Annotated in this window: 59 protein-coding genes and 1 tRNA gene (2 of these 60 only partly in view); 29 read left to right on the forward strand and 31 right to left on the reverse strand. The window is 67.2% G+C overall.

What is annotated here, in order from left to right; all coding sequences use genetic code 11:
• The 6 genes from AWC12_RS09715 to AWC12_RS09740 all read right to left on the reverse strand — a co-directional run.
• Positions 1-531: the 5' portion of a hypothetical protein gene (locus AWC12_RS09715; RefSeq protein ID WP_085173933.1), read on the reverse strand. The gene continues 159 nt to the left of window position 1, outside the view; only the first 531 of its 690 coding nucleotides appear in the window; it begins with the start codon at positions 529-531; its stop codon lies off the left edge, out of view.
• 34 nt (positions 532-565) lie between these two features.
• The gene (locus AWC12_RS09720; protein WP_085173935.1) at positions 566-859 is read right to left on the reverse strand and encodes a hypothetical protein; all 294 of its coding nucleotides are present in this window, start codon (positions 857-859) and stop codon (positions 566-568) included.
• On the reverse strand, positions 856-1,671 hold the full coding sequence (locus AWC12_RS09725; protein ID WP_085173937.1) for a hypothetical protein: 816 nt from the start codon (positions 1,669-1,671) through the stop codon (positions 856-858). Before AWC12_RS09725 ends, AWC12_RS09720 begins: the two co-directional genes overlap by 4 nt.
• Before the next feature lie 9 nt (positions 1,672-1,680).
• Positions 1,681-2,397 (reverse strand): hypothetical protein, encoded by a 717-nt coding sequence (locus tag AWC12_RS09730; RefSeq protein ID WP_085173939.1) that lies wholly within the window; start codon positions 2,395-2,397, stop codon positions 1,681-1,683.
• On the reverse strand, positions 2,394-2,627 hold the full coding sequence (locus AWC12_RS09735; RefSeq protein WP_234813926.1) for a hypothetical protein: 234 nt from the start codon (positions 2,625-2,627) through the stop codon (positions 2,394-2,396). The genes AWC12_RS09730 and AWC12_RS09735 overlap by 4 nt, the downstream gene beginning before the upstream one ends.
• Before the next feature lie 132 nt (positions 2,628-2,759).
• The gene (locus AWC12_RS09740; protein WP_085173943.1) at positions 2,760-3,356 is read right to left on the reverse strand and encodes a class I SAM-dependent methyltransferase; all 597 of its coding nucleotides are present in this window, start codon (positions 3,354-3,356) and stop codon (positions 2,760-2,762) included.
• 85 nt (positions 3,357-3,441) lie between these two features.
• Between AWC12_RS09740 and AWC12_RS09745 the strand changes: the two genes are divergently transcribed.
• Genes AWC12_RS09745 through AWC12_RS09755 form a run of 3 tightly spaced genes read left to right on the forward strand, consistent with a single transcriptional unit; the run spans position 3,442 to position 4,814 of the window.
• Positions 3,442-3,801: an ArsR/SmtB family transcription factor gene (locus AWC12_RS09745; protein WP_234813939.1), complete on the forward strand. Its 360-nt coding sequence runs from the start codon at positions 3,442-3,444 to the stop codon at positions 3,799-3,801.
• A complete protein-coding gene (locus AWC12_RS09750; RefSeq protein ID WP_085173947.1) occupies positions 3,798-4,460 on the forward strand; it encodes a cation diffusion facilitator family transporter in 663 nt (220 codons plus the stop codon). Before AWC12_RS09745 ends, AWC12_RS09750 begins: the two co-directional genes overlap by 4 nt.
• Before the next feature lie 12 nt (positions 4,461-4,472).
• Positions 4,473-4,814, forward strand: coding sequence for a DUF3703 domain-containing protein (locus tag AWC12_RS09755; protein ID WP_085173949.1), 342 nt, complete (start codon positions 4,473-4,475; stop codon positions 4,812-4,814).
• Between the two features lie 28 nt (positions 4,815-4,842).
• On the opposite strand, the gene AWC12_RS09760 is transcribed toward AWC12_RS09755, so the two are convergent.
• The 6 genes from AWC12_RS09760 to AWC12_RS09785 all read right to left on the reverse strand — a co-directional run bounded on the left by AWC12_RS09760 (position 4,843) and on the right by AWC12_RS09785 (position 10,751).
• Entirely contained in the window at positions 4,843-6,351 is a 1,509-nt protein-coding gene (locus tag AWC12_RS09760) for a terminase large subunit domain-containing protein (RefSeq protein WP_234813928.1), read from the reverse strand.
• A 181-nt stretch (positions 6,352-6,532) separates the two neighbouring features.
• On the reverse strand, positions 6,533-6,841 hold the full coding sequence (locus tag AWC12_RS09765) for a hypothetical protein (RefSeq protein ID WP_085173951.1): 309 nt from the start codon (positions 6,839-6,841) through the stop codon (positions 6,533-6,535).
• Positions 6,838-7,377, reverse strand: coding sequence for a hypothetical protein (locus AWC12_RS09770; protein ID WP_085173953.1), 540 nt, complete (start codon positions 7,375-7,377; stop codon positions 6,838-6,840). Before AWC12_RS09770 ends, AWC12_RS09765 begins: the two co-directional genes overlap by 4 nt.
• Positions 7,374-7,874 (reverse strand): hypothetical protein, encoded by a 501-nt coding sequence (locus tag AWC12_RS09775; protein WP_085173955.1) that lies wholly within the window; start codon positions 7,872-7,874, stop codon positions 7,374-7,376. The genes AWC12_RS09770 and AWC12_RS09775 overlap by 4 nt, the downstream gene beginning before the upstream one ends.
• Before the next feature lie 703 nt (positions 7,875-8,577).
• Positions 8,578-10,419, reverse strand: a complete 1,842-nt coding sequence (locus AWC12_RS09780) for an AAA family ATPase (protein WP_085173957.1) — start codon at positions 10,417-10,419, stop codon at positions 8,578-8,580.
• Between the two features lie 83 nt (positions 10,420-10,502).
• Positions 10,503-10,751, reverse strand: coding sequence for a helix-turn-helix domain-containing protein (locus AWC12_RS09785; RefSeq protein WP_085174165.1), 249 nt, complete (start codon positions 10,749-10,751; stop codon positions 10,503-10,505).
• A 55-nt stretch (positions 10,752-10,806) separates the two neighbouring features.
• Between AWC12_RS09785 and AWC12_RS09790 the strand changes: the two genes are divergently transcribed.
• Genes AWC12_RS09790 through AWC12_RS09800 form a run of 3 tightly spaced genes read left to right on the forward strand, consistent with a single transcriptional unit; the run spans position 10,807 to position 13,334 of the window.
• Positions 10,807-11,385, forward strand: coding sequence for a hypothetical protein (locus tag AWC12_RS09790; RefSeq protein WP_133057323.1), 579 nt, complete (start codon positions 10,807-10,809; stop codon positions 11,383-11,385).
• Between the two features lie 39 nt (positions 11,386-11,424).
• Positions 11,425-12,846 carry a site-specific integrase gene (locus AWC12_RS09795; RefSeq protein WP_085173961.1) on the forward strand — a complete coding sequence of 474 codons (1,422 nt, stop codon included), beginning with the start codon at positions 11,425-11,427 and terminating at the stop codon, positions 12,844-12,846.
• Positions 12,847-12,869: 23 nt separating this feature from the next.
• Entirely contained in the window at positions 12,870-13,334 is a 465-nt protein-coding gene (locus AWC12_RS09800; protein ID WP_234813929.1) for a hypothetical protein, read from the forward strand.
• A gap of 119 nt (positions 13,335-13,453) precedes the next feature.
• On the opposite strand, the gene AWC12_RS09805 is transcribed toward AWC12_RS09800, so the two are convergent.
• From AWC12_RS09805 to AWC12_RS09820, 4 genes are all read right to left on the reverse strand, one after another.
• Positions 13,454-13,525 (reverse strand) — tRNA-Val (locus AWC12_RS09805).
• A gap of 46 nt (positions 13,526-13,571) precedes the next feature.
• Positions 13,572-14,036, reverse strand: a complete 465-nt coding sequence (locus AWC12_RS09810) for a peroxiredoxin (protein ID WP_024445367.1) — start codon at positions 14,034-14,036, stop codon at positions 13,572-13,574.
• Positions 14,033-14,458, reverse strand: a complete 426-nt coding sequence (locus AWC12_RS09815) for a DUF3052 domain-containing protein (protein ID WP_024445366.1) — start codon at positions 14,456-14,458, stop codon at positions 14,033-14,035. Before AWC12_RS09815 ends, AWC12_RS09810 begins: the two co-directional genes overlap by 4 nt.
• Positions 14,459-14,556: 98 nt before the next feature.
• Positions 14,557-15,126, reverse strand: coding sequence for an Rv2240c family protein (locus tag AWC12_RS09820; RefSeq protein ID WP_081659956.1), 570 nt, complete (start codon positions 15,124-15,126; stop codon positions 14,557-14,559).
• Between the two features lie 192 nt (positions 15,127-15,318).
• On the opposite strand from AWC12_RS09820, the gene aceE reads away from it, so the two are divergent.
• The 7 genes from aceE to AWC12_RS09855 all read left to right on the forward strand — a co-directional run bounded on the left by aceE (position 15,319) and on the right by AWC12_RS09855 (position 24,864).
• On the forward strand, positions 15,319-18,108 hold the full coding sequence (gene aceE, locus AWC12_RS09825) for a pyruvate dehydrogenase (acetyl-transferring), homodimeric type (protein ID WP_085173963.1): 2,790 nt from the start codon (positions 15,319-15,321) through the stop codon (positions 18,106-18,108).
• Positions 18,109-18,147: 39 nt separating this feature from the next.
• Positions 18,148-19,431, forward strand: coding sequence for a PucR family transcriptional regulator (locus tag AWC12_RS09830; protein ID WP_085173965.1), 1,284 nt, complete (start codon positions 18,148-18,150; stop codon positions 19,429-19,431).
• Positions 19,432-19,580: 149 nt separating this feature from the next.
• On the forward strand, positions 19,581-20,501 hold the full coding sequence (locus AWC12_RS09835; RefSeq protein WP_024445362.1) for an ACP S-malonyltransferase: 921 nt from the start codon (positions 19,581-19,583) through the stop codon (positions 20,499-20,501).
• Positions 20,502-20,576: 75 nt separating this feature from the next.
• The gene (acpM, locus tag AWC12_RS09840) at positions 20,577-20,876 is read left to right on the forward strand and encodes a meromycolate extension acyl carrier protein AcpM (RefSeq protein ID WP_011780924.1); all 300 of its coding nucleotides are present in this window, start codon (positions 20,577-20,579) and stop codon (positions 20,874-20,876) included.
• Complete coding sequence (gene kasA / locus AWC12_RS09845) at positions 20,873-22,123, forward strand: 3-oxoacyl-ACP synthase KasA (protein ID WP_024445361.1); 1,251 nt, start codon at positions 20,873-20,875, stop codon at positions 22,121-22,123. The genes acpM and kasA overlap by 4 nt, the downstream gene beginning before the upstream one ends.
• A 42-nt stretch (positions 22,124-22,165) precedes the next feature.
• Positions 22,166-23,419, forward strand: coding sequence for a 3-oxoacyl-ACP synthase KasB (gene kasB / locus AWC12_RS09850; RefSeq protein ID WP_085173967.1), 1,254 nt, complete (start codon positions 22,166-22,168; stop codon positions 23,417-23,419).
• A 14-nt stretch (positions 23,420-23,433) separates the two neighbouring features.
• Entirely contained in the window at positions 23,434-24,864 is a 1,431-nt protein-coding gene (locus AWC12_RS09855; RefSeq protein WP_085173969.1) for an acyl-CoA carboxylase subunit beta, read from the forward strand.
• 31 nt (positions 24,865-24,895) lie between these two features.
• Here the strand turns inward: AWC12_RS09855 and AWC12_RS09860 are convergent, their stop codons facing one another.
• Together AWC12_RS09860 and AWC12_RS09865 are read right to left on the reverse strand one after the other, a co-directional pair.
• On the reverse strand, positions 24,896-26,470 hold the full coding sequence (locus AWC12_RS09860; RefSeq protein ID WP_085173971.1) for a glycerol-3-phosphate dehydrogenase/oxidase: 1,575 nt from the start codon (positions 26,468-26,470) through the stop codon (positions 24,896-24,898).
• On the reverse strand, positions 26,467-27,045 hold the full coding sequence (locus AWC12_RS09865) for a TetR/AcrR family transcriptional regulator (protein ID WP_024445357.1): 579 nt from the start codon (positions 27,043-27,045) through the stop codon (positions 26,467-26,469). The genes AWC12_RS09860 and AWC12_RS09865 overlap by 4 nt, the downstream gene beginning before the upstream one ends.
• A gap of 53 nt (positions 27,046-27,098) precedes the next feature.
• Between AWC12_RS09865 and AWC12_RS09870 the strand changes: the two genes are divergently transcribed.
• From AWC12_RS09870 to AWC12_RS09880, 3 genes are read left to right on the forward strand one after another with little or no spacing between them, the layout of a single operon-like run.
• A complete protein-coding gene (locus AWC12_RS09870) occupies positions 27,099-28,679 on the forward strand; it encodes an FAD-binding oxidoreductase (RefSeq protein ID WP_085174169.1) in 1,581 nt (526 codons plus the stop codon).
• A gap of 22 nt (positions 28,680-28,701) precedes the next feature.
• Positions 28,702-29,592, forward strand: coding sequence for a diacylglycerol kinase (locus AWC12_RS09875; protein WP_085173973.1), 891 nt, complete (start codon positions 28,702-28,704; stop codon positions 29,590-29,592).
• A gap of 10 nt (positions 29,593-29,602) precedes the next feature.
• Positions 29,603-29,890, forward strand: a complete 288-nt coding sequence (locus AWC12_RS09880; RefSeq protein WP_085173975.1) for a DUF1905 domain-containing protein — start codon at positions 29,603-29,605, stop codon at positions 29,888-29,890.
• Here AWC12_RS09880 and AWC12_RS09885 read toward each other — a convergent pair.
• From AWC12_RS09885 to AWC12_RS09900, 4 genes are all read right to left on the reverse strand, one after another.
• Positions 29,887-30,399, reverse strand: coding sequence for a DUF3145 domain-containing protein (locus tag AWC12_RS09885; protein ID WP_024445353.1), 513 nt, complete (start codon positions 30,397-30,399; stop codon positions 29,887-29,889). The genes AWC12_RS09880 and AWC12_RS09885 overlap by 4 nt on opposite strands.
• 138 nt (positions 30,400-30,537) lie before the next feature.
• Positions 30,538-31,362 (reverse strand): serine hydrolase domain-containing protein, encoded by an 825-nt coding sequence (locus AWC12_RS09890; RefSeq protein ID WP_085174171.1) that lies wholly within the window; start codon positions 31,360-31,362, stop codon positions 30,538-30,540.
• 33 nt (positions 31,363-31,395) lie between these two features.
• Complete coding sequence (locus tag AWC12_RS09895) at positions 31,396-32,478, reverse strand: class I SAM-dependent methyltransferase (RefSeq protein ID WP_085173977.1); 1,083 nt, start codon at positions 32,476-32,478, stop codon at positions 31,396-31,398.
• An 87-nt stretch (positions 32,479-32,565) separates the two neighbouring features.
• Positions 32,566-34,194: a LuxR C-terminal-related transcriptional regulator gene (locus AWC12_RS09900; protein WP_085173979.1), complete on the reverse strand. Its 1,629-nt coding sequence runs from the start codon at positions 34,192-34,194 to the stop codon at positions 32,566-32,568.
• A 144-nt stretch (positions 34,195-34,338) separates the two neighbouring features.
• Here AWC12_RS09900 and AWC12_RS09905 point away from each other — a divergent pair, with 144 nt between their 5' ends.
• Positions 34,339-35,424, forward strand: a complete 1,086-nt coding sequence (locus tag AWC12_RS09905) for an S-(hydroxymethyl)mycothiol dehydrogenase (RefSeq protein WP_085173981.1) — start codon at positions 34,339-34,341, stop codon at positions 35,422-35,424.
• Entirely contained in the window at positions 35,424-36,047 is a 624-nt protein-coding gene (locus AWC12_RS09910) for an MBL fold metallo-hydrolase (RefSeq protein WP_085173983.1), read from the forward strand. The genes AWC12_RS09905 and AWC12_RS09910 overlap by 1 nt, the downstream gene beginning before the upstream one ends.
• On the opposite strand, the gene AWC12_RS09915 is transcribed toward AWC12_RS09910, so the two are convergent.
• Positions 36,044-36,781, reverse strand: coding sequence for an SHOCT domain-containing protein (locus AWC12_RS09915; protein WP_085173985.1), 738 nt, complete (start codon positions 36,779-36,781; stop codon positions 36,044-36,046). The genes AWC12_RS09910 and AWC12_RS09915 overlap by 4 nt on opposite strands.
• A gap of 65 nt (positions 36,782-36,846) precedes the next feature.
• On the opposite strand from AWC12_RS09915, the gene AWC12_RS09920 reads away from it, so the two are divergent.
• The gene (locus AWC12_RS09920; RefSeq protein WP_085173987.1) at positions 36,847-37,926 is read left to right on the forward strand and encodes a class I SAM-dependent methyltransferase; all 1,080 of its coding nucleotides are present in this window, start codon (positions 36,847-36,849) and stop codon (positions 37,924-37,926) included.
• A gap of 11 nt (positions 37,927-37,937) precedes the next feature.
• Here the strand turns inward: AWC12_RS09920 and AWC12_RS09925 are convergent, their stop codons facing one another.
• Together AWC12_RS09925 and AWC12_RS09930 are read right to left on the reverse strand one after the other, a co-directional pair.
• Entirely contained in the window at positions 37,938-39,023 is a 1,086-nt protein-coding gene (locus tag AWC12_RS09925; protein ID WP_085173989.1) for an NAD(P)H-dependent amine dehydrogenase family protein, read from the reverse strand.
• Between the two features lies 1 nt (position 39,024).
• A complete protein-coding gene (locus AWC12_RS09930; RefSeq protein ID WP_024445345.1) occupies positions 39,025-39,540 on the reverse strand; it encodes a hypothetical protein in 516 nt (171 codons plus the stop codon).
• Positions 39,541-39,671: 131 nt separating this feature from the next.
• Here AWC12_RS09930 and AWC12_RS09935 point away from each other — a divergent pair, with 131 nt between their 5' ends.
• The 6 genes from AWC12_RS09935 to AWC12_RS09960 all read left to right on the forward strand — a co-directional run bounded on the left by AWC12_RS09935 (position 39,672) and on the right by AWC12_RS09960 (position 46,941).
• Complete coding sequence (locus AWC12_RS09935; protein WP_085173991.1) at positions 39,672-41,210, forward strand: ABC transporter substrate-binding protein; 1,539 nt, start codon at positions 39,672-39,674, stop codon at positions 41,208-41,210.
• 2 nt (positions 41,211-41,212) lie between these two features.
• A complete protein-coding gene (locus AWC12_RS09940; protein WP_085173993.1) occupies positions 41,213-42,160 on the forward strand; it encodes an ABC transporter permease in 948 nt (315 codons plus the stop codon).
• Positions 42,157-43,074: an ABC transporter permease gene (locus AWC12_RS09945; protein WP_085173995.1), complete on the forward strand. Its 918-nt coding sequence runs from the start codon at positions 42,157-42,159 to the stop codon at positions 43,072-43,074. Before AWC12_RS09940 ends, AWC12_RS09945 begins: the two co-directional genes overlap by 4 nt.
• Positions 43,071-44,669 (forward strand): ABC transporter ATP-binding protein, encoded by a 1,599-nt coding sequence (locus AWC12_RS09950; RefSeq protein ID WP_085173997.1) that lies wholly within the window; start codon positions 43,071-43,073, stop codon positions 44,667-44,669. Before AWC12_RS09945 ends, AWC12_RS09950 begins: the two co-directional genes overlap by 4 nt.
• Before the next feature lie 28 nt (positions 44,670-44,697).
• Positions 44,698-45,438, forward strand: a complete 741-nt coding sequence (locus AWC12_RS09955; protein ID WP_085174173.1) for an SDR family NAD(P)-dependent oxidoreductase — start codon at positions 44,698-44,700, stop codon at positions 45,436-45,438.
• A gap of 216 nt (positions 45,439-45,654) precedes the next feature.
• A complete protein-coding gene (locus tag AWC12_RS09960; protein ID WP_133057324.1) occupies positions 45,655-46,941 on the forward strand; it encodes a hypothetical protein in 1,287 nt (428 codons plus the stop codon).
• Here AWC12_RS09960 and AWC12_RS09965 read toward each other — a convergent pair.
• Entirely contained in the window at positions 46,931-48,004 is a 1,074-nt protein-coding gene (locus AWC12_RS09965) for an NAD(P)H-dependent amine dehydrogenase family protein (RefSeq protein WP_085174000.1), read from the reverse strand. The genes AWC12_RS09960 and AWC12_RS09965 overlap by 11 nt on opposite strands.
• A gap of 19 nt (positions 48,005-48,023) precedes the next feature.
• Positions 48,024-49,052, reverse strand: coding sequence for an aromatic ring-hydroxylating dioxygenase subunit alpha (locus AWC12_RS09970; protein ID WP_085174002.1), 1,029 nt, complete (start codon positions 49,050-49,052; stop codon positions 48,024-48,026).
• A 70-nt stretch (positions 49,053-49,122) separates the two neighbouring features.
• On the opposite strand from AWC12_RS09970, the gene AWC12_RS09975 reads away from it, so the two are divergent.
• Positions 49,123-49,746: a TetR/AcrR family transcriptional regulator gene (locus AWC12_RS09975; protein ID WP_085174004.1), complete on the forward strand. Its 624-nt coding sequence runs from the start codon at positions 49,123-49,125 to the stop codon at positions 49,744-49,746.
• On the opposite strand, the gene AWC12_RS09980 is transcribed toward AWC12_RS09975, so the two are convergent.
• The gene (locus tag AWC12_RS09980) at positions 49,743-50,069 is read right to left on the reverse strand and encodes a branched-chain amino acid transport AzlD family protein (protein ID WP_085174006.1); all 327 of its coding nucleotides are present in this window, start codon (positions 50,067-50,069) and stop codon (positions 49,743-49,745) included. The two genes, AWC12_RS09975 and AWC12_RS09980, sit on opposite strands and share 4 nt — an antisense overlap.
• 2 nt (positions 50,070-50,071) lie before the next feature.
• Entirely contained in the window at positions 50,072-50,773 is a 702-nt protein-coding gene (locus AWC12_RS09985; protein WP_085174008.1) for an AzlC family ABC transporter permease, read from the reverse strand.
• 60 nt (positions 50,774-50,833) lie between these two features.
• On the opposite strand from AWC12_RS09985, the gene AWC12_RS09990 reads away from it, so the two are divergent.
• Positions 50,834-51,823, forward strand: a complete 990-nt coding sequence (locus AWC12_RS09990; RefSeq protein ID WP_085174010.1) for an alpha/beta fold hydrolase — start codon at positions 50,834-50,836, stop codon at positions 51,821-51,823.
• Here AWC12_RS09990 and AWC12_RS09995 read toward each other — a convergent pair.
• Positions 51,806-54,472: a M4 family metallopeptidase gene (locus AWC12_RS09995; protein WP_234813931.1), complete on the reverse strand. Its 2,667-nt coding sequence runs from the start codon at positions 54,470-54,472 to the stop codon at positions 51,806-51,808. The genes AWC12_RS09990 and AWC12_RS09995 overlap by 18 nt on opposite strands.
• 391 nt (positions 54,473-54,863) lie before the next feature.
• Complete coding sequence (locus tag AWC12_RS10000; RefSeq protein WP_085174014.1) at positions 54,864-55,169, reverse strand: putative quinol monooxygenase; 306 nt, start codon at positions 55,167-55,169, stop codon at positions 54,864-54,866.
• An 82-nt stretch (positions 55,170-55,251) separates the two neighbouring features.
• Here AWC12_RS10000 and AWC12_RS10005 point away from each other — a divergent pair, with 82 nt between their 5' ends.
• Both AWC12_RS10005 and AWC12_RS10010 read left to right on the forward strand, forming a co-directional pair.
• Complete coding sequence (locus tag AWC12_RS10005; RefSeq protein ID WP_165762792.1) at positions 55,252-55,755, forward strand: NUDIX domain-containing protein; 504 nt, start codon at positions 55,252-55,254, stop codon at positions 55,753-55,755.
• Positions 55,756-55,773: 18 nt separating this feature from the next.
• Positions 55,774-56,225 carry the start of an alkaline phosphatase D family protein gene (locus tag AWC12_RS10010; RefSeq protein WP_024445329.1) on the forward strand. It continues 1,162 nt past the right edge of the window, so only the first 452 of its 1,614 coding nucleotides appear in the window; the start codon lies at positions 55,774-55,776; its stop codon lies beyond the right edge, outside the window.

Here is a 56,225-nt window from a genome sequence, read left to right on the forward strand (position 1 = left end):
CCAGGCGCGCTCGATGACGGGTTGCACGGCGTGCCCGAGGTGAGTGCCGCCAGCGGCGGTCAGCACACCGCAGTCACTACGCCCGCCGCCGTCGAACAGCGCGAACATCTCCCGTTGCGTCGGGCGACGGCCACCGGCACGCCAACGCGCTTGTGCCCACGGCCCGGCGTAGGCGATCTCCTGGTCACGCCCGTGCGGGCTGTCCGAGAAGCTGGTCAGCCCCTCCACCCCCGACACTCGGCTGTCGGACACCACGGCGGTGCGGAGTTGTGCGCCGAGCACCACGCCCGCCACGGCGTGGCCCGCCTCATGGACGCAGATTTCGAGGTGCTGCCGCTGGCGGGCGGTCAGATCAGCCACGGTCGGCGGACGCTTGGGTGCGGGCGCTGGCCTCGGCGTGGTCGGCGTGCTGGGCCGGGTCGCAGCGGCGGGGACTCTCGGGCGGGCCGTAGCGGCGGCGAGGGCCGCCCGTGCGACCTGTTCAGCCACGGCGGTGAGGTCGGCCAGGGTGATGGTCGGCTCGGCGGTCATGGTGGTGTCCTCTCTGGGTGTGTTGGCGGGGTCGTCACGCTGGGGCCGACGCCGGGACGGGGGTGCGGAACACATCCGGCCCACCACCGTCCCGACGCCGACCGTTCGCCATGACCGATGGCTCTGTTTCGTTGCGTTGCAACAACTTGCGCGCGTTCTTCTGGCGTTCCCTGCGGTCGCGTTCGTCGGCTTTGGCCGCGCTCTGTTCGAGGTACTGGGCGAGGCACCCCTGGCACGTCCAGCCGTGGACGCTGCCCTTGTAGGTCAGGCACGGCCCGCCGCAGCGCCAGCAGGAGGCGAGGTCGTCGGTGGTCGCGGTCGTCGTCACGGTGCGATCTCCACCGCTGCCACCACGGCCTCGTAGGCCACCAGGACCGACCGCTCGGCCACCGCTACGTAGACGTTGTGGCGCTCATCCGCCGCCGTGCGCACTTGCGGCACGTCCCGCCACCCGAACAGCGGCGCGCTGATGGCCACGATGGTGTCGCCCAGCCCGGCCCGGTAACCGCCGTCGAACACCAGCGCGTGCCCGCCCGGCGTCGTCCACCGCGCACCCGCCCGCGTGATGAGCTGAGCGGCAACGAACACCGGCAGCCACGCGGGCGAGGCGTGGACGTAACCGACCACGTTGGCCTCGGCGAACTCAGCCTCGATGTGCGCCAGTGCCGCCACCACGTCGGGCACCGCCGGGGTGGCGTCCAGGTCGGCGGCATCGACCAGCAGCCGGGCGGCGAACTGTCGGGCCACCACGACCGACTCCCGCAGACGCATCGCCTGCGCGGCACGCTGCTCCACCTCGCGGCGCGACGGCTCGGTCAGGTCGCAGGAATCGAACGCCCACACCACCAGCGGGTCGAACGGGTCGAGAATGCCGCCCCGCTCGCCCTGCTTGCGGTCGCCGTCCAGGGCGGGAACGCCACACCACGGCGCATCCCATACGCCCACCTGGTCGCCGGGGAAGTTCGCGCCGCGAACCTCCACCCCGGTCAGGTGACGGCTGGCCTCGTCGGTGCCCACCTCGGTCCAGAACACCGTCGAGTACAGACCGCCGGGCGCGGGGTTGACCGGCGGTGCCTCGAAACGCACCGGCAGCATGTCGGGGTGGGTGGTCATCGGAAAGTCGGGTAGGGCGGTGGTCATCGGTGTCTCCTATGCGTCGATGCCCATTGCGGCCAGATCGGCGCGGGCGCGGTCGTCGGGGTTCTGGTTGGTCGGGCGATGGTCGGCGGGGTCGTCGCGGTCGAGGCGGCGCGTCAGGGCGCTCGCGGCGTGGTCGATGGTGCGGGCCAGCAAGCGCGCCAACAGTTCCGACCGCGACGGCTGACCGCGCAGCGGGGCGGCGTTCGGCGGGTGCGACTGCGCCAACAGGGTGGAGAACTCGGCATCGACGGTCTCGGCTATCGCCACCAACGCCGCTGCCCACGCACCCGTGGCCAGGTCCTCGTCGGTGATGGTGGGCAAGACAGGGCGCTGTGCCAGGTCCACAAGCGTGGTGACGGCGTAGCGGCGCTTGCCCGGCTCGTCGGCGAGATGCGTTGTGCGGCGGCGGGCATCGGCCTCGGCCACCCACCCGACGACGACGCCGACCAGTTCGTGGACCTCCTCGGCCAGCCACGTCACCGTCGCGGTGGAGCGCAGGAACCGGGAGGGCCGGGCGTCGTCGGCGATCCGCTGCGCCAACGGGTTGCACTGCTCGGCGATCTCGCGTGCCAGGGACCAGGTGCCGCCGTACTGGCCGACGGTCAGCCCCGTGCGCCGCCGCTCGCGGTGCTCGGCCTGCGAGTACCGGCGGGGCGGCTGCGGACGCAGAGCCGACAGCGCGGCGTAGGTGCCACGCCGGGCGATGACGTGAGACACCTCGGTCATCGGGCCACCGCCTCGCGGAGCCGGGCCGTCAGTGCGTCGATGTGGCCGGGAGCGATGCGACCGGCCTCGGCGTCGATGGCGCGGCGGGCGCGCCAGTAGCTCAAAGCCGCTCGGCAGGCCAATACATCGGGGTCGTCGTTGTCACGACCGCGCGCGAGGTACGCGGCCAGTCGACCTGACCACTGCGCCGGGCTCAGCGCCGTCGGGTCGGTGAGGAATGTGGTCTGCATAGTGGCGACCATAGACGCCGACCGTGCACCGACGGTCGAGGCTGCCGTTACCGGCGTGTCACGAAATAGGTTGCGGGATAACAAGATAACCCGCGAATTTCGGGAAACTGGTGTGCATCCCGAGGTCCTGTATCAGGATTTTCGGGCCGCTCCGACGAACAGCATTCCGCCGAGGTAACGCTCGATCCGAGCCGTGCCGTGCAGACCGTGCCGGGCCAGTTCGGCGGCGAACTCGTCTGCGTCGAAGCGGTTCTCGCGCGGGTGCACGGTGAAGGTGCGGAACGCCCAGGTTTCGAGCATGTGGCGCGGCACCTCCTCGAACAGCAGTTGCCCGCCGGGGCGCAGCACGCGGGCGATCTCGGCGATGGCCCCCTGCCACTCGGGCACATGGTGAATGATGCCGAAGTCCACCACGGTGTCCTGGCTGCCGGTGGGCTGCTGGATGTCGCAGGCATCACCGACCGTCAGCGACACCGGACGGTTGTGGAGGCGTCGGCGCGCAAGCTCGACCATCGACTCGTCAAGGTCGAACGCGGTGACCCGGCTGGCGTGGAGTCGGTCGAGGATGACTTCGGCCCCGACGCCGCGCCCGCACCCGACTTCGAGCACGTCCTGGCCCGCGAGGTCGCCACCGGCCAGGCGGCGGAACCACGCCGCTTCCCGACGGTGCTGGTGCGCGGCGCGGATGGGGTTGTTCATCGCAGCCCGTTCGATGGCATTGAGCTTCACCGGATACCTCGCTTCATCATGTCGTGCCGTTAACATCGGCAGAAGTTGATTAATCCAGATCGAAAGCTATCATCGTGAAATGCCGATGAAAAGTAGTAGCGTCCCTCCAACCTCACGCGAGGACCTGGCGGGTGCCGTCGCCCTGTTCCACGGCCTGTCCGATCCAACCCGGCTGGCGATCGTCCGCCACCTGAGCGGCGGCGAGGCGCGCGTGGTCGATCTGGTGCGGGCGCTCGGCCTGCCGCAATCGACAGTCTCCTCGCACCTGTCGTGCCTGCGGGACTGCGGCCTCGTCAACGGACGCCCCGAGGGCCGGCAGATGTTCTACTCGCTGGCCCGGCCCGAACTGCTCGACCTGCTGGCCGCCGCCGAGACCCTGCTCGCCGCGACGGGCAACGCCGTCGCGCTCTGCCCCACCTACGGCACCGATAGGACGACTCGATGAGCACACCCGACACGACCCTGACCGCCGCCGAGACCGAACGGCTCACCCGTCGGGGGCTGCGCCTGGCTCAATTCACGGTCGGCTACAACGTCATTGAGGGCGCGGTGGCCATCACCGCCGGGCTCATGGCCGGTCTGGTCTCGGTCGTCGGGTTCGGCATCGACTCAGGCATCGAGTCCATCGCGGCCGTCCTGGTCGCCATCCGGCTGTCGGCCCGCCTGCGCCACGGCCACGCCGACGAACGCAAGGAGCGCATCGCCCTCAAACTGGTCGCCAGCACGTTCTTCCTGCTCGCGGCCTACGTCACCGTCGAAGGCATCCGCAGCCTCGTCGGCGGCGAGGAACCGGAAAGCTCGCCGCTGGCCATCGGTCTGCTGGTGGCGTCGATCATCGTCATGCCGGTGCTGGCAGCCGCCAAGAAGAAGGTCGGCACCCAACTCAAAGACAACCTCATCCTCGCCGACGCCGCCGAAACGAAAATCTGTGTGTTACTGAGCATTTCCACACTGCTCGGCGTCGGTCTGTTTGCCCTTACGGGTGCGGCCTGGCTCGATCCCGTCGCAGGCTTCGTCATCGCCGCGTTCGCCATCCATGAAGGTAGAGAGGCTTGGGAGGGCGAACTGGTCGAGGACGATGACGACGATGACGACGATGACTGACAGGACCGCGCCATGAGCCGCATCACCGACAAGGCACGCGCGGTCTATCGCACCGAGATGGCAGCCGCCAAGTCCGCCGCCACCGACGACGCCCGCTGGCACCACCTCGAACGGGCGCACATCGTGTCTCAGCCGGACCCGTGGCTGCACACCGGCAACCACGTCGCCATGTTCGCCCTGGCCGTGCGCCAGCGCGACCGGCGGGAGGCCATCGGTCAGGTGGTGCGCATCATCGTCGCCGCGCCCGGCTCAATCGCTGGCCGGTACCCCGAGGGCAACACGGGGCGCACGGCGGCAGGGCTGACGACGCCGATGCCGATTCCCGACGACCTGCGCGCCGCACTAGCCCGATAGAAGGCGTCACGCCGTGTCGGGCAGGCGGTTAACCGATCCGGCGGCGCATCCAGGCGGGTGGCGCGGCGTGAGAACTGCGGGCCACGTCTGCGGGATTGACAATGCGAATCTGCCCGCCGTGGGTTAGAACATCGTGCGCGACGACGGTGGCCGCGAGGTTGTCGGCCTGGTGGTCGCGCTCGCCGCCCTGCCAACTCACGGCGGCGGTCTCCCAATTGGGCAGCGACCCGACCAGGCGGGTGGTGCCGGTCTCCAACCCCTGCACCAGCTTGGCAGACCGCTGCATCGCGTTGCCCCGGCCCCGGCCGCTGCTGCTGCGCGGCGGCCACGCCGACACGGTGATGTGGTGCGGCGGGGTGTGCCGGGCCAGGACGGTGCGGACCACCGACAGGTACCCCTCGCGCGCGGCGAACGACTCCACCGCGATCTCGCTGGCCCCGGTGTCGATGGCCAGCCGCACCGCCGCCTCGGCCCACTGGTCGGGGGTCATGGGCGCGCTGATGTCGCGGTGAATCACAACGGACCCCTCGGCCGTCAGGCTGGCGGCCACGATGCCCGCCGCGTCCCCCTGGCCGCTGTCGCACGGGTCCACGCCGACGACCGTGCGCAGCAGTGCCGACGGCATGGCCGACAGGCGGTGTTGGTCGATCCACTCCTGACGGATCACGTTGCCCTCGGGCGATGCGGGCAGACCCATGAACTCGGCCCACCACGCCCGCTCGCCGAGGCTGCGGCGGCGTTCGGCGAAGTCGGCGGCGGTGCGGCCCACCGCGCTCACCATGCACTCGCCGGGGGCGCGGCCCAGCGAATCGGGCACACCGTCGGCCGCGACGGCGGGGATGCTGACCAGCCGCCAGCGGTCGCCCTCCTCGGCCAGCAGCGTGCCTATCAGGTCCTCGGGGTGCCAGCGCGTGCCGACGACGACCACCGACGCGCCTGGCTCTACGCGGGACATGAGCGTGGCGCGGAACTCCTCGGCGACCCGGCGGCGCAGGGTCGGGCTGTCGGCGTCGCTCATGTTCTTGACCGCATCGTCCACGATCAGCAGGCCGTCGGTGCCGTGGCCGGTGATGCCGGACAGGATGCCCGACGCGAGCAGGCCGCCGCGCCGCCCGGCCACGGTCCACTGCCCCGCGCTGGACTTATCCGCCGACAGGGCCAGCCCGAGCAGTTCGCCGTGGTCGTTGATGAGGCGGCGCGCCTCGCGTGAGTGTTTCTCGGCGAGTTCGTCGGCGTAGCTGGCCAGGATGATGCGGGTGTCGGGGTTGCGGGCCAGCGCCAACAGCGTGCCCAGCACGGCGGCGGTGGTGGACTTGGACTCGCGCGGCGGCATGGTGATGATGAGCCGGTCGTTGGGTTCGCGGATGGCCCGGTCGATCTCCTGACCCACCATGCTCACCGCCGGGGTCAGTCGGTAGTTGGGCAGCACCCGGCGGCCCAAGTCGTGCGGCGTGTCGGGCACGCGGCGGGCGCGCAGTTGCGCGAGGTGTTCGGCCTCGACCAGCGCGCGGGCGGCCGTCTGGGTGTCGGTGAACACGAAAGCTCCTGACCTGGTGTTTTGCATCATCGTCGGTGGTCCGTTTGCTCGGACGACAAACGGTCGCAGGGTTGGCGGCAGCACATCGGTGCAGGCCACAGCCGGTTTCGATGCCGCCGAGGTTCCGCCGCATGGCTGTCGGTGTCCCAAGAACGGCCCACTTCGCGGTGGTCGGTGACCCCTACTCGGACGGCCACATCACGCTGCCGGGGGTGTGTCCGGCTCGGCGCGTGGCGGTTTCGCGCTGCCGCTCGCGGTCGTCGCCCGCGACCAGACGACGGCGAAGCAATGCGGACTGACCCATGTATCCGCGTTGCCGCATCGTCTCCTCGAACGACTGGCGGACGCGGTACTGGCTACCGAACAGGTGCTCTCGTTGTGGTGGGTCGGCCTCGACGGTCGCCGGTTCGGCAGCAGGCGCGGTATCGGGTGCGGCCAGCTTGGCGCGGATGCGCGCGAGGAGACCCCCGGCGGGTGTCGTGTCGGTCATCGGGTCTCGCCCTCTCGTTGTCGGTATCGGTCAATGACGGCCAGCGCCGCCGCCTCGGCCTCGGCCAGCACCTCGCGCGGTACGTCGGCGAGGTCGTCGTCCTCGTTGTTCACGGTGTCCACCGTGTCCAGTGTGTCCGCAACGGGCACAACGAGTTTCAGCACGGCGGCGGTGTCGTCGTCAGCATCGTCGGAACCGGGGCCGTGCGCCTCGCTGCCGTCCGAACTGGGCGCGGGCGGGTGATCGCCCACCGCGCCGGGATTCTCGCGGCTACGGGCGACAGCGGCCCACTGTGCGAGTTCGGCGGCCGGGAGTCCGCCGTGGCCGAGCACGGCGCGGCACACATCGACATGCACCGGCCAGAGCGGATCGGTTGGCCCGTCGCAGGTGCCGAACACCTCGCGGCAGCGGTCGGCGGCGCGGTCGGCCATCGTGGCGGCGGTCAGGCGTCCCTCGGACACCTCCTGCATCAGCACGGCCACCGCCTCGGCGGCACCGATGTCGGGCACGCCCACGGCCGGGGTCGGCGCGCTCACCGGACCACCTCGGCGTCGATGACCTCGGCTGCCGACGCGAGGGCGGCGGGGTTGCCGCCGCTCACCGCCGCCGCGCTGGCCTCGCGGACCTGCCGCAGCCACTCGGCGGTGGCCAGGGCGGGGGTGGTGTCCACGGTCACGTCCACGCGGTCGGGTGCGTAGTACCCGCCCAGCTTGGCCAGTTCGACCTCGTTGGCCCTGATCTCGCGGTTGAGCGCCACCAGCGTGTCGTCGTCGCCGTTGCGGAACGCCGCCGCGAAACGCTGACTCATCGCGCGGCAACGGGTCTCGACGCCGAACTTGTGCGCCTCGACGGTGGTGGTCGTGGGTTCCCGACGCTCGCGCGCGACGTGGCGGGCCACGGCGGTCTGCGCCGCGCCCACGCTGCGGTAGCCGAGGCGGTCGGCGATCTCGCGCCAGGAGTGGCGAGACGCGCGCATCTCGAACGCCTCCTTGGCGCGCTCGCGGCTGGCGTAGCGGCTCATCGTTGGTGCCATACCGCATTAGTACCGCATTAGGGTGCACGTTCGTCAGTCCCCGACTTCTACGGGAAACTGTGCGGCCGTTGATGTTTCGCGTCCACCGCCCCGGTCGGGCGTGCCGTGGGTCGGCGTCCACTGCCCGCCCGCATCACCGCCCGGTCCACGGCTACCGGCCCCCGGTCGCGCCACCGCCGCCCCGGTTCTCCACTACACCGCCCTCCGATGCCGACCGATTGCACCGACTGCGCCCACGGGATGGCCAAGTGCGCCGGTCCCATAGAGACCGGGCGCACTCGGCACACTCCCTGTCGGCGAACCGGCGCACTTCGGCGCACTATTAATTGAAAACAACCTTTGACCTGGTGTTATGAGTGCGCGGGGTAGTGACCCGCGCACACCCGCGCATTCCGGCGCATTGAATCCCGACATTCACGGTGTTGTGCGCGTTGCCGCAGGTCACAGCCTGTTTCCGAGTGCGCGGGGTACGCGCGGCGCACTCGCGCGGCGACCTGGGGTTTCGCGGTGGCGCGCCAAAGGTCAACCGGCGCAATTAATCCCGTCAATGTCGGGGTTGTCACCACGTCACCGGCGGGCGGTGTTCTCGCAGGTCGGGGCGAGTATCGGCCCCACGGCGCGCAGGCGATGCACGGGTGACCGCCCACCGCGCGCATCGGGGGCGGTGACCGGGCCGCGCGGTGCGCGCCGGACTGCGCCGGGGTCAGTCGGCGGGGTTGACGTAGGGGTTGCCGTCGCGGTCGGCGGCGTGCCACGCGGGCCGACGGTCGGTGCCCTGATTGATCACGTAGCCCAGCGTGTCGAGACGTTCGAGTGACCGCCGCAGGCGCGTCCGCGACAGCTTGCGCGTCTCGGCGGGTAACTCCTCCAAGCTGCGCAGCGACAGGCCGGGGTGCTCGTTGATGAGCGACCAGGTGATGTCGTCGTCCTTGTGCGCCACCGCCCTGGCCCGGTCGGACTTGGGGGTGTTGGCGCTCAACGTCAGCCGGTTGTCCTCGCCCCGCGAGAGCAGCGCGGCGGGTACGTCCACGTCGAGACGGCCCGTGGCCGAGAACAACCGTGGCGTGTCTGCGGCGGGCGGGCCGTCAAGGCGGATGGTGGCCAGCGTGTCCACGCTGCCCTCGATGCTGCTGTGACCGCGTGCGCCCTTGGTGGGGTCCTTGCCGAGGTGGTGGACGACGACCAGCCCGGCGGCGGCGCACTCGACGGCCAGCGCCTTGATGCCGTCGATGATGTCGGACACCTGCGCCGAACTCTCATCGACCTGCGCCGCAGCCAGCACGGTGTAGAGGCAGTCCACGATGATGACCGACCCCGGCGCGATCAACTCGCGCCACCGCGCCCGCGTCGTCTCGTCGCGCAGGTCGAGCAGGCGGCTACGGCCCCGCAGCGGGTGCAGGTCGATGCGGGTCAGGCTGTCGGCATCGACGCCGACCTTGGTGTATTCGTGGTGCAGCATCGCCGGGGTCATCTCGGTGTCCAGCAGGGCCACGCGCGCCCCGGCTGGCAGGTGGGTGGCGAACCGTCCGAGGAACTCGCCGCCGCCGAGCACGGCGCGCACCAACTCCACGACCGTGGTCGTCTTACCGGCCTTGCGCTCGGCGAACAGGCCGAGGCTGCCGTCCATCGGCATCAACTCGTCCACCAGCCACGCGGTGTCCGGCGGGGTGTAGGTGGCCAGGTCGATGCGACCGGGGATGTCGATGGCGGCAACGGCTTTCGCGGCCTCGGTGGCGCGGGCGTGCTCGGTGGCACGCAGCCGGTCCTCGGCGTCCCATGCGCGCACGATGCGGGCCGACTCCCCTAGCGCGACCGTGGTGGCGTCGGGCAACGCCACGATGGCGTCCGACGGCGCGCCCCGCTCCCACAACTCGGCGGCGGTGAGGGACACCGGGCGGTGCTTGCGGTCGCCCATCACGGCGGCGTAGGTGTTCTCCGCGCGGGCGGTCTCGATCACCGCCAGTGCCCACGGCTCGCCCCCGGTGGCGAGTGCGTCGATGGTCGTCAACGCCACCTTGCGGTTGGGGTCGAGACCCTTTGTCGCGGCTCGCAACCCGGCCCGCCGCACGGTGGCCTCGGACTGTTCCCACTCCTGGCCACGGTCGGCGTACCACCGCCCCACGTCGGCCTCCGAGGGGGTGTGGTCGATCAGCCCGAGCGCCAGGGCGTCGGCCACCAGGATGCTGCGCAACGCGGCCACGGCGTCGTAACCGCCCTTGCCCCTCGTCAGCTTCCCCGTGGCCACGGCGTGCTCGGCGGCGTACAGCCCGCCCACGACGGTCGCGGCGCATTGCGACCCATACCGAGCGTCCTCGGCATGCTTGGCGTTGACCGATGGCCGGTTGAACGGCGAGTAACCCTCGTCGCCGGGGCGCAGACCGTTCACGTCGGTCAGGCCATCGTCGTCGTCGGCAGCGGCGTGCCCGTTGGAAATGGCCTTGCCGAACTCGGCGGGCAGGCTTGCCAGCAGATCGTCGGCGCTGCGGTGGCCGTTGGTGGCCCCGCCCCGCCGGTCGGCGGTAGAGTCGGCCCTGTCGTTGGGCATGTCGGTGTGTCCTCGCTTCGGTGGTAAGTCGCCCCGGTTCCGGTGTCGTTGTCGGACCGGGGCGCGCTGCGTTCGGGGGTGCGTCAGTCCTCGCCCAGCAGCCGCAGCAGGCTGATGGACTTGACGCGAATACGCTTCTCCCCCAACGTGATTGCGTCCAACTTGCCCGCGTGGATCAGTTCGTAGGTGTACGCCTTGCTGATGCCGAGCAGCAACGCGGCCTGCTCGGCGCTCACCGTGGGGTGGTGGCGCAGGTACTCGACGGTGACGGGTCCGCGCCGGATGAAGGGGCAAGCGGCCCCGTCCGTGGGCGTGATGGCTGTGGTGGTCATGTTGTCCATATGACGCCATTGCGATGTCCAATGTCCAGACTGTAGATTGGACAACATGCGCACGACTCGACCACACCACCAACGCGGCGACGTGGAGTCGGTGGACTACGCCGACCGCGACCCGAAACCCGGCAGCCGAAGCGGGCCGTTCGGGCGGACACCCCGGCCCGACGAGCGGGTGGCGATCCGGCTGGCCGATCACCCCATCACCTACGTCGTGCGGGTGACGACGAACCGCCGAGCCGGCCCAACCATCACCGAACTCACGATGCTGGCCGACGACGGCGCGGTGGTCGGCTACGACGAGGTGCGCGCGGTCCCGGTGCGCCGCCTGGCCGTCACCGCCGCGCAATGGATCGAACGTCTCGGCGGCCAGATCGGTTACGTGGACGACACCGCCGAGGTCCAAACCCAACCCGAGAACCACGACCCGCGCGTCTACCGGGCGGCACAGATCGCCGAACGGGCGCTGGCCCTTGGCCAGGCGGTGCGCCCCACCGTCGCCGCCGAGTTGCACGTCAGCACCAAGACTGTGGACCGGCTACTCAAACGAGCCAAGGCAGAGGGGTGGTTCGACGCCGAGCCGCTGCCGAAACGTCCACCGCCACAACAGCGAGACACGACGACCACCTAGCCCACCGACGACCACAACCACACCGAGGAGACCACCGACATGACCACCACCGAGGCCGCCAAACGCACCCGGCGCGCCGAGCCGATCAGCAAGCGCACCGCCAGCAACGGCGCGACCACCTACGAGTTCCGCGCCGACGTTGGCACCAAGTCCGACGGCAGCCGCGACCGCCGACGGTTCACCTATCGGACCCTGGCCGAGGCGCGCCGCGAGTACCGCCGCATCACCTCCGAGGTGGCGGCGGGCACCTACAACCGCCCCACCGCCATCACGGTCGCCGAGGCGTGCGAGGCGTGGCTGGCCGGGCGGCGGGGCATCCGCCAGGTGACCAAGTACGGCTACGAGATGGACCTGAAACCCGTTGTGCGCCACCTAGGTGGGCGCAAATTGCAGGCGCTCACCAAGGCCGACGTGGACGGCCTGGTGGCTTGGATGCTCACGGCGGCGCGCACCGATCACCGCCATTACCGGGCCGACTCGCTGAACGGTCGCGTGGTCGCGTTGGTGGCCGAGCACCCCGACGGCATCACCGCCGCCGACCTCACCGCCGCGCTGCCGGGCGACGTGCACACCGCGCTGTCCGCCCTCCTGGCAACCGGGCGGGTGACCCGGCTGCGCCGTGGTGTCTACGCCCCCGCCGCGCCCGAGGCTGCCGCCGCCGAGGAACGCGGACTCAGCCCGCAGACGGTGCGCTCCACGCTCACCACGTTCGGCGCGGTGGTCCAGTCCTACACCGACCAGGGCGTGCTGCCGCGCAACGTCGTCGCTCTGGTGGACCGGCCCAAGGACACCGATGCCCAGGACCGCGCCGCGACCGCCGAGCCGGAACACAACGCCGAGGTCGCAGTGCGGTCGTGGACGCTGGCCGAGGCCGAGCGGTTCCGCGATTCGGAATCGGTGCGCGATCACCGACTGCTCGCCTGCCTGTTGTTGTCGTGCTACGGGATGCGTCGGTCGGAAGTGCTCGGATTGCGTTGGAGGGCGGTCAATCTCGACACCGGCATGTTGGCCGTCTTGCGCGGCCGGGTGTCCGTTGGCGGCGAGGTGGTCGAGGGCAAGCCGAAGTCGCGCCGGTCGGAACGCGAACTGCCGCTACCGGCGGACGTGACCGAGGCGCTGCGCAGCCTCAAAACGCACCAGCGCGCCGAGGCGCTGGCGCTGGGTGTCGGGTGGTCCGACGACCGACTGGTGGCGGTGCAGGAGGACGGCACGCCGCTGCACCCCGACCGCTACACCGACGAGTTCCACCGCCTGCGCGAGCGGGCCGGGCTGCGGCGCATCACGCTCCACGAACTGCGCCACACGTCGGTCTCGCTGATGCTCGACCGAGGCATCCCGGTGCACATCGTCGCCGCCTGGCACGGCCACTCGCCCGAGGTGGCGTACCGCATCTACACCCACGTCAAGCCGACCGAACTACGGGCGGCGGGCGCGGCACTGTTCGAGCGGGCGGCGCAGTGATTAGCACGCCGAGTCCGATTGACGTGAGCGGGTTTAGCGGCTGGGTGCCGTTCGCCGACCTGCCCGACACCAACGTGCCGAAGGGGCCGGGTGTCTACATCGTCGTGCGGCCGACCGACGAGCCGCCCAGCTTTCTCGCGGTGTCGCCCGCCGGGCACTTCAAGGGCAAAGACCCGACCGTCGCAGTCGCCGAACTGGCCAGGCTGTGGGTGCCCGGCGAGCGCGTGGTCTACATCGGCAAGGCCAACCTCGGTGCCAGCGGTCGGCGCGGCCTGGCCAAGCGACTCGATGAGTACCGCCGGTTCGGCGCGGGCGAGCCGGTCGCCCATTCCGGCGGGCGGCGCATCTGGCAACTGGCCGACCACGCCCGGTTGCAAGTCGCGTGGCAGGAAACCGACGACGCCGATGCCGCCAAAACCGAGACGGCCATGATTGCGGCGTTCCGCGCGCACTACGGGGTGCGCCCCTTCGCCAACGCGCGCAACTGACCGCGAACGCGGCGGCTTGGGACACTCTCGGGACACTGGGACACCAAGACGGGTTCGGCGCACCGCCCCTTAGTGACGACAAACCCCCTCCGACACTGTTCAGAGGGGGTTTGTTCGTGTGGGCGCGGACGGTTTCGAACCGCCGACCGCTGGTGTGTAAAACCAGAGCTCTACCCCTGAGCTACGCGCCCGATCCCGGGCAGGTTACCCGTATCCCACGTGCCAGCGGAAATCAGCTCAGTTCCGCAACGCGGTCAGCGCCGACGTCCACGCAGCTTGGTCGCGCGCCTCTCCCGGTTCCTTGCATTCCGCGAAACGCACCACGCCGGAGCGATCCACCACGAAAGTGCCACGGTTGGCGAACCCCGACGCATCGTTGAAGACCCCGTAGGCCTGGCTCACCGCCCCGTGCGGCCAGAAGTCCGACAGCACCGGGAACGTGTACTCACGCTGCGCCGCCCACACCTTGTGCGTGGGCGAGGGACCGACCGAGATCGTCAGCGTCGCGGTCTCATCGTTGACGAATTCGCCGATTTTGTCCCGTATCTCGTCCAGCTCGCGCTGACAGATCCCGGTGAAGGCGAGCGGGAAGAAGACCAGCACCACGCTTTTGATGCCGCGGAAACCCGACAGCGACACCGGCTGGTTGTTCTGATCCTTGAGCGTGAAGTCGGGCGCCTGATCGCCAACCGAGATGGTCAACGCCGACCGGCGGCCTTGGACTTCGGCTGCACCAGACGGCTCGCTATCCAGTCCCCCAGGTTCGCCGATGACGTCTGCATCAGGCCGGCCGTCGGCGCTGACTCGGCGATCTCGGCGGGCAGCACGTGGCCGGGCTTACCGGTCTTCGGGGTGACAACCCAGATGACGCCGTCGTCGGCCAGCGGCGTGATCGCGTCCATCAACCTGTCGACGAGATCGCCGTCGCCGTCGCGCCACCACAGCAGCACCACGTCGACCACCTCATCGGCGTCTTCGTCGAGCAGGTCGCCGCCGCTCTCGTCCTCGATGTCGGCTCGGATGTCGTCGTCGGTGTCTTCGTCCCAGCCCAACTCCTGCACAACCTGATCTTTTTGGATGCCCAGCTTGCGGGCGTAGTTCGGGGGGTCACCCGCCGACACCACGGTCAGTCCTCCTTCAGCCGACACGGGCGCACCCTGCGCCCGGTCATCGACCTATCGTCGCATGCCGGGGCAATACAGCAAGCCATCTAGCGGCAGGTTCATCGGTATGCCGCGTCGCATCGGTCCAAAGCGGTGGTCTTGGCGTCGTTCAGGACCTCAATTGCGGCGTTGAACTCCTCGGTCCCGTAGTTTCCGGCGATGGCCGTCGCAACTCCGCGAGCGGCGGCGATCCAGGCGTTCAGCGCGTCGCGCAATTCGGGCGCCAGCGGGTCGGAGATGCTGCCCGCGACCAGGTCCGCGCTGTGGTTGAGGGCGTCGATAGCAGGGCCCGCCGTCCGCAGGACGTCGGCCGGATTGGTGTTGAACGCGTCGACGTAGCTGTTCACTGCCCCGATGGCCTCCGCACTACTCGAACTCATCGCCTCGCACGAGGTGCGCACAGCCTCGGCGGTGAGCGAGGCTTGCCGCTCCGACTCGCGGGCACTCGAGCTCGCCGCGGACTCCTCCATCGACGCGGTTACCGACGCCCGGTACAGCGGCGCATCGCCTTCTGCCACCGAGGCGTCGCCGTCGGTGACGTTGGTGCACCCGACGATGACCATCGCCAGTGTTGCGAGCGTGCCTGTTGCCGAGGCGGCGATCCGCACACCGGGGCTCAGCCGACCCATCAGCACACGTGCAGACGTTACCGGGTCGAGCCCGGCATGCGGCCGTCGTTCGCGGGTTCCAAGTACTTCACCGACCCGCTAGTGCGCATGGGGCAGGATTAGACCAGGATGGAACCTGCGCACACCGAATGCGAAGTAACCCGCTGAGCCGACGCGTGCGCGTATTTGCCACCGCCTAACAAGGAGCGGAAGTTGACCACCGAGTTCGTGCGCCAGGATCTGGCCCAAAACTCCAGCAGCACAACAGAACCCGACCGAGTGCGGGTGATTCGGGAAGGTGTCGCGTCGTATCTGCCCGACATCGATGCCGACGAGACCGCCGAATGGCTGGAGTCGTTCGACCAACTGGTGGAGCGGTCCGGACCGGCCCGAGCGCGCTACCTGATGCTGCGCCTCCTGGAGCGCGCCGGCGAACAGCGCGTCGCGATCCCGTCGCTGACGTCCACGGACTACGTCAACACCATTCCGACCGAGTTGGAGCCCTGGTTTCCCGGTGACGAGGACGTCGAGCGCCGCTACCGGGCCTGGATCCGCTGGAATGCGGCGATCATGGTGCATCGCGCACAGCGGCCGGGAGTCGGTGTGGGCGGCCATATCTCGACATACGCATCCTCGGCCGCACTCTACGAAGTCGGCTTCAACCACTTCTTCCGCGGCAAGTCCCACCCCGGCGGCGGCGACCAGATCTTCATCCAGGGCCACGCCTCCCCCGGCGTCTACGCCCGCGCTTACCTGGAGGGCCGGCTCTCCGCCGACCAGTTGGACGGCTTCCGTCAGGAGCACAGCCACCCCGGCGGCGGGCTCCCGTCCTACCCTCATCCCCGCCTGATGCCGGACTTCTGGGAGTTCCCGACGGTGTCCATGGGCATTGGGCCGATGAACGCCATCTACCAGGCCCGCTTCAACCATTACCTGCACGACCGCGGCATCAAGGACACCTCGAATCAGCACGTCTGGGCGTTCCTCGGCGACGGCGAGATGGACGAGCCCGAGAGCCGCGGACTGATCCAGGTCGGCGCCAACGAGGGCCTCGACAATCTGACCTTCGTCGTCAACTGCAACCTCCAGCGCCTCGACGGCCCGGTGCGCGGAAACGGCAAGATCATTCAGGAGCTGGAGTCGTTCTTCCGCGGCGCCGGCTGGAACGTCATCAAGGTTGTGTGGGGCCGCGAATGGGACGCTCTGCTACACGCCGACCGTGACGGCGCACTGGTGAACCTGATGAACACCACCCCCGACGGCGACTATCAGACCTACAAGGCCAACGACGGCGGCTACGTGCGCGACCACTTCTTCGGCCGCGACCCGCGCACCAAGGCACTCGTCGAGCCGATGACGGATTCCGAGATCTGGAATCTCAAGCGCGGCGGGCACGACTACCGCAAGGTTTACGCGGCCTACCACGCGGCGATGGAGCACAAGGGCCAGCCGACGGTAATCCTCGCCAAGACCATCAAGGGCTACACGCTGGGCAAGCACTTCGAAGGCCGCAACGCCACGCACCAGATGAAAAAACTTGCACTGCAAGACCTCAAGGACTTCCGCGATGCCCAGCGCATCCCGATCTCGGATGAGCAGCTTGAGGCCGACCCCTACCTGCCGCCGTACTACCACCCGGGCGCCGAAGCACCGGAAATCCGCTACATGCTCGACCGGCGCCGCGCCCTCGGCGGGTTCCTTCCCGAGCGGCGCACCAAGACCAAAGCGCTGACGCTGCCGGGTCGCGACACCTACAAGGCCCTCAAGAAGGGCTCGGGCAAGCAGGAGGTGGCCACCACGATGGCCACCGTGCGGACGTTCAAGGAACTGTTGCGCGACAAGGAGATCGGCAAGCGCATCGTTCCGATCATTCCGGACGAGGCCCGCACGTTCGGCATGGACTCGTGGTTCCCGAGCCTCAAGATCTACAACCGCAACGGCCAGCTCTACACCGCCGTCGACGCGGAGTTGATGCTCGCCTACAAGGAGAGCGAAGTCGGGCAGATCCTGCACGAGGGCATCAACGAGGCAGGGTCGACGGCGTCGTTCACCGCGGTGGGGACGTCGTACGCCACCCACAACGAGCCGATGATCCCGATCTACATCTTCTATTCGATGTTCGGGTTCCAGCGCACCGGCGACGGACTGTGGGCCGCCGCCGACCAGATGGCGCGCGGCTTCGTGCTGGGCGCCACCGCGGGCCGCACGACGCTGGTCGGCGAAGGTCTGCAGCACGCCGACGGTCACTCGCTGCTGCTGGCCGCTACCAACCCGGCGGTGGTGGCTTACGACCCGGCATTCGCCTACGAGATCGCGTACATCATCGAAAGCGGCCTGGCGCGCATGTACGGGGAGAACCCGGAGAACGTCTACTTCTACATGACGATCTACAACGAGCCCTACGTGCAGCCCGCCGAGCCCGAGGGCATCGATGTCGAGGGCCTGCTGCGGGGTATGTACCGCTACCATTCCGCACCCGAGAAGAAGTCGAACACCGCGCAGATCCTGGTCTCGGGTGTCGCGATGCCGTCGGCGCTGAAGGCCGCCGAGCTGCTGGCCGACGAATGGGACGTAGCCGCCGACGTGTGGTCGGTGACCAGCTGGGGCGAGCTGAACCGCGACGGCGTGGCCATCGAGAAGGAGAAGCTGCGCTACCCCGATCGCCCAGCTGCGACGCCGTACGTGACCCAGGTACTGGCCGACGCGGCCGGACCGGTGGTCGCGGTATCCGACTGGATGCGTGCCGTGCCCGAGCAGATCCGCCCGTGGGTGCCCGGCACCTACATCACGCTTGGCACGGACGGGTTCGGTTTCTCCGATACCCGCCCGGCTGCCCGCCGCTACTACAACACCGATGCTGAATCCATCGTGGTCGGCGTGCTCGAAGGGCTGGCCCGTGACGGCAACATCGACATCTCGGTCGCGGTCGACGCGGCGCGTAAGTACGAGATCGACGATGTGATGGCGGCGCCGGAGCAGACGTCGGACCCCGGAGTCGCCTGACCTAGAGGGTTTGCACAAAAGCTGGCGTAGATTTTAGGGATGGCGGACAACAACCGGTTCATCCCGCCGAAATCGACCGTCGAGGTCCTGGAGAACGTCCCGGAAGCGACGCTGCGCCGGCTCAAGCAGTACTCGGGCCGGCTGGCGACCGAGGCGGTCCACGCCATGGAGGAACGGCTGCCGTTCTTCGCCGACATGGAGGCCTCTCAGCGCGCCAGCGTCCAGCTCGTCGTGCAGACCGCGGTGGTCAACTTCGTCGAGTGGATGCGCGATCCTCAGAGCAACGTCAGCTACACCGCGCAGGCGTTCGAAGTGGTGCCCCAGGACCTGCGTAGGCGTATCGCGCTGCGCCAATCCGTCGAGATGGTGCGGGTCACGATGGAGTTCTTCGAAGAGGTGGTGCCGCTGCTGGCGCGCTCGGAAGAACAGCTGGCCGCACTCACGGCCGGCATCCTGCGCTACAGCCGGGACCTGGCATTCGCTGCGGCGAGCGCCTATGCCGATCAGGCTGAGGCCCGCGGAGCCTGGGACACCAGGATGGAGGCCAACCTGGTCGACGCTGTCGTGCGCGGGGATATCGGCCCTGAACTGCAGTCACAGGCCGCCGCGCTGAACTGGGACGCAACCGGGGCGGTGACGGTGATTGTCGGCTTGCCGCGCCCCGACCGCATGGACTTCTCCGGCGAGGACGTCCACGATGTGGCCAATCGAAACGGGCGCGCATCGCTCTCCGATGTGCACGGCACCTGGCTCGTCACCATCGTGTCCGGCAGCTTGTCGCCGACGGACCGGTTCCTGTCCGAGTTGATGAAGGTGTTCGCCGAGGGACCCGTGGTGATCGGTCCGACGGCGGCGACCCTGGGCGCCGCGCACCGCAGCGCGACGGAAGCGATCGCAGGAATGAATGCCGTCGCCGGCTGGACGGGCGCGCCTCGCCCGGTGGCGGCGCGCGAGCTGCTTCCCGAGCGGGCGCTGCTGGGGGATGCAACCGCGGCCGGTGCGCTGGAGGCCGAGGTGATGAGACCCCTTGCCGACGCGGGTCCGGCACTGATGGAGACGCTGGACGCCTATCTCGACTCGGGCGGCGCGATCGAGGCTTGCGCACGCAAATTGTTCGTTCATCCAAATACCGTCCGTTACCGGTTGAAGCGGATCGCCGACTTCACCGGCCGCGACCCCACGGTGCCGCGCGATGCCTACGTGCTGCGAGTCGCCTCATCAGTGGGCCGACTGACCCGACAAGCGCAGATGTCCACGCCCACTCCGTCAAGATCAGACCAGGTCATGAATGTTGGCTCGGTCACAGGTGGCACCCACTCTTAGAGGAATCAGGTTGCGGGGAGGTCTCGCTGGAGTCGCATCACATGCGGATTTGTGGAGTCTCCACAAAAACATAAGACGAGGTTCATAATCTCTTACACCGCGCAAAACCGTGTTCATAAGGTTCTCTTAAGAACGTGCCTCAGAAGACTGTGCTCGCATTCCTCGCGCCCGGACAGGGCTCGCAGACTCCCGGCATGCTTGCCGAGTGGCTCGAGCTGCCCGGCGCCGCAGATCGAATCGCGTCGTGGTCGGAGATCAGCGGCTTGGATCTCGGCCGTCTCGGCACTACCGCCACCGCTGAGGAAATCACCGACACCGCCGTGACGCAGCCTCTGGTCGTCGCCGCCACGCTGCTGGCGTACGAGGAACTGGCAAAGCGAGAGGTCCTCAGCGGAGACGAGGAGATCGTCGCGGCCGGACACTCGGTCGGCGAGATCGCCGCCTACGCCATCGCCGGGGTTATCTCCGCCGATGAGGCCGTCTCGCTGGCCGCGACCCGCGGCAGGGAGATGGCCAAGGCCTGCGCACTGGAGCCCACCGGGATGTCCGCCCTGCTCGGCGGTGACGAAGCCGAGGTGCTCGCACGGCTGGAAGCACTCGACCTCGTGCCTGCCAACCGCAACGCTGTGGGCCAGATCGTGGCCGCAGGCGCGGTCGCCGCTTTGGAGAAGCTGGCCGAAGATCCCCCTGCCCGTGCTCGCGTGCGTCCGCTGGCGACCGCCGGCGCTTTCCACACCCAGTACATGGCCCCTGCGCTGGACGAGTACACCAGGGTCGCCGACCGCATCAACCCGGCCGAACCGTCCGTCACACTGCTGTCGAACTCCGACGGACGTGCGGTTTCCTCCGGTGCCGACGCGGTCGCCAAGCTGGTGGCCCAGATGGTCCGGCCGGTGCGCTGGGATCTGTGCACCGAGTCCATGAAGGAACTGGGTGTCACCGCGATCGTCGAGTTCCCGCCCGCGGGGACGCTGACCGGAATCGCCAAACGTGAGCTTCGGGGGACTCCGACGCATGCCGTCAAGTCGCCCGCTGACCTGGACGCCCTTGCGGAGACGCTCCGCGCCTGACCAGGTGCAAGTACATATCGAAACGTTCGTCAATCTCATCAGTAACAACACAAGAAATAGATAGAAGGAGCCACTGTGCCCGCCACTCAGGACGAAATCATCGCCGGCCTCGCCGAAATCATCGAAGAGGTCACCGGTATCGAGCCTTCCGAGGTGACTCCCGAGAAGAGCTTCGTCGACGACCTGGACATCGACTCGCTGTCGATGGTCGAGATCGCCGTTCAGACCGAGGACAAGTACGGCGTGAAGATCCCCGACGAGGACCTCGCCGGCCTGCGCACCGTCGGTGACGTCGTCGCCTACATCCAGAAGCTTGAGGAAGAGAACCCCGAGGCCGCTGCCGCCATCCGCGCACAGATCACGGGCGACAAGTGACCAGACCTTCCACTGCCAACGGCGGTTTTCCTAACGTCGTGGTGACCGCCATTGAGGCCACCACGGCCCTCGCTGCGGACATCGAGAGCACGTGGAAGGGTCTGCTTGCGGGCGAGAGCGGTATTCGCATCCTCGAAGACGAGTTCGTCGACAAGTGGGACCTGCCGGTGCGTATCGGCGGCCACTTGGTCGACAACGTCGACAGCCACATGACACGCATCGAGATGCGGCGCATGTCCTACGTGCAGCGCATGTCGAAGCTGTTGGCACGGCGTCTCTGGGACAACGCGGGCACGCCCGAGGTTGACCCGGATCGTTTCACGGTGGTCATCGGCACCGGTCTGGGTGGCGGCGAGAAGATCGTCGAGACCTACGACGCGATGAACGAAGGTGGCCCCCGGAAGGTGTCGCCGCTGGCTGTTCAGATGATCATGCCGAACGGCGCTGCGGCGGTCGCCGGTCTCGAACTGGGCGCCCGCGCCGGGGTCATCACCCCGGTGTCGGCGTGCTCGTCGGGGTCGGAGGCCATCGCCCACGCGTGGCGCCAGATCGTCATGGGTGATGCGGACTTCGCGGTCTGCGGTGGCGTCGAGGGCGGCATCGAGGCCCTGCCCATCGCCGCTTTCTCCATGATGCGGGCCATGTCGACGCGCAATGACGACCCTGCAGGGGCGTCGAGGCCGTTCGACAAGGACCGCGACGGCTTCGTGTTCGGCGAGGCGGGCGCGCTGATGATCATCGAGACCGAAGAGCACGCCAAGGCCCGTGGCGCCAAGCCACTGGCCCGGCTCATGGGTGCCGGTGTCACGTCGGACGCGTTCCACATGGTTGCGCCGGCGGCGGACGGTCTGCGGGCCGGCCAGGCGATGAAGCGGGCGATGGAGACGGCGGGCCTGTCCGCCAAGGACATCAGCCACGTCAACGCCCACGCCACGGCCACTCCGATCGGCGACACCGCGGAAGCCAACGCCATCCGTGTCGCCGGTGTGGAGCATGCCGCGGTGTATGCGCCCAAGTCGGCGCTGGGTCACTCGATCGGTGCCGTCGGTGCCCTCGAGTCGGCGCTCACGGTGCTCGCCCTGCGTGACGGCGTCATCCCGCCGACACTGAACTATGTGACGCCCGATCCCGAGATCGATCTCGATGTTGTCGCGGGTGAGCCTCGATACGGCGACTACCAGTACGCGATCAACAACTCCTTCGGGTTCGGCGGCCACAATGTGGCTCTGGCCTTTGGTCGTTACTAGATCGCCGGGGCAACAGTAGGCAGAAAGGACGCGCGGCTGAGTATGGCTTCGCCGACGACAGGCAACGGATTGCCAGACGTCGTGGTCACGGGTATCGCCATGACCACGAGTCTGGCGACCGATGCCGAGGCGACGTGGAAGTCCCTGCTGGACGGTCAGAGCGGAATCCGCAGGCTCGATGATCCGTTCGTCGAGCAGTTCGACCTTCCGGTGCGCATCGGCGGGCACCTACTCGAAGAGTTCGATTCTCAGCTCACCAAGGTCGAGAACCGACGGATGTCGTACGTCCAGAAGATGGCCACGGTGCTGGGCCGGCGCGTGTGGGAGAACGCCGGTTCGCCCGAGGTCGACACCGAGCGGTTGCTGGTGTCCATCGGCACGGGGCTCGGTGGTGCCGAAGCCCTCGTGTTCGCCTATGACGGACTGCGCGAGCGGGGCCTGCGCTCGGTCTCTCCCCTGTCGGTCCAGATGTACATGCCCAACGGCCCGTCTGCGGTCGTCGGCTTGGAACGCCACGCCAAAGCTGGTGTGGTGACTCCGGTTTCGGCCTGCGCCTCCGGCTCGGAGGGTATCGCCCAGGCGTGGCGCAACATCGTGATGGGCGAGGCCGACATCGCGATCTGCGGCGGCGTCGAGCAGCGCATCGAGGCGGTGCCGATTGCCGGTTTCGCGCAGATGCGCATCGTGATGTCCACCAACAACGACGACCCCGCCGGGGCGTGCCGCCCGTTCGACAAGGACCGCGACGGGTTCGTCTTCGGTGAGGCGGGCGCTCTGATGGTCATCGAGACCGAGGAGCACGCCAAGGCGCGCGGCGCTACTCCGCTGGCCCGGCTGATGGGAGCCGGCATCACCTCGGACGGCTTTCACATGGTCGCTCCCGATCCCAACGGTGAGCGTGCCGCGTTCGCGATGACGCGCGCAATCCAGCTGGCCGGCCTCAATCCCTCCGACATCGACCACATCAACGCTCACGCGACGGGCACCAGCGTCGGTGACGTGGCCGAGGGTCGCGCGATCAACACCGCGATGGGCGGTCACCGTCCGGCGGTGTACGCACCGAAGTCTGCGCTGGGCCACTCCGTCGGCGCGGTCGGCGCCGTGGAGTCGATCCTCACGGTGCAGGCGCTGCGGGACGGTGTCGTCCCACCGACGTTGAACTTGAAGAACGTGGATCCCGAGATCGATCTCGACGTCGTCGCCGGCGGACCTCGGCCCGGCAATTATCAATACGCACTCAACAATTCGTTCGGATTCGGCGGGCACAATGTCGCACTCGCCTTCGGCAAGTACTAGTACGCAGGAGAAACATGACGACAATTGAGAATCGCCCCGCCCTCGACACGAACGAATCCCTCGACCCCCGCGATCCGCTGCTGCGTCTGTCGACCTTCTTCGACGACGGCAGCGTCGAGCTGCTGCACGAGCGCGACAAGTCCGGCGTCCTCGCGGCCGCGGGCACCGTCAACGGCGTGCGCACCATCGCCTTCTGCACCGACGGCACCGTCATGGGCGGCGCAATGGGCATCGACGGCTGCAAGCACATCGTCGACGCCTACGACGTCGCGATCGAGGAGCAGAGCCCGATCGTGGGCATCTGGCATTCCGGCGGCGCGCGCCTCGCCGAGGGCGTCAAGGCGCTGCACGCTGTCGGTCTGGTTTTCGAGGCGATGATCCGCGCCTCCGGTTACATCCCGCAGATCTCGGTGGTCGTCGGATTCGCCGCCGGCGGTGCCGCCTACGGCCCGGCGCTGACCGACGTGATCGTCATGGCGCCGGACAGCAAGGTCTTCGTCACCGGCCCCGACGTCGTGCGCAGCGTCACCGGCGAGGACGTCGACATGGTGTCCCTCGGCGGACCCGAAGCCCACCACAAGAAGTCCGGTGTGTGCCACATCGTCGCCGACGACGAGCTCGACGCCTACGAGCGCGGCCGCCGCCTCGTCGGATTGTTCTGCCAGCAGGGCCATTTCGACCGCACCAAGGCCGAGGCCCAGGATTCGGACCTCAAGGCGCTTCTGCCCGAGTCCGCCCGGCGCGCCTACGACGTACACCCGCTGGTCGAGGCCCTGCTCGACGACGGCGTGCCGTTCGAGGAGTTCCAGTCCCGCTGGGCACCGTCCATCGTCGTCGGACTCGGTCGGCTCGCCGGCCGCACGGTTGGCGTCATCGCGAACAATCCGCTGCGCCTGGGCGGCTGCCTGAACTCCGAAAGTGCCGAGAAGTCAGCACGTTTCGTGCGACTGTGCGATGCCTTCGGAATCCCGCTGGTCGTCATCGTCGACGTGCCCGGCTACCTGCCCGGTGTGGATCAGGAGTGGGGTGGCGTGGTCCGTCGCGGCGCGAAACTGCTGCACGCGTTCGGCGAGTCCTCTGTCCCCCGGGTCACGCTGGTCACCCGCAAGATCTACGGTGGGGCCTACATCGCGATGAACTCGCGTTCGCTGAACGCCACCAAGGTGTTCGCATGGCCGGAGGCCGAGGTCGCGGTGATGGGCGCCAAGGCTGCGGTCGGCATCCTGCACAAGAAGAAGTTGGCTGCTGCCGCGCCTGAGGAGCGCGAGGCGCTGCACGAGGCGCTGGCCATCGAGCACGAGAAGATTGCGGGCGGTGTCGATTCCGCCATCGAGATCGGTGTGGTCGACGAGAAGATCGATCCGGCGCATACCCGGTCCAAGCTGACCCAGGCATTGGCCGAGGCGCCCGCCCGCCGCGGCCGTCACAAGAACATCCCGCTGTGATCTAGCGCCGAAACTGCATTCCGCGCGGTCGCTACTCGCGATTCCCCGCACGGAATGCAGTTTCGGCGAGAATCTCTTTGGCAGTATCTTCGGCGCGCGCACGGTCTTCTGCGACGAGGCCGATGCGGGTGCGGCGGTCAAGGATGTCATCGGCGGTCAGCGCGCCCTCGTGGGTGACCGCGTACTCGAACTCCGCTCTCGTGACGTCGATACCGTCGGCGACCGGATCGGTCGGCCTCGAGCATGAGGCGCGCGCGATGACGTTGGGTGCCTCAGCCCCGAACCTGGCCACCAGCGAACCCGGCAGGTCGGCCGACGATCGCAGCGTCGCAACAGGATTCGACGGGGCGCCGACCAGCGGCAGGTTCCGGGTGCGGCACACCCCCGCGGCCATTCCGCGCAGCTGCACCGTGCGGTTGACGACATCCTCGGCCATGTAGCGGTATTCGGTCAGCTTGCCGCCGATGACGCTGATGACGCCCGAGGGAGATTCAGTGACGGCATGCTCGCGTGACACGTCGGCGGTCCGGCTTTCGCCCTTCTTGCCGCCGCCCATGTCGATCAGCGGCCGCAGCCCCGCATAGGAGCCCTTGACGTCGTCGGGCCGCAGCTTGGTGTCCAGCGCGGTGTTGACGGTGTCGAGCAGGAACGTCACCTCGGCCGGCGTCGCTTGCGGGACGTCGGGTATCGGACCGGGCGCATCTTCGTCGGTCAGTCCGAGGTATACCCGGTCGAGCTGTTCTGGCATCGCGAAGACGAACCGGTTGATCTCACCGGGGATCGGAACCGTCAGGGCGGCAGTCGGATTCCCGAACGCCGCGGCATCGAACACCAGATGGGTTCCGCGACTGGGCCGCAACTTCAGCGAGTCGTCGACGTCAGCCGCCCACACACCGGTGGCGTTGACGACCGCGCGGGCCGATACCGACATCGATTCACCCGTCAGGGTGTCGGTCAGGGTCACCGAGTCGCGGGACGCATCGGAGGCGGCCACCCGCGTGAGTATTCGCGCCCCGTGCTGCGCCGCCGTCCGTGCAACGGCGGTGACCAGGCGGGCGTCATCGACGAGCTGCCCGTCATAGGCCAGCAGCGCACCGTCGAGACCCTGCCGACGCACTGTCGGAGCCAAGGAGATCGCGGTCGAGGCGTCGACTCGGCGCGACCTCGGCAGCGTGGTCGCGGGAGTGCCCGCGAGCCGGCGCAAACCGTCCCCCGCGGAGAATCCGACGCGCACCAATGCCCTTGACGCCATGTTCATCTCCGGAAGCAGCGGGACCAGCTGCGGCATCGCGTGTACCAGGTGCGGTGCGTTGCGGGTCATCAGGATCCCGCGCTCGATGGCACTTCTTCTGGCAATGCCGACATTGCCGGTGGCCAGGTAGCGCAGGCCGCCATGGACGAGTTTGGAGCTCCAGCGGCTGGTCCCGAAAGCGAGATCGTGCTTTTCCACCAGTACAACCGAAAGGCCTCGGGTGGCCGCGTCGAGGGCGATGCCCGTTCCCGTGATACCTCCGCCGATCACGATGATGTCGACAGTTTCGCCGTCGGACAACGCGGTCAGCTCTGCCGAGCGCCGAGACGCGTTCAATGCCGTTGAGCCGGTCATGGTTTCAGATATCCGTTCAATGAATGCGAAAGCTCCACGCTGAGTGCATCGCGGTCCAGGATCTTTTCCACCATCTGCGCCGATTGGATGGTCGATTGCGTGATGAGTAGGCACATCGCACCCATCTGGTACGGATCGCCCTCACGCACGCTGCCGTCGTCCTGGCCCGCCTTGATCGCCGCGGCGAGGGCGTCCACGAGCAACTGCTGGCTGGTTCCGAGACGTTCGGTGATGTAGATCATCGCCAGCGTGGGCGCGTTGAAGATGACCGACATCACGATCTCGTCGCCGCGCAGGTGCTCTGCGATCGCGACGACCCGGTCGACGAGATCCTTGCGGCTGACTCCAGTGTCCGGGACGGCGTCGAGCACACCTGAGATGCGCACTGTCAGAAGTTCAGCGATTACCCAGCGGATATCGGGCCAGCGTCGGTAGATGGTCGGCCTGCTGACCCGGGCACGGCGGGCGATTTCCGTCATGGTGGTGCGCTCAACCCCGTAAGCGAGGATGCACGCCGCAGCAGCGTCGAGAATGCGCTGCTCGACACTCGATTCTGAGTTACGGATTGACACCATCTGTAATACTGTAACGCATGACACCGTCCGATGCCCATCCCAACGACCCGCCGATGCAGTGGAACGCGTGGGGTGACCCGGAAGCGGCCAAGCCGCTCTCCCCCGCCATTCGGTCACTGCTCGAACAGGCGCTGGGCATCGAGGCCGCCGGCGTCGAGGAGCCCACGATCGAGCAGGTTCGACTTCGCCCGTCGGCGTTGTCCACTGCCGACCGAGAGGGTCTGACCGCGATCCTCGGCGACGAGCACATGACGATCGACGACCGCGCCAGGCTCCTGCGCGCAGGCGGCAAATCGACCTTGGATCTGTTGCGCCGCAGAGACTTCGGTGTTCAGGACGCACCGGACGCGGTGCTCATCCCCGGCACCGAGGATGAAATCACGAAGATCCTCCAATTCTGCGGCGACCGCAGCATCGCGATCGTCCCGTTCGGCGGCGGCACCAGCGTCGTCGGCGGACTCGACCCGGCGCGTGGCGACTTCAAAGCCGTCGTCTCGCTGGATCTGCGCAGGCTCGACAGCCTGCACTCTCTGGACGAGGTGTCGTGGGAGGCAGAACTGGGCGCCGGGCTGTCCGGCCCAGAGGCCGAGCGACTTCTCGGAGAGCGTGGCTTTTCGCTCGGGCACTTCCCGCAGAGTTTCCTTTTCGCAACGATCGGCGGATTCGCCGCGACGCGCTCGTCCGGACAGGATTCCGCCGGCTACGGCCGTTTCAACGACATGGTTCGCGGTCTGCGCGCCGTCACCCCGGCCGGAGTCCTCGACCTCGGGCGCGCACCGGAATCGGCAGCCGGTCCGGATCTGCGCCAACTGCTGATCGGCTCGGAGGGCACTCTCGGGATCATCACGAGGGTCAGAGTCCGCGTACATCCCGTACCAGAGGCGTCACGCTACGAGGCCTGGTCGTTCCCGGACTTCGCGACGGGTGCTGACGCGCTGCGCGCCGTAGTTCAGACGGGCACCGGGCCCACGGTGATCCGGTTGTCCGACGAAGCCGAGACCGGGGTCAACCTTGCGACCACCGAGAGCATCGGCGAGCAGCAGATCACCGGCGGATGCCTGGCCATCACGGCATTCGAGGGCACCGAAGCGCACGTGGCGAGCAGACACGCCGAAACCCGGGACCTGTTGACCGCCATGGGCGGCACATCGCTGGGCGAAGGTCCCGCGCGGGCATGGGAGCACGGCAGGTTCAACGCGCCGTATCTGCGCGATGCGCTGCTGTCTGCCGGCGCCCTGTGCGAGACGTTGGAGAGCGCGACGAACTGGTCCAACGTGCCCGCCCTCAAGGCCGCGGTCACCGACGCGTTGACAAGATCGCTGGCGGATTCCGGGACGCCGGCGTTGGTGCTGTGCCACATCTCGCACGTCTATCCGACCGGCGCCTCGCTGTACTTCACCGTCGTCGCCGCACAGCGGGGAAACGCGATCGAGCAGTGGCGCGCAGCGAAAGCGGCCGCATCGGATGCGATGGTGCGGACCGGGGCCACGATCACCCATCACCACGCGGTGGGTGCCGACCACCGGCCGTGGATGCGCGACGAGATCGGCGACCTCGGCGTCACGATGCTGCGCGCGGTGAAAGCCGCGCTCGATCCGGCCGGCATCCTGAACCCGGGCAAGCTGATTCCGTGACACCGCGGATGCGAGGAGCACGATGACGCGCGTGACGGTGCTGACCAACCCGGCATCGGGGCATGGAAGCGCACCGCATGCCGCCGAGCGAGCGATCACGCAGCTACACAAGCGCGGTGTGGACGTCGTCGCGATCGCCGGCCGCGATTCCGCGCACGCGCGGCAGCTCGTCGAGGGTGCCCTCGAGCGTGGAATGGACGCCCTCGTGGTGGTCGGCGGCGACGGGATCATCTCCCTGGCACTGCAGGTGCTTGCGCAGACCGACATTCCACTCGGCCTCATCCCCGCAGGTACCGGTAACGACCACGCACGCGAATTCGGCATCCCGACCAGGGACCCCGAGGCTGCCGCCGACATCATCGTCGATGGCACGGTCGACGACGTGGACCTCGGCCGCATCGCGGGCGCCGACGGTACCGACAGATGGTTCGGCACCGTGATGGCCGCGGGCTTCGACTCGCTGGTGACCGATCGGACCAACCGGATGACGTGGCCGCACGGGCGGATGCGGTACAACCTGGCAATGGTGGCCGAGATCTCGAAGCTGCGGCTGCTGCCGTTTCGGCTGTCGTTCGACGGCGGTACCGAGGTCGACACCGAGCTCACACTCGCCGCGTTCGGAAACACGAAGAGCTACGGCGGCGGAATGAAGATCTGCCCCGGCGCGGATCCGAGGGACGGCATGCTCGACGCGACGATGGTGGCGTCGGCGTCACGCACGCGGTTGATCCGGCTGTTTCCGACGGTATTCAAGGGTACGCACGTCGACCTCGACGAGGTCAGCACGAAGCGAGCGCGCACGATCACCGTGGACTGCCCCGGAATCAATGCCTATGCCGACGGTGAGTACGTCTGCCCGCTCCCCGTGGAGGTGTCCGCCATCCCCGGGGCGCTCAAGATTCTCCGGCCGTAATGTTCCGGGGATGGACTGGGCGTTCGAGGCCGAGGTGTTTCAGTGGCGCGGACCTGCGCCGTACTTTTTCGTCGAGACCCCCGATGACGTCGACGCCTTCCTCCACGCCAACGCCGCCGAACTCACCTACGGCTGGGGCGCCATCCCGGCCACAGTTCGCATCGGACAGACGCAAGTCACAACGTCACTGATCCCGCGCGAAGACGTCTATCTCGTGCCGCTGAAGCTGGCGTTGCGCCGGCCGGAGGGCATCGACGACGGCGACGTCGTCCGCATTCACCTATCGGTCGGCCGTTAGCCGACTCCCCTGCTCAGCCAGCTCACCTCGGCGCCTTCGCCGCCGTCCCGGTAGGCCTCCAGGGCCTCGTCCCACGCCGTCCCCAGCACCGAATCCAGCTCCGAGGCCAGCATGTCCGCTCCGCCGGCCATCAATGTCCGCAGTCGCATCTCGCCGACCATCACGTCGCCGTTGGCGCTCATCGCGCCACTCCACAAGCCGAGTTGCGGGGTGTGGCACCAGCGGTGCCCGTCGACACCGCTGCTGGGGTCCTCGGTCACCTCGAAGCGCAGGACGGACCACGAGCGCAGTGCGTTTGCCAACTGCCCGCCGGTACCGACCGGCCCGACCCAGTTGGTGACGGCACGCAGCTGACCGGGCATGGCAGGCTGCGGGGTCCACTTCAGATTCGCCCTCGAGTTGAGGGTCGACGACAGAGCCCACTCCACATGCGGGCACACCGCCGCGGGTGAGGCGTGGATGTACACCACGCCGGTCGTCGCGTCGGCGAATTGGTTCGCTGCACGCATCCTCTACTCCTTCGGTTCCACGAGGGACGTCTTCCCCAACGACCTGGTGGTTTCCGAGCAGGAGATGATCCAGCTGAAGCGTGCCTATAAAGTTCTGTGACTTGCGGGTCTATTGTGCCTTGTGAGACGCGTGTTGCGCTAGTCCGCCCCGAACTCTCTTAGGACTTCATCAGACAGGGCGGGCATCACCGAGTGTGCCCAGTCGCCGAATTTGCGGTCGGTCAGCACGATGAGCGCAAGTGCGGCGTCGGGATCGACCCACAGAAACGTCCCGGACTGGCCGAAATGGCCGAATGTGCGAGCCGAGTTGGACGCCCCTGTCCAGTGCGGAGATTTGCCGCCGCGGATCTCAAAGCCGAGCCCCCAGTCGTTGGGACGCTGGACGCCGAACCCGGGTAGGACGCCGTCAAGGCCAGGGAACTGCACGCTCGTCGCGTCGGCGTGCATCTGCTCCGACACCGTCACCGGCGCGAGCAGGTCGCCTGCGAACGCGACCAGATCGTCGACGGTCGACGTCACCCCGTATCCCGCGGCGTCGTTGCCGCCCTCGAGATCGGTGGCCGTCATGCCGAGCGGCTCGAATACCGACTCGGTGAGGTAGGTCCCGAACGGGATCGAGGAGCTTGCTTCCATCACCTCGGCGAGCGCGGTGAACCCGTAGTTGGAGTAGATCCGCCGCGTGCCCGGCGCGGCGATGACCTTCGACGACGTCATCTCGTAGCCCGCGGCGTGGGCCAGGAGATGGCGTACCGTCGCGCCCGGCGGGCCCGCTTCGGTGTCCAGTTCGACGGCGCCCTCCTCGACGGCCACCTGCGCGGCACGCGCGACGAGCGGCTTGGTCACCGAGGCCAACGGGAAGCGCCGACCGGTGTCACCGTGGCGGGCCACGACGCCGGACGGCCCCACCACCGCGGCGGCGGAAGTGGGGACCGGCCAGTCGTCGAGGACGTCGAGAACGCTCACGGTCACAGTCTGCTCTTCGCGCCCGCCGCAGGCCTACTTGCGTGCGATGTAGTAGAAGTTCAGCGGATCCGAGTCGATCTCGCGCACCTGCACATCGCTGAATCCCGCGTCCGCGAGCATCGACAAGGCCAACTCGCGGCCCCAGCACGTCCCGAGCCCGTCACCGTCAAGGCCCAGCGACACGCTCATGCAGTGCATCGTCGACACGGTGTAGAGATAGGTGGCCAGCGGCGCGCCCACGTTGTCCTCGACGCGGCTCGACGATTTGATGTCCACCATCAGGAACGTTCCACCGGGGCGCAGCGCCCGGTGGATGTTCTCCAGCACGCGAGCGGGATGGGCCTGGTCGTGGATGGCGTCGAACGCGGTGACCACATCGAAGACCTCGACCTCGCCGTAGGCGGCGACGTCGGCTGCCTGGAATGTCGCATTGCCCAGCCCCAGCTGCCGGGCTTCACGGATGCCGGCACCGAGGCCCTCGTCGGAGAAATCGATACCGACGAACCGGCTGGCGGGGAAAGCCTGGGCCATCACGTTGATGGCATGTCCACTGCCGCAACCGAAGTCCGCGACGTCGGCACCAGCCTGTAGGCGTTCGGGAAGCCCGTCGACCATGGGGAGTATCACCTCCACGAGGGCAGCGTCGAAGACCTCACCGCTCTCCTCGGCCATCAGGGTGTGGAACCGGGGATACTCCGAGTACGACAGACCGCCGCCGTGACGGAAGCAGTCGATGATCTTCTGCTCGACTTCACCGAGCAGCGGGATGAATTGGGCGACGCGGGCCAGGTTGTCCGGACCCGCGGCCCGCGTCAGCACTGCCGCACGCTCCGGGGCGAGCGAATATGCCTGCGCCGCAGCGTCATAATCGATGATTCGCCCGGCAACCATGCCACCGAGCCATTCCCGGACGTAGCGCTCGTCGAGGCCCGCCGCGTCGGCGATCTGGGTACTGGTGGCGGCTGGCAGCGTGGCCATGGTGTCGAACAGGGCGGTCTGATGCCCGATCGACAGCAACAGCGCGACGCTCGCGGCGTCGATGGTTCCGACGAGACGTTGCGCGAAGCCCTCGGTGGACTCAACGGCGAGCACCGGGTTGTCGTTCACAGTTGTCATGGCGATGACGCTAGGGGACAACCTGGTTGGAATTCATCGATTGATCGATGGAAATCAACGGTCAGCGGATGGTGCAAATGATGTAGATCAGGTCTGGTCGGTGAGCACACCGTGCTGATGCGCCCAGTTCGCTGCCGCGGTACGGGTCGACACCCCGAGCTTGGCGTAGATGTTGGCCAGGTGTCGTCCCACGGTTTTGTCCGACAGGTGCAATTGCTGGGCGACCTGCCGGTTGGTCGCGCCGCTGGCGATGCGAGACAGCACCTCCAGTTCGCGCCGGGTCAGACCGCCAGGCGTCGGCGTTCCGCAAATTCCGGCGGGCTCGACGCCGAGCTGAGTGTAGATCGCGTCCGCGGTGGCGGCGTCGGCCGCCGCGGCATCGTGGTCACCGAGTCCGCGCCGCGCCAACGACAGCCATTCGTACACTTCGGCGGTCTCATAGCGGGATTGCTGAATCCGATACTCGCGCAGCGCTTTCTGCAGTGCCTCGACCGCCGCGTCGAAACGGCCGCGGCGCACCTCCACGGCCCCGCGGGCGTGTGCCGCCCAGGCCAGAAAGCCGGGGGTGCCGAATGCCTTTGCATCCTCTTCCAGTTCGGAGCAGTAGCTTTCGGCCTCGTCGAGGGCATCGCGGCCCAGCGCGATCTCCACGGCCGCCCGCAGAAGGCGAACCCGGGCAAGCCTGTCGCCACCGGCCAGCGCCAACCGGATCGCCGTCCATGCTCCCGCCGAGTCGCCGCGGCGGCACGCCAGCAGCGCCGCACCCGGCTGCGGATCCATGCCGAGGGCTCTGGCTTGATCGAAAGCTGTTGCTGCTCCTTCGAAATCGCCTATCAGACGACAGACCTCACCGAGCTGGTAGTAGCCCTCGGCGGCGGCCCACCCGTTCACCTCCGACAGAGCGTGGCTGGCTCGCTCAAGACGATCCTGCAGAACGCGGTAATCGTCTCGACCATTCGATGCGACCTGTACCTGAAGCCGATGGACATCACACACCCCGCCGTAGGGCACCGAGCCCGACAGCCCGCACCACTGCTCCATGGACTGTGTCCAGGACCGCATCCGCGGCAGGTCGGCGAGCTTGTGGGTGTGGTGCAGCACGACGCAGTAGAGGTCGCCGGCCCATTCGATGGGCACCTGGTCGGCGACCAAGGGCAGGATCGCCTCGTCGATCAGTGCGTAGCCGTCGGCCGTGCGCCTGTCCAGGATCGCTTCCAGCCCGGCGGCGATGAGACCCAGCGCGGTCAGCGCAGGCACGTCCAGCCGCACCGCCATCTCCCGCAGCGCCCGGACGTGACCCGCGAGAGTGTCGAGGTCCTGCCCCAGTGCCGCCACCACGGCATCGAGATAGACGAGATAGCCGTGGGCCGGGCTCTCTTCGGCGGCAGCAAGGAGTCTGCGGGCCCGGTTCATCCAGCCCTGGCCGATGTTGACATCACCACGCACCAGCCACGCCAGCGCGAGCTCGTTCGCTTTCATGGCGGCCGCCACGGGATCGGTTCGGGTGAGGTCCGCGAACACCCGCTCGGCCGCCCGACTCGCCTCCTTGACGTGGCCGAGCCGCCAGGCCGCGTAGGCGAACGCCTCGAGATCGTCGGTCCGCAGCGACGCGTGCCGACTCGCGAGATCGAAGGCTTCGTAGCTGGCGCGCCAGTCCAACCGCTGGTGCGCGGCACGCGCGGCGGAAAGCAGATCGGTCTGGCTGTCGGTCAACATCGCGTGTCTACGGTATCGCTCTGCGGGCCACTCGGACGGCTCCTTTAGCGAGAGCCATCCAATACTTACGGGTCAGCGACGCGGTCTCATGGACATCGGTTTGGACACTGTTCCAACTCCCAGTCGACCTATTAGGGTTCAAGCATGACTCAGACGGTGCGCGGTGTGATTTCACGTTCGAAAGCTCAACCGGTCGAGGTGGTCGACATTGTCATCCCTGATCCCGGCCCTGGCGAGGTCGTCGTCGACATCCAGGCCTGCGGCGTGTGCCACACCGATCTGACCTACCGCGAAGGCGGGATCAACGACGAGTTCCCGTTCCTGCTCGGCCACGAAGCCGCAGGCCTGGTGGAGTCCGTCGGCGAAGGCGTCACCAACGTGGCGCCCGGCGACTTCGTGATCCTGAACTGGCGTGCGGTGTGTGGCCAGTGCCGCGCCTGCAAGCGCGGCCGCCCGCACCTGTGCTTCGACACCTTCAACGCCGCCCAGAAGATGACGCTGACCGATGGCACCGAGCTGACCCCGGCCCTGGGCATCGGCGCCTTCGCCGACAAGACCCTGGTCCACGAGGGCCAGTGCACCAAGGTCGACGCGGCCGCCGACCCCGCCGCGGCGGGCCTGCTCGGCTGCGGCGTGATGGCCGGCCTGGGTGCGGCGATCAACACCGGGGCGGTCAACCGCGACGACACCGTCGCCGTGATCGGTTGCGGCGGTGTGGGTGACGCGGCGATTGCCGGTGCGCGACTGGTCGGAGCCAAGCAGATCATCGCCGTCGACACCGACAACCGCAAGCTCGACTGGGCGCGCGAGTTCGGGGCTACCCACACCATCAACGCCAAGGAACTCGATCCGGTGGAAACGATCCAGGACCTCACCGACGGCAACGGCGCCGACGTGGTGATCGACGCCGTCGGCCGTCCCGAGACGTGGAAGCAGGCGTTCTATGCGCGTGATCTCGCCGGCACCGTCGTCCTGGTCGGCGTGCCGACGCCTGACATGAAGTTGGAGATGCCGTTGATCGACTTCTTCAGCCGCGGTGGGTCGTTGAAGTCCTCGTGGTACGGCGACTGCCTTCCCGAGCGCGACTTCCCCACCCTCGTCTCGCTGTATCTGGAAGGCCGCTTCCCCCTCGACAAGTTCGTCTCCGAACGTATCGGGCTCGACCAGATCGAAGACGCGTTTCACAAGATGCATGCCGGTGAGGTCCTGCGCTCGGTGGTGGTCCTCTAGTGGGCAACATCGCGCGTCTGGTCACCAGTGGCACCTTCGAACTCGACGGCGGCAGCTGGGACGTCGACAACAACATCTGGCTCGTCGGTGACGACAAGGAGGTGGTGGTCTTCGACGCGGCTCACACCGCCGACCCCATCATCGAAGCCGTCGGCGGCCGTCACGTGATCGCCGTGGTGTGCACTCACGGGCACAACGACCACGTCACCGTCGCCCCCCAACTCGGGCAGGCCTTCGACGCGCCGGTGCTCCTACACCCGGCCGATGAGGTGTTGTGGCGAATGACCCACCCCGACAGCGACTTCCGCTCCGTGAACGACGGTGAGACTCTGCAGGTCGCCGGCACCGAATTGCGTGGGTTGCACACACCGGGGCACTCCCCCGGCTCGGTCTGCTGGTACGCGCCCGAGCTCACCGCGGTGTTCAGCGGGGACACTCTGTTCCAGGGCGGGCCGGGCGCGACGGGCCGCTCCTTCTCCGACTTCCCCACCATCCTCGAGTCGATCTCGGGACGTCTCGGGACACTGCCCGGCGAGACCGTCGTCTATACCGGGCACGGCGATACCACGACCGTCGGCGACGAGATCGTGCACTACGACGAATGGGTGGCAAGGGGACATTAGCTGCCCAGGACGCGCCGCTTCTCGGCCTGGAATTCGGCCTCGGTCAGCGCGCCTGAATCGCGCAGGGCGGCCAGCGTCTTGAGCTCCTCCATCCGCACCCCGTGGTCGGAGGGCTGGTAGGTGTTCACCGGAGGTGGGATCGGGCCCGGCCACGACGGCTCGTCGAGACTGATCGGCGCACGGGCCGGCTGCGGCGCCTGTCCAGCTCGGACCATCCAGAGCACCGCGGCAGCAAGCTCGACGATGCCCGCAGCGAGCAGCGCACCGAACACCCACGGCATCCAACCGGGCGAACTGTCGCGACCAAACGCCAGCTGGGGGTTGATGTAGCCGTTGACCTCACCCCCGGTCTTGATGTCGTAGACGCCGTCCTCGGCGATCTGGGCCGTCCATACCCGCACGCGCACATCGTTGTTCACCGACGTGACCGAACCCATCACCTCGGTGAGCACCGGGTCGGGCAGGCTGTCGCGGCCCGCCATGTTGATCCGCAGCGGCGGGACCGGGAAGCCGCCGCCGGAGCTACCGGTAACCGCGGTGTGGAAGTTGATCGTGACCTCGCCGGCGGGCAGATGGAGGCTGCCCGAGCCGGGAACCGGGACTTCGCCGTAGGCGTCGAAGTCGTCGAACACCAACGCACCGAGCAGCAGCGACACGATCAGGCCGCCGCCTCCCACGACCAGGGTGCACACGGCGACGATCGCCGCGATCTTGGGCCCCAGGCGTCTTTTCACCCGCGAAGTGTGTCACGGCCTCACGTTCGGCGGCGCGTTTGCCGCATGAGTATTACCGTCGGAGGATGGCGGAGTCGAGCATCGTCGTGCGGCCCGAGCCCACGGACAGCGGCTCTTACAGCGCTGCCCGCCGCCTGCAAGCCGCGGGACTGGCACCAGCGATCGCCGTGTTCGAAGACGCCGCCGCGGAGGTGCCGATCCCCAAACCGCCGCAACCGATTGTGATCGCCGACTACGGCGCGTCCAACGGGCTGAACTCGCTGCTGCCCATCGGGGCGGCAATAGCGGTGCTACGCAAGCGAACCCGCCCTGAGCATTCGGTGCTGGTGGCACACACCGACCGTCCGGACAACGATTTCTCCGAGATGTTCGACAACCTGGAGAACGATCCCGACACCTATCTGCGCAAGGACAGAGCGACTTTCGCCTCCGCCGTGGGCAGGTCTTTCTACTCTCAGATCCTTCCTTCGAACAGCGTGAACCTGGGGTGGAGTTCGTGGGCGATCCACTGGCTCAGCCGGGTTCCGTGCGGCATCGAGGGTCACATCCAGGTGAATCACTGCTCTGACGAGAAGGTGCGCGCCGCGTTCGCCAACCAGGCCGCGCACGACTGGCACGAGTTCGTCGCGTTCCGCGGCCGCGAGTTGTGCCCGGGCGGTCGGCTGGTCGTGATGACGATGGCGATCAGCGAGGACGGCGAGTTCGGCTACCGGCCGCTGCTGGCGGCGATTGTGGACACGCTGGCCGAGCTGGCCGGCTGCGAGCTCATCACCGACAGTGAGGTGGCCGCCATGTGCATTCCCACCGTCGGGCGCCGTGCGGCCGACTTCGCGGCGCCGTTCGCACCCTCGGGGCGTTTCGAACAGCTCGCCATCGACCGTGTGGAAGTGTTTGACGGCGATGACCGCTTCTGGAGCCGATATCGGATCGACGGTGACTCAGGGGCTTTCGGGGCCAAGTGGGCCGACTTCGCGCGGGCCGCGGTCTTTCCGGCCTTGCTGAGGGCGCTGCAAAACGATGCGTCGTCTCGCGCTGCGGAACTGCTCGACCGGCTCGAAGCGGGTGTCGCGCAACGGCTCGCAGCCGCTCCCGAACAGATGCAGATTCCGCTCGCCCACGTGGTTCTGGTCAAACGCCCGAAGTGATCGGCGCTCGCCTAGCGGATCGTCCCGACGCCCGGGATGAGCGGCAGGTCGAGCGCGGTGACCCAGCCGGGCGACAGATCGTTGACCGCAGGCACGGCGTTGAGTGCGCGCAGTCCGGTGGCCAGGCATCCCGCGGCTGCTGCGTCGCGTCCCGAACCGTCGGTGAAGCGGAACGCGGTCTCCTGGAAGATGCTCGGCGTGCCCTCGATGTCGACCCGGTACACGTCGTTGTCGTTACCGGACGGCCACTCGGGTGCGGCGTCGTTGCCGATCCGGTTAACGTGCTCGAGCTGGATACGCGTCTCCCCCTGATACACCCCGTTGATGGTGAACCGGACCGCGGCGACGTTCCCCGGGGCGATGATGCCCTTGGCTGTCTTGCGCTCGTCCGGTGTCACCCACTTCTCCCAGGTGGTGCTGATCTCGTCGAGCATGATGCCCGCGGCGTGGGCGATCATCGGAACCGTTGCACCCCAGGCGAATACCAGGATGTCAGGGTTCTCCAGCATTGGCCGGAACTCCGGCGGCTTGCCGATGCCCATCTCGCGGTCGTAGTCACCCTCGTAGTTGGTGTAGTCCAGCAGTTCGGAGGCTCGGACTTTGCGAACTTCTGAACACAGTCCCATGAGGGTCATCGGGAACAGGTCGTTGGCGAATCCGGGGTCGATACCCGTGGTGAAACATGACGACTCACCCAATTCGCAAGCCACGGTGATGGGTTCGATCCAGTTGGGCGGGTTCAGATGCATCGTGGGCCAGATCCACGGTGTCATCGCAGTGGAGCAGACATCGATTCCCGCGCGCAGGAAGCGGGTGATCAGCTCGATGTTGGCGTCAGCATGCGCTGCTGTCGGCCCATAGTGCACGAGTGCGTCCGGCTTGAGGTCGATCAGCGCGTCGATGTCGTCGGTAGCGGCTAGGCCGAGATCCGTACCGAGCCCGCAGATCTCGCCGACGTCGCGACCGACCTTGTCCGGGTTGCTGACTCCGACCCCGACCAGGTCGAAGCGAGGGTGCTTGACGACTTCGGCGATCACCATCCTGCCGACGAAACCGGTTCCCCAGATCGCCACACGCTTCACGTCGGATGCGGCCATCTCAGAAGCAGCGTCGCAGGCCGCCGGGCTCACAGATCAGCGGGTACCTGTCGACCGGGATCGGCAGTGGCTCCTTGAACGACAGTGTGAACGGGATGTTGACGATTCCCGGTTGCATACCGCAGCCGCCGGTGTGCGAGATGCTGCGCGTGCCCGATGTCTCGTTGAATTTGAAGACCTCGACCGTCGGTGCGAAGGTGCCGTCCGGGCACTCCATGCCCTCCTTCTTCGGTGTCGTGAAGCTCCACATTCCACCGACCAAACGGGCGTCACCACCGGTGAGCCCCTGGGACGGTCCGACGTGAATCTGGCACGCGACCGGCAGCTCGAGATTCACCCGCAGATCACCGACCGTGGGAACGCACGACGGGTACATCGTCCACAGTCCCGTTTGCCCCTCGGACACGTAGTTGTAGATGCCCTCCATCACCGGGGTGTCTGCCTGCGCAGGGCCGGCAGCTCCCACCGATGCTCCGGCAAGGACGGCGACCGCGGCCAGACCGCGCAGCGTTGTCATGCCGAGCAGTATTTCAGTCCGCGGTGGACAAAGTCACGGGTTTGTCGCCTGACTCGCACGACGACGCGTTTTGGCCCTCGACCTATCGGGTAGACGTCCGGCAGCAAGGTCGAGTCCCGGGGTGGTCGCATATGGCGAGAATGGCGGTTCGCGCCGCTGTTCTCGTCATGTGTGCCTTGGTGACCTTCGTGAGCGGCTGCTCGACCGGCGAGCGCGTCGACCTTGGTGAGGGCGCCGGCGGCAGCCTCGTCGCTGCGATCGCCGGCGAGCCCGACCAACTCGACCCGCACAAGACGTCCGCGTACTTCTCGTTCGAGGTGCTGGAGAACGTCTTCGACACGCTCGTCGAGCCGGATGCGAACCTTCAGATGCAGCCCGCGCTCGCCAACTCGTGGGAGGTCAGCCCCGACCAGCTGACGTGGACCTTCCGTCTGCGCCCCGGGGTCACGTTCCACGACGGCACACCACTGACCGCCGACGATGTCGTCTTCTCCTACCGGAGGATCATCGACGAGCAACTCACCAATTCCGACAAGTTCAGCTCGGTGACCGCGGTCGAGGCTCCAGACCCGGCGACGGTGGTGCTACGGGTCAACCGACCGACGCCGAACATGTTGACCAACCTCGGCGGTTTCAAGGGCATGGCAATCGTGTCGCGCGCCAACGTCGAGAGTGGTCAGATCGCTACCAACCCCATCGGCACGGGGCCGTTCCGCTTCCTGGGACAGAAGAGCGGTGACTCGATCTCGCTCGGCGCCAACCCCTCGTACTGGGACGGCCCGCCGGGAGTGTCGGGGGTGACCTTCCGATTCATCTCGGAGCCGTCGACGGCGCTGTCGGCGCTACAGGCCGGCGAGATCGACTGGACCGACTCCGTTCCGCCACAACGGGTCACCCAGCTGCGCGACGACGAATCGCTCGAGCTGGCGGTCACCCCGAGCAACGACTACTGGTATCTGGCGCTCAACGAGGCGCGCGAACCCTGGAACGACGTCCGCGTCCGTCAGGCGATCGCATACGCGATCGACCGCGACGCGATCGTGCAGGCGACCAGCTACGGCACCGCCGCGAAGAACCAGCTTGCCATCCCGGAAGGCAACCCGTGGTTCACGCCGTACGACAGGTACAGCTCGGGCGGAGTCGACAAGGCGCGGGACCTGCTGCAGGAGGCCGGCGCTGCGCCCCCGAGCCTCGACATGCTGGTCACCACCGAATATCCGGAGACAGTGACTGCGGCCCAGATCATCGCGGACAACCTTGCACCCCTCGGCATCACGGTCAACATTCGTACCGTCGACTTCGCCACGTGGCTCGACGAGCAGAACTCGGGCAACTTCGACATGCTCATGATGGGGTGGCTCGGCAATATCGATCCTGACGACTTCTACTACGCCCAGCACCACACCGACGGCACGAGCAATGCTCAGAAATTCTCCAACCCCGAGGTGGACCGCCTGCTCGACGCCGGGCGCGTCGACACCGACGAGACGAGCCGGAAAGCCGTCTATGCCAAGGCCGCAACCCTGATCGCCGACGAGGTCAGCTACATCTACCTGTACAACCCCTCGGTGATCCAGGCCTGGAATCCTGCGCTGTCCGGCTACGAGGCGCGACGCGACGGCGCGGTGCGCTTCCGCAGCGCGACACTGAACGCAGACGGGGGGACGTAGCCGTGGTGCTTCGGTTCGTCGCGCGCCGACTTGTGTACTCGGCGGTGGTGCTGTTCGGGGTCTTGGTCGTGGTGTTCGCACTCGTGCACCTGGTACCGGGCGACCCGGTGCGGATCGCCCTGGGCACCCGCTACACCCCGGAGGCCTACGAGGCGCTTCGCTCGGCCAGCGGTCTCGACCGCCCGCTGATCTCGCAGTTCTTCGGCTACATCGGCTCGGCGCTGACCGGGGATCTGGGTGTCAGCTTCCGCAACGGCGACCCCGTCACCATCACGTTGTTGGAGCGGCTGCCCGCCACGCTGTCATTGGGTTTCGCCGGCATCGTCATCGCTCTGGCGCTCGCCCTGCCCGCGGGCATCTACTCCGCACTGCGCGAGGGCAAGCTCAGCGACGTCATCGTCCGTGTCACAAGCCAGTTCGGCGTCTCGATCCCGGATTTCTGGATGGGCATCCTGCTGATCGCGCTGTTCTCGACGGTGCTCGGCTGGCTTCCCACCTCGGGATACCGGCCGCTGTTCGACGACCCGGCCGGCTGGCTGCGCCACATCATCCTGCCCGGCGTGACGATCGGCTTGGTCGCAGCGGCGATCCTGACCCGGTACGTGCGATCCGCCGTGCTGGAGGTGGCCGCGTCGGGCTATGTGCGCACCGCCCGCTCGAAAGGTTTGTCGCCGCGCGTCGTGACGTTCCGACACACCGTACGTAATGCGCTCGTCCCGATCCTGACCATCACAGGCATCCAGCTGGCGACGCTGTTGGGCGGCGTCATCGTCGTCGAGGTGGTGTTCGCCTGGCCGGGCCTGGGCCGCTTGGTGTTCAACGCGGTCGCCGCCCGCGACTACCCGCTGATCCAGGGGGCGGTCCTGCTGATCGCCGCACTGTTCCTGTTGATCAATCTGCTCGTCGACGTGCTCTACGCCGTCGTTGACCCGAGGATTCGACTGGGATGACAGTCCAGCACACCGACATCGACACCGGCCGGCTGGCTTCGTGGCGGTTGCTCGCCCGCAACCCGGTGACGCTGGTCAGCTCACTGGTTCTCGTCGTCGTCGCTGTCGTTACGGTAGCCGCGAACTGGATCGTCCCGTATGGCGTCAACGACGTCGACGTACCGAATGCGCTTGCGCCGCCCAGCGGCTCGCACTGGCTCGGTACCGACGAACTCGGCAGGGATGTGCTGTCCCGGGTCTTGGTCGCGACGCAGGCATCGATGCGGATCGCGGTCGTCAGCGTGGCGTTCGCCGTGGTCGTCGGGGTGACGGTCGGCCTCATCGCCGGGTATCGCGGCGGCTGGCTCGACGCCGTGCTGATGCGCATCGTGGATGTGATGTTCGCGTTCCCGGTGCTGCTGCTCGCACTGGCTGTCGTCGCCATCCTGGGTCCCGGGGTGACGACGACGATCCTGGCGATCGGCATCGTCTACACACCGATCTTCGCGCGGGTCGCACGCGCGAGCACGCTGGGGGTGCGCACCGAACCGTATGTGTCGGTGTCGCGCGCGATGGGAGCAGGTGAACTCTACATTCTGCGGCGCCACATTCTGCCGAACATCGCCGGCCCCCTGATCGTCCAGACGTCGCTGTCGTTGGCGTTCGCGATACTCTCCGAGGCCGCTCTGTCGTTCCTGGGCTTGGGGATTCAGCCGCCGCAGCCATCGCTGGGGCGGATGATTTTCGACTCCCAGGGCTTCGTCACGATGGCCTGGTGGATGGCGGTGTTTCCCGGGGCCGCGATCTTCGTGATCGTGCTCGCGTTCAACCTATTCGGTGACGGCCTTCGTGACGTGCTGGATCCCAAGCAGCGCACCACGATCGAGGCACGGAGGCGGGAGCCGACAAGACAGGCACGGAGGCGGGAGCGTTGACGGTACTGAGCGTCCAGGATCTCGGGGTACGCATCGGCGCACGCACCATCGTCGACGGCGTCTCGTTCGACGTCGACCGCGAGAAGACGGTCGGCATCGTCGGCGAATCCGGTTCCGGCAAGACGATGACCGTGCTCGCTGCCACGGGTCTGCTCGACGCTCCCGGTGCCCGGGTCTCGGGATCCAGCACGCTCGGAGGCGAAGTGCAGTTGGTGGGCGCGACACCGCGGGTGCTGCGCAGTGTGCACGGCGCCCGCATCGGGTTCGTCTTCCAGGATCCCGGCACATCACTCAACCCACTACTGACCCTGGAACGCCAGATCACAGAATCACTTGAGACACATAGGGATCTGACCAGAAGAGCCGCAACTGCGCGTGCGGTGGAGCTGCTCGCGGCGGTCGGCTTGCCCGATCCCGAGATGCGTCTGCACGCCTACCCGCACCAACTTTCGGGTGGGCAGCGCCAGAGGGTGATGATCGCGATCGCGCTGGCGTGCGACCCCGAGTTGCTGATCGCCGACGAACCCACCACCGCGCTGGATGTGACGACGCAGGCGCAGATCATCGAGTTGGTGCGAACGCTGCAGCGTGATTTCGGGACCGCCGTGGTGTGGATCAGCCACGACCTCGGCGTCATCGGCCAGGTAGCCGACGACGTGACCGTGATGCGGGACGGCGCGACGGTAGAGCAAGCGCCGATCCTGGACGTCTTCGACCGTCCTCGCGAGGATTACACCCGCGACCTGCTGGCGGCACGGCCGGTCCTCGACCGTTCCGGACCACCCGCCGTCACCGATGCCGAGAACCTGGTGGAGGTGCGCGGACTCGATGTCCAATTCACCGTGTCCTCTCCGGCCGGCCGCTCTACCGTGCACGCGGTCAAGGACGTGTCGTTCCAAATTCGGCGTGGCACAACGCTGGGGCTGGTCGGTGAGTCAGGTTCGGGCAAGTCCACCGTCGCCGCGGCCCTGACCGGGCTGGTCAACCCGGACGCAGGTGAGGCGACGCTGGCCGGAGAAGACGTCCTGCACGTCAAGGGAACTGCTGCCAAGCAGATGCGCCGCCGTATCGGACTGGTGTTCCAGGATCCGTTTTCTTCCTTGAATCCTCGGGCCCGCGTTGATAATTCGATCGCAGAGCCGTTGGTCGTCCACAAGCTCGTCGATAGCAAGGATGCCCGCAGGCGGCGTGTAGACGAACTTCTCGAACTTGTCGGGCTGCCGACCGCATTCGCCCGGCGCTATCCACACGAACTGTCGGGTGGGCAGCGCCAGCGGGTCAGTATCGCCCGCGCGCTGGCCGCAGAGCCGGATCTGTTGATCCTGGACGAGGCCACGGCATCGCTGGACGTCTCCGTCCAGGCGCGGGTTCTGGACCTATTGCTGCGGCTGCAATCCGAACTCGGTCTGACATACCTGCTCATCGGCCACGATCTCGCGGTGATCCGCCAGCTGAGCCATCAGGTGCTCGTGATGCGCGACGGTGGCGTGGTCGAGAACAGGCCCGCAGACGAGTTGTTCGACTCGCCTCACCAGGAATACACCCGCCAACTCTTGGCGGCTGTACCGCCGGTGAAACCACGCGCCGCCATCTGAGCGAAAGGCCCGTGAGAAAGTCATGGGCATGAGTCAACTGAGCGGCAAGGTCGCACTGGTCACGGGGGCGTCGGCAGGGCTGGGCGCCGCCACGGCGAAATTGTTCGCGCAGCGGGGTGCCACCGTCTTCGGCATTGCGCGCGACGCGTCCCGGATGGCCGAGGTGTTCGCCGATATCCCGAACGCCAGCTTCCAGTCCGTGGACGTGACGTCCTCGGATGCGTGCGCTCAGGCGGTCGCCGACTGCGTCGCGAAGTTCGGAAGGCTCGACGTGCTGGCCAACATCGCCGGCTTCCACAAGATGCGGCACACCGTGTCGATGACCGACGACGATTGGGCCACGGATCTGTCCGTCAACTTGAACGGGCCGTTCTATCTGTGTCGTGCGGCCCTGCCTCACCTGCTGGAGACGGGCGGCAACATCGTCAACGTCGCGTCGATCGCCGGAGTCGAGGGCGAGGTGTATTCGGCCGGCTACTGCGCCGCCAAGCACGGACTGGTCGGGCTCACGCGGGCGCTCGCCATCGAGTTCACCAAGGAGAGGTTGCGGGTCAACGCGATCTGCCCCGGCGGGATGCCGACCGCGCAGAGCACCGAGTTCGAGGCGCCCGACAACGCCGACTGGGACCTGATCCTGCGGATCGCCTCGCCACGCGGGTTCATGGAGACCGAGGACGTTGCCAAGACCATCGCGTTCCTGGCGAGCGACGACGCCGCCGCGGTGCACGGCGCCATCTATCGGGTCGACAACGGCAAGGGCGCCGGCTGACTCACTGCTGTGCAGGCGGGCCGGCCAGGAGAAACCGGGCGACTCGTCGACTCGTGCGCCGCCGCGAACGGCTGACCCTGCAGATTCGCTAGCGTCATCAGCAAATATTTGGCGATGTCTGCATAATTGTCCGCAGCAAATAATTCAAATCCCGCATGCAGACGATCCGCAGTGCTAGCTTCTCCCACAGGAGACACACAGGCTAGGGGGAAAGTCATGAATCTCTTTGCTCGCTCCGGAGCGGCGATCGCCGTGGCGGCGGTTGCCGGGACCGCCTTCGTCACCGCCCCGGTCGACAGTCCCGCAACCTCGTTCGAGTCGCTCGAGAATACCACTGTGGTTAATTTGACTGCGGCATCGTCACCACTGGCGCAACCGACGCTGTCACCCGATGAGATCGACGACTCGTTCCTGCAGTTCCGCACCGGTGTACGTGCCGATTTCAACGCGTTCGCCAATCGCCTCGGATACCTCGGCAAGCAGATGTACATCGGCTTCAACTTCGGCGAAACCGTCTTGGCGAGTGCGGTCTTCAACGGCACCGACATCCTGCGCGGTGAGGGCCTGTTCGAGAATCTGAGCGACTTCACCGTCGACGTCGCGCTCGCCGCCGCCTGGATCGTCGCCGACGAACTGTACCTGCACATCGAGGACCTGCCGCCGATCGAGATCCTCCTCAACCGCCCACCCAAGGACGCCCCGGGTGGCTGGACCCGGCCCCAGCCACCCGACCCGATTCGGCCCCTCGTTCCGGAGCCTTCCGAGGACATCGCTGCAGCGGCCGTCGAGGAACCGTCGGTATCCGCCGATGAGATCGACCAGTCGTTCATCGAGGCCCGCCAAGAGTTCCGCACGGCCTTCACACCCGTGGCCAACCAGCTCGGATACCTCGGCAAGCAGCTCTACGTCGCTGTCAACTTCGTCGAAAGTCTGGTTGCCAGCGTCGTGTTCAACGGCGCGGACATGCTGCGCGGCGAAGGCTTCTTCAAGAATCTCGGCGAGATCGGCTCCGACATCGTCGTGTCCGGCCTGTGGGTGGCTGCCGACGAGCTTTACCTCCACGTGCCGGGCCTCCCGCCGATCGAGGCCCTCCCCAACCGGGCCCCCGGGGATGCACCGCAGGGCTGGCGCCGCCCGCTGCCGCCGCAGCCCGGTCGCGACCTCGTCGTCCCGGTCCCCTACGTCCCGGACGCGTCCGCCACCGAGCAGACGTCCGACAGCGGGGACACCGAAGAGTCCGCCGATGCCGAATCGACGAAGGGCTCCACGACCGCAAGGCCTTCGACCGCCTCGCAGACAACCGGCGAGGACACCTTCGAAGAGGACGCGCCTACCCGCAGGACAACCAAGGCCGACAAACGCGCTGACGACCAGCCCGAGGAGTCCGAGGAGACCGCCGATTCCGAGGAGTCCGAGGAGACGGCCGATTCCGAGGAGTCCCGCGACAACGAGGCCGAGTCGGAGGCCGACCGCGATACGGACCAGGCGGGCGCTACAGCTTGAAGCGTCCGGCGAAGCCTCGCAGCGGCAGGTCGGCGCTGGTGATGATCCCGGGTCGCGCCGCCACCACGGACTTGATCGACGCCAGCGCCGGCATGCCGGTGACCGTCATCCCGATCGAAGCGAAGCTCGCCGGATCGGAGAGGTCGACGCCGGGCTTCGGGAAGATCATGTGCTTGTTGTAGACGTTCGGATCACCCTTGATCTGAGTGATGTAGCAGCCCTTGATATCCCAGCTCGGATCTGTGTGTGGGGTCATCTGCCACTCCAGGTGCGTTTCGACGCGCGGGACCCCGTCCACCATGCCCTGGTATTTGATGTAGTTGCCGCCCAGTGAACCCTTCGGCAGCTTGTACCAGCCGAGGTCGACGTCCTTGGTGCACGCACCGAGCTCGTAGCTGAACGTCACCTCGTCGAGCGTCAGATCGAAGCAGTCGGCCATCATGTAGACGCTGTCGGCGAACACCCGGGTGTACTTCTCCAGCTTGCCCGGGATCTCCGGGTCGTCAACGGGCGCGCCGTATCCCACCTCGATCCAGGTGTCCTTGGAGTGATGGCAGGACACGTCGACGGATTCGATGGTCGTGATGTTCTCGATCTCGGCGACGTCGGCCGAGCACACCACGCCGAGGATCTGGTTGAGGCCGGGGTTCATACCGGTGCCGTAGAACGTAGAACCGCCCTTCTCGCAGGCCTCTTGGAGCAGCTGGGTGACGGGCTTTCCGGAATGATGCGGATGATTGCGGTCGCGGTGCCAGCCGGTGATCCAGTCTGCAGTCGTGACGATGTTGATCCCGGCCTCGAGCACTTTGACGTAGAGGTCTTCGTCGGGGAACACACCATGGAAGGTCACCACGTCCGGTTTGGCGGCGATGATCTCGTCTATCGTGCCCGTCGCCGTCACCCCGTTGGGCGCGATCCCGGCGAGTTCACCGGCGTCCTTGCCAATCTTGTCCGGTGAATAGCAGTGCACGCCAATGAGTTCGAGATCCGGTTGGTCGGCCATCCGCTTGATCATCTCGGAACCGACATTGCCGGTCGCCACCTGGAAAACCTTGATCGTCATCGAGAACCTTTCTGGAAGATCAGTAAGCCGATTGGGCAGCCAGCTCGGCGGCGCTGCCACCCTTGCCGTCTGGATAGAACTTTTTGGCCCACTCGCGGATGGCGGTGAAGCCCTTCATTTCCGAACTCGACAGAGCGGGCGGATCCGAATAACGCTGGTGCGCCCAGATGTGAATGTCCTGACGAAACTGACGGATGACCTCGAGGCCGAACTCCTCGGCCTTGGCCCGAGCCCGCTCGGGGTTGCGCACCTCACCCTTCGGCCTGCCGATGTAGACCATGAACCGCACGTCGGAGGTGGAATCGTCGACAGGGGTGATCGCCGAGATGGTGCGATTGTCGATCATCCCCCAGCTCTTGGTCACCGCGATGCCGAGTCCGCCGTTGATCGCCTCGACCCCGCTGCCGACGTCCTCGATCTTCTGCGCGTCGTCACCTTCGAAGGTGATCGTGAAATCGACGTAGGAGACGGGCTCGTCGAAATCGTGACGGGTGAAGATCGGGTTGATCGGTGTGCCGTGCACGTACTTGAAATGTGCGAAATCGACCCCGTTTTCGAGTACGTACTGCGGGTGCATCTCGTGCCCCTGCTCGAAGAGCCGTTGCTGCGGGTAGTAGTCCGCGATCGTCGAGCCGTCACCGAAGCTGCCGAAGATATCGGGCGCTTCGAAGAAGGGGTCGCGGTTTTCGATGTCGTGCCAGATGTAGACCGACTCATTGCGCTCGACGACGGGGTAGGTCTTGATGCGGCGCCCCCGGTTGGGCCGGTCCTCATAGGGGATGCACACATTGCGGCCTTGCTGATTCCATTGCCATCCATGGAAGGGGCACTGAAGCACCTCGCCGTGCACGGTGCCGCCGAATCCCAGATGTGCTCCGAGATGTTCGCAGTAGGCGTTCATCACGGTGAGTGCGCCGGACTCCGCGCGCCACGCGATCATCTCCTGGCCGAAGTACTTCATCGTGTGTACGTCGCCGATCCCGATCTCGTCGGACCACGCGACCTGAAACCAGCCGGTCGGTTTCATCGACAGGGGCGGTTTGGCCATGGACCGAATCGTAGAGCACTCAATGAAAGAAACATAGTGGGCTCTACGAAAAGCCGGTAGTGTCTCTGTCATGACCGACGTCGATGCGCCCACCCGGCGACCCAATCGGCGCGGCCAAGCCACGCGGGAGAACATGCTGGAGGCGGCGCTGAGGTCGCTGGCTTCCGGTGACCCGGGGTCGGTGTCGGCGAACCGGATCGCCAAGGACATCGGCGCCACCTGGGGTGCCGTGCAGTACCAGTTCGGGGACGCCGACGGCTTTTGGGCCGCTGTTCTACATCGCACCGCCGAGCGGCGGGCGGATGTGTTCGCCGCGGTCGAGGCGGACGCGCCGCTGCGCGACCGCGTCGCAAGCATCATCGACACGCTGTATGACGGACTGGCAGCGCCTGATTCGCGGGCCATCGAAAACCTCCGGGCGGCACTGCCCCGCGACCATGCTGAGCTTGAGCGGCTCTATCCGCAGACCGCGGCCGAGCTTCATTCGTGGGGCCAGTCGTGGCTGGCAACCTGCCGCAGCGCCTTCGCCGGCCTGGGCGTCGATCCCGAGCGACTCCGCGAAGTCGCCACCCTGATCCCGGGCGCGATGAGGGGGCTGGTGTCGGAACGCCAGCTCGGCTCGTACGCCGACCTCGACGTCGCACGCCGCGGGCTGACGAACGCGCTCGTTGCCTACCTGCAGTCCAAGGATTAGCCCCAGACCGACATCAGCGTCACGTAGGTCGCCGTGCCGACAAGGATGCTCAGTAGCGCCAGGCCACGCCACACGTGCAGCCCTGCCGTGACCGCCACGGCAAGGATCAACCACAGCAGCTGACGGGTCGTGTCGCCCGCGACGGTGGTCAGCGTGTAGATCGCGAGGATGGCCATCACCCCGAGTGGCATGTGGATGCTCAGGTACTTGACGACCACGCTGTCTCGCAGCGGCACCAGCACGGCGAACGGCAGCGCACGCAGGGCCCAGGTGATGCCGGCACTGACCGCCACCAGCAGGGCGATGTATCCGTTGTCGGGCACGCTCACGCCCGCCCTGCTCTGCGCTGCAACAACATCCGTGCCACGAGCACGCCGGTGAACGCCGCAAACGCAGAGACCAGCAACTGGCCAGGCACCACCAGCCAAGCCCCTACCGCGCACGCCGAGGCGATCACCGCGGTCACCCAGTCTGGGCGCTGACGAAACGCATCGATACCCAGGACGATGAACAGCGCGGTCAGCGCAAAATCCAGGCCGACGAGGCGGTCGATCGGCAGCGCTTCTCCGACGAGCCCGCCCAGCGTGGCACCGGCCACCCACAGGAGATGAAAGAGCAGTTGCATCAACAGGATCGGCCGGGTCGTCCACGTCTGCGCCTCGGGACTGACCCCCACGGCGTACGCCTCGTCGGACAGCGTGTAGGTGCTGTATGCCTTGCCCAGCATCCCGCGGACACGGTCCAACGGGAACGACAACGCATAGAAGACGTGGCGTGAGTTCACCACGAAGGTCGTCAGCGCGACGGTCACGATCGGAGCGGCCGTCGCGGCCAAGTGCACCATCAAGAACTCCAACGACCCCGCATAGATGACGGCGGCGAATGTCGGCGCCCACCACCACGCGAGCCCGGCATGGACCACCAGAAATCCCAATGCCATACCCAGCGGTATGAACGCCAGTCCGATGGGCGCCGACAGGCTGAGCACCGTGCGCAACGAGTGGTCGGGCGCTGGACCTGGAGACACCGGACTCGGCGACACCGAAAACACCTCCTGAAGGAATATCGGGGAACTAGCTTTTCACGAGTGGACATCTTTGATGACTGGCACCGCGAAGGCTCGACCTTCACCTGGGTTTCCACCACAGCGTCCAACGCCGGAACCGAAGTGGAGGTGTTCTGGCGCCGCGCGGGCACACCGGGCGCACCGGCACTGGTCTGTGTGCACGGTTTCCCGACGTCGGGCGTCGACTACCACGGACTCGCCCGCGAACTGGCGACCGAGTTCGACATCTACGTACTCGACTTCCCCGGGTACGGACTGTCCGACAAACCGCCGCAGCCCCATACCTATTCGCTCTACGACGACGCTCGGCTGCTGATTCACGCGATCACGCGCGTGTGGGAACTCACCGACTTCCGAATGATCACCCATGACCGCGGCAGCAGCATCGGCATGATCGCGCTGGCAATGCTCGACGAGATCAGCGCGCTGCCGGTGGATGTTTTCCTCACGAACGCCAACATCTATCTGCCGCTGGCGAATCTGACGGCATTCCAGGTGGCGCTGCTCGACGACGCCATCGGCCGCGCGACCGCCGCGGCCACGACACCGGAGATGTTGGCTGCGGGCCTTGGAGCGACGACGTTCATGCCGCGTCGCGGCGGAGACGATCCCGAGATCGCCGCGTTGGCTCGCTGTTTCGCCCATAACGACGGGATCCGCGTGTTGCCCGACACCGTCAAGTATCTGCATGAGCGCGCTGCCGACGAGACCGGTTGGCTCGAGCGGCTCTCCACGCTCAAGGTTGACACCACGCTGATCTGGGGGCTGCACGACAGCGTCGCTCCCCTGCGCGTGGCCAACCACGTCTGGCGGGCCTATCTCAGGCCCAAGCCCGGCCGCAACCGCTACTGGGTGGTGCCCTGCGCCGATCACTATGTCCAGTGCGATGCCCCCACCGAACTGGCGCAGATCATCCGACTGACCGCGCAGGGGTCGGCCATAGACCTGCAAACACTCGGCGGCCGCCCCGACGGCGCAGTCTTGGTGGACCGGTCAGACGGCGATGGATAGCACTGGCGCGCCGTAGATTTCGACGGTGTCGAAGGCTGCCGCGATCGCGGAGCGCTGGGCGAGGGTGAGCCCCTGCTCTGATGCCGAGCTCAGCACCGCCGCCCTTGCGTCGGTGAACTGCGCTGTCGCGCTCAGCCGCGGGATCGAATGGTAGAACACCTTGGCCCAGGTCACGTCGGAGACGCCGACGGTGGCCGGGTCGGTCATCATCAGGTACGCGGCATGGCTGAAGATCGTGCTGTTGACGTGTTCGCCGCGATCGTCACCACTGCCGGTGTACTGCGTGCTGAGGCGGTCCCGATAGGGCCCGTAGGAGGTGGTGACCGAGGTCGGATCGGCGAGGTTGCGCACGATGCCGATGCCGGAGTCCTCTGCGATCAGCCACCGATCGGCCCCGGTTGCTCCTTCGACCAGGACCCCGAAGATGTCCGCATAGGCCTCGTTGAGCGCCCCGGGCTGGCCGGAGTCCAGCGCCGTGTCACCGAGGATGCTGCTGATGACGGCGTGGGTGAATTCGTGGGCGACGATGTCGACGTCGGCCTGCAGCACGCCTTTGTCACCGAATGCGAATTGCTGGATGGTCGGATCCCAGAACGCATTCGTATAGCCCAGCGGCGACGACGTCGGCCGGTAGCGAATGCTGATGACGATCTTCGCACCGTCACCGTCGTAAGACTGGCGTCCGAGCACAGTCTTGAAGTAGTCGTAGACCACGGCGGCATTCGCATGCGCTGACACTGCCGAGGTGTCCCAGCCGAACAGGCCTCGCTTGACCACCTTGCCGGGCAGGACCGGCGAGCCGAGGCCGAAAAACCCGTACGACGTCTTATAGGTCGTGATGTTGCGTGTCGGGTCCGACATCTCAGAAGATCTGAACCACAGAATCTTTCGGGTGTCGACCGTGATGGTTCGGGTGTCTCCGAGCCAGTCCTTCGCCGTGGTGACCGCAGCGGCGGCCTGCGCGTTGGAAACGGTGATGATCACGGTGCCGGCGTTCTCGCCGTCGGCGTGGATCATCACCGTCGCACCCGAGGGGGCGAGCTCACCGGTGTCCGGCACGTGCACCACCACGCGCCACGCCAGCGCAGGCGCGTGGTCGTCGGTCACGGTGTAGACGACCAGATCGTTGGTGAAGGTGCTTGCGGCAAGGAATGATCCGATCGATGCCGGGTCGGCGTTCGAACCCAGGTAGGCGGTGGAGGCGATGAGACGGATCTCGGCGTCCTCGTCGACCTTGGCGTCGGGGGTGATGCTGAAGTTGTCGCCCAGAGCGCGGTAGTAGTTGAACACGCTCGTGACGTCGCCGCCGGCATCGGTCACCAGAATGACTTCGCTACCGAGAACCGTTATACCTCCGATGGTTTCGGTGAACCGGTAGAAGCGCTCGAGTGTGTCGCCGTCGCCGACCTTCGATGCGGAGACCTCGGCGAGGTCGGCGAAGCCCGAAGGGGCGCCGAGCACCGGCGCGAGTGCGTTCAGGACGGCGGCGGCGTCCGCGGCATTCACGACCACCTGGTCGGTGAATCTGCCTTCGATCACTCTCACGGCGCCCGCGCTGCTGGTGGTGACCTCTACACCGTCGCGCGAGCTCAGCCCGTCGATGTCGAACGTGGACGGAATGCCAAGGCCTGCAGGCGATGTCGCCGCGATAGATACGGTGACCTCGGTGGGCCTGGCGAGGCCGAGGAGTCCCAGCAGCCCGTGCACGTGGAAGGGATTGCCGGAGGTGTCGTCGACCCGGATGGTGAACCGGTCGGCGCGGCCCGCGGCCGCGGCGCCAGGCGTGTAGGTGAAGCGTCCCAGCGCGTCGATCACGACCCGCCCGTGGGAGGGCCCGGAGGCAAGGACGTAGGTGAGTGCTGCATCGTCGTAGTCGACGGCGTTGAGGTTTCCCGCGACCACGCCGCCGGGACCGGGGCCGGACATGGTGACGCCGGCGATCGGACGCTGATTGTTCCAGGTGTACTGAGACTGGCGGACAGCCAGCCACAGGGACTCGACCAGCCCCGACACCGGCGTAACCGGCGCGGGCGCGTCGTCGGTGGCCGAACGCAGCCCCACCCACGTCAGCACGTCGGTCACGATGCTCTCGGTGGTGACGGGGCGCGCGCTGACCAGGCTGCGCAGCGTGGGCTCAGGTTCGACGGCCGGTGCGGGCTCGGGGGCGGACGCGACCGCCGCGAACTCGGTCGCGGCCTCCGTCGCGTCGACCGTGTCTGCCTCTTCGCCGGCGTGTGCGGTGATGTCGGAGGAGGGTTCGTCGGCGCCGGCAGCCGCGTCGGCACGCGTTGCTCGCGACCGCTTGTGCGACTGCGTGCGCTCGTCGGCCTCGGCCGTCTCGGCTTCAGCTTCGACCTCGGCTTCGATGCCGGTGTCGTCGGCTTCGACATCGCTGTCGTCGACTGCCGCGTCCGTTGATTCGTCTGATTCGTCCCCGGCGGCGTCCGCGGGCTCGCCGCGGGGGCCCGCGGACGTCGACGCGTCGCTGGACGCGTCATCCGATTGCGAGGTGCCTTCGGTGTCAGCGGGGCTCGCGACGGCGACACCCTGGCCGACGACCATACCCACGCCAATACCGGCAAGGACGATCCCCGAGTACAAACCCAGCCTCGGACCACTCGGCGTCCGCGACGTCAGGCACCCATCCACAGTGACCCCTAAACATTGCACGTAGCGAGGAACGTACCATCGCCCAGCAAACTATCGAGACATTCCGGCGACGAACATCGAAACTCGAGTTTCGGCCTGCGGAAAGCCGCCTCATTCAGTTTGCAAACGCAAGTTCAACGACTCGTTCAGCAATGCGCGGATGTTGCCGGGTCGCTAGTCGATCCGTTTGTTCCACGACCAGAACGAGGATCGCTGCTCCGAGGCCTCGCATGGAAGCATCCGCCGCGCCGTGTCTTCGGTGCGAACCGTTCTCCGAATCCGTCGCCCGCGCCATGGGCGAATTTGGTTACGTAGACGACAATTATTCTGCAGGTTGCGGCCGCAGTTCTTCCGTCATCCGGATGAATGATCGCGTGCGGTGCGGACGCTCTCACCGCCCAACGGGGCCTCCGGAGAGAACTCGCACTGCGGCCACGTCGTACTCCGACACCGCAGCCGACAGCATCGCCACCTGCTGCTCGTCGCTCGGCCCGCTGCCACGAAACGCGTCGACCGCAGCCTGGGACTCCCAGCGTTCGTACACATTGATCCGACCGACATCGATTACGTCGGCGCTGATCGCGAAGTCCAGACAGCCCGCCGCGCGGCGAGCTTGCTCGACCACAGCGACGCAGCCGTCGAGATACGCCCCGCGCAACTGGGGGTCAACTGTTAGATGCCCCGAAACGATCACCATGGCCTTGCTCCTTCCGCTGTCGCCGATATAGACACCCCGGATCCGGGAGAATCATCACTGTGCTGCCGGTTACCGTTTCCCAGTGACCGACCTGCCGTTGCGTCATTCCTGTCGCGCGCTTCTCGTCGATGGCGACCGCATCCTGCTCGCCCGGCACCGGCTCGACGACTATGCCGTGTGGGCCGGTCCCGGCGGGGGTGTCGAGCCTGGTGAGACCCACGTCGAGGCACTCGCCCGGGAGTTGCACGAGGAGACCGGTCTGATCCTCACCGCCGACCACGCACCGCAGCTGGTCTGGATTCAGACCGCCACGATGCCGTGGATGCGCGCCCAGGGCTACGCCGGCATCCTCAACCACTACTTCCTGATCCCCGTCGACGAGTTCCCACCTGTCAGCGGCGTACCGCACGAGTCGCCCGGCCACCCGGATGCGGAGGGAATCGTGGAGCAGCGATGGTGGGCCTTGGCGGCTATGGATGCCGCCCACGCCGCCGGCGAGCTGTTCTCGCCCCGGGCGTTGCCAAAACTGTTGCGGGAGTTGCTCACCGATGGGCCTCCGGCAACTCCGCTGGCGCTCGGGCTCTAGTGGCCTAGGGTGGATCGGGTGACTCTTGCTCTGGGCCCGGTGCTACGACATGTCGGCGAGACGACCGCCGTGGTGTGGGTGCAGACCGACGCACCGGCGGAGGTCGAGATCCTCGGCTGTTCGGCGCGAACATTCCAAGTTGACGAATGTCACTACGCGCTGGTGGTCGTCGAGGGATTGTCCCCGGACTCGGTGTTCCAGTACGAGGTGCGCATCGACGGCGCCAAGGTCTGGCCCGAACCTGACTCCGAGTTTCCGCCCAGCGTCATCAGGACTCGGGGTCCCAAGACCGCTGACCGGCTGAAGGTGATCTTCGGCTCGTGTCGCTATCCGAAAACCGGCGACGCCAAGCTGGACGACAAGCTCGGACTCGACGCGCTCGATTGCTTCGCCACTCGCCTGACGTCGATGCCGGTCGAAGAGTTGCCCGACGCGCTGCTGCTCCTCGGCGATCAGGTCTACGCAGACGA

Origin of the sequence: Mycolicibacterium iranicum, from assembly GCF_002101705.1 — a bacterium.
In the GTDB taxonomy this organism is placed as follows: domain Bacteria; phylum Actinomycetota; class Actinomycetes; order Mycobacteriales; family Mycobacteriaceae; genus Mycobacterium; species Mycobacterium iranicum.

What these genes read in the sequence shown, in the direction of transcription:
- AWC12_RS09725 (WP_085173937.1), bottom strand. Translation starts at nt 1,671, where the DNA reads ATGACCACCGCCCTACCCGACTTTCCGATGACCACCCACCCCGACATG.
- AWC12_RS09730 (WP_085173939.1), bottom strand. Translation starts at nt 2,397, where the DNA reads ATGACCGAGGTGTCTCACGTCATCGCCCGGCGTGGCACCTACGCCGCG.
- AWC12_RS09735 (WP_234813926.1), bottom strand. Translation starts at nt 2,627, where the DNA reads ATGCAGACCACATTCCTCACCGACCCGACGGCGCTGAGCCCGGCGCAG.
- AWC12_RS09745 (WP_234813939.1), top strand. Translation starts at nt 3,442, where the DNA reads ATGAAAAGTAGTAGCGTCCCTCCAACCTCACGCGAGGACCTGGCGGGT.
- AWC12_RS09750 (WP_085173947.1), top strand. Translation starts at nt 3,798, where the DNA reads ATGAGCACACCCGACACGACCCTGACCGCCGCCGAGACCGAACGGCTC.
- AWC12_RS09755 (WP_085173949.1), top strand. Translation starts at nt 4,473, where the DNA reads ATGAGCCGCATCACCGACAAGGCACGCGCGGTCTATCGCACCGAGATG.
- AWC12_RS09765 (WP_085173951.1), bottom strand. Translation starts at nt 6,841, where the DNA reads ATGACCGACACGACACCCGCCGGGGGTCTCCTCGCGCGCATCCGCGCC.
- AWC12_RS09775 (WP_085173955.1), bottom strand. Translation starts at nt 7,874, where the DNA reads ATGGCACCAACGATGAGCCGCTACGCCAGCCGCGAGCGCGCCAAGGAG.
- AWC12_RS09780 (WP_085173957.1), bottom strand. Translation starts at nt 10,419, where the DNA reads ATGCCCAACGACAGGGCCGACTCTACCGCCGACCGGCGGGGCGGGGCC.
- AWC12_RS09785 (WP_085174165.1), bottom strand. Translation starts at nt 10,751, where the DNA reads ATGACCACCACAGCCATCACGCCCACGGACGGGGCCGCTTGCCCCTTC.
- AWC12_RS09790 (WP_133057323.1), top strand. Translation starts at nt 10,807, where the DNA reads ATGCGCACGACTCGACCACACCACCAACGCGGCGACGTGGAGTCGGTG.
- AWC12_RS09795 (WP_085173961.1), top strand. Translation starts at nt 11,425, where the DNA reads ATGACCACCACCGAGGCCGCCAAACGCACCCGGCGCGCCGAGCCGATC.
- AWC12_RS09820 (WP_081659956.1), bottom strand. Translation starts at nt 15,126, where the DNA reads ATGGGTCGGCTGAGCCCCGGTGTGCGGATCGCCGCCTCGGCAACAGGC.
- AWC12_RS09830 (WP_085173965.1), top strand. Translation starts at nt 18,148, where the DNA reads ATGGCGGACAACAACCGGTTCATCCCGCCGAAATCGACCGTCGAGGTC.
- kasB (WP_085173967.1), top strand. Translation starts at nt 22,166, where the DNA reads ATGGCTTCGCCGACGACAGGCAACGGATTGCCAGACGTCGTGGTCACG.
- AWC12_RS09855 (WP_085173969.1), top strand. Translation starts at nt 23,434, where the DNA reads ATGACGACAATTGAGAATCGCCCCGCCCTCGACACGAACGAATCCCTC.
- AWC12_RS09860 (WP_085173971.1), bottom strand. Translation starts at nt 26,470, where the DNA reads ATGACCGGCTCAACGGCATTGAACGCGTCTCGGCGCTCGGCAGAGCTG.
- AWC12_RS09865 (WP_024445357.1), bottom strand. Translation starts at nt 27,045, where the DNA reads ATGGTGTCAATCCGTAACTCAGAATCGAGTGTCGAGCAGCGCATTCTC.
- AWC12_RS09870 (WP_085174169.1), top strand. Translation starts at nt 27,099, where the DNA reads ATGCAGTGGAACGCGTGGGGTGACCCGGAAGCGGCCAAGCCGCTCTCC.
- AWC12_RS09875 (WP_085173973.1), top strand. Translation starts at nt 28,702, where the DNA reads ATGACGCGCGTGACGGTGCTGACCAACCCGGCATCGGGGCATGGAAGC.
- AWC12_RS09880 (WP_085173975.1), top strand. Translation starts at nt 29,603, where the DNA reads ATGGACTGGGCGTTCGAGGCCGAGGTGTTTCAGTGGCGCGGACCTGCG.
- AWC12_RS09885 (WP_024445353.1), bottom strand. Translation starts at nt 30,399, where the DNA reads ATGCGTGCAGCGAACCAATTCGCCGACGCGACGACCGGCGTGGTGTAC.
- AWC12_RS09895 (WP_085173977.1), bottom strand. Translation starts at nt 32,478, where the DNA reads ATGACAACTGTGAACGACAACCCGGTGCTCGCCGTTGAGTCCACCGAG.
- AWC12_RS09900 (WP_085173979.1), bottom strand. Translation starts at nt 34,194, where the DNA reads ATGTTGACCGACAGCCAGACCGATCTGCTTTCCGCCGCGCGTGCCGCG.
- AWC12_RS09905 (WP_085173981.1), top strand. Translation starts at nt 34,339, where the DNA reads ATGACTCAGACGGTGCGCGGTGTGATTTCACGTTCGAAAGCTCAACCG.
- AWC12_RS09920 (WP_085173987.1), top strand. Translation starts at nt 36,847, where the DNA reads ATGGCGGAGTCGAGCATCGTCGTGCGGCCCGAGCCCACGGACAGCGGC.
- AWC12_RS09925 (WP_085173989.1), bottom strand. Translation starts at nt 39,023, where the DNA reads ATGGCCGCATCCGACGTGAAGCGTGTGGCGATCTGGGGAACCGGTTTC.
- AWC12_RS09930 (WP_024445345.1), bottom strand. Translation starts at nt 39,540, where the DNA reads ATGACAACGCTGCGCGGTCTGGCCGCGGTCGCCGTCCTTGCCGGAGCA.
- AWC12_RS09935 (WP_085173991.1), top strand. Translation starts at nt 39,672, where the DNA reads ATGGCGAGAATGGCGGTTCGCGCCGCTGTTCTCGTCATGTGTGCCTTG.
- AWC12_RS09945 (WP_085173995.1), top strand. Translation starts at nt 42,157, where the DNA reads ATGACAGTCCAGCACACCGACATCGACACCGGCCGGCTGGCTTCGTGG.
- AWC12_RS09955 (WP_085174173.1), top strand. Translation starts at nt 44,698, where the DNA reads ATGAGTCAACTGAGCGGCAAGGTCGCACTGGTCACGGGGGCGTCGGCA.
- AWC12_RS09960 (WP_133057324.1), top strand. Translation starts at nt 45,655, where the DNA reads ATGAATCTCTTTGCTCGCTCCGGAGCGGCGATCGCCGTGGCGGCGGTT.
- AWC12_RS09965 (WP_085174000.1), bottom strand. Translation starts at nt 48,004, where the DNA reads ATGACGATCAAGGTTTTCCAGGTGGCGACCGGCAATGTCGGTTCCGAG.
- AWC12_RS09970 (WP_085174002.1), bottom strand. Translation starts at nt 49,052, where the DNA reads ATGGCCAAACCGCCCCTGTCGATGAAACCGACCGGCTGGTTTCAGGTC.
- AWC12_RS09975 (WP_085174004.1), top strand. Translation starts at nt 49,123, where the DNA reads ATGACCGACGTCGATGCGCCCACCCGGCGACCCAATCGGCGCGGCCAA.
- AWC12_RS10000 (WP_085174014.1), bottom strand. Translation starts at nt 55,169, where the DNA reads ATGGTGATCGTTTCGGGGCATCTAACAGTTGACCCCCAGTTGCGCGGG.